The sequence below is a fragment of the Bacteroides graminisolvens genome (genome assembly GCF_963666085.1).
GTDB classification, from domain to species: domain Bacteria; phylum Bacteroidota; class Bacteroidia; order Bacteroidales; family Bacteroidaceae; genus Bacteroides; species Bacteroides graminisolvens.
Map to the genome: position 1 here is coordinate 2,306,860 of NZ_OY762556.1, position 57,671 is coordinate 2,364,530.

General features: G+C 39.9%; 40 protein-coding genes, 2 tRNA genes, 3 rRNA genes and 1 other RNA gene (2 of these 46 only partly in view). 42 read left to right on the plus strand and 4 right to left on the minus strand.

The window, feature by feature from the left end; translation table 11 throughout:
- Positions 1-387, minus strand: partial view of a PstS family phosphate ABC transporter substrate-binding protein gene (locus tag ACKPCE_RS09515; protein WP_319504995.1) — the 5' end (the start) only. 429 nt of this gene lie to the left of the window's left edge; only the first 387 of its 816 coding nucleotides appear in the window; its start codon is at positions 385-387; its stop codon lies beyond the left edge, outside the window.
- Positions 388-578: 191 nt separating this feature from the next.
- On the opposite strand from ACKPCE_RS09515, the gene pstC reads away from it, so the two are divergent.
- From pstC to ACKPCE_RS09540, 5 genes are all read left to right on the plus strand, one after another.
- Entirely contained in the window at positions 579-1,763 is a 1,185-nt protein-coding gene (gene pstC / locus ACKPCE_RS09520) for a phosphate ABC transporter permease subunit PstC (protein WP_319504996.1), read from the plus strand.
- A 36-nt stretch (positions 1,764-1,799) separates the two neighbouring features.
- Entirely contained in the window at positions 1,800-2,690 is an 891-nt protein-coding gene (gene pstA, locus ACKPCE_RS09525) for a phosphate ABC transporter permease PstA (RefSeq protein WP_319505947.1), read from the plus strand.
- 23 nt (positions 2,691-2,713) lie between these two features.
- Positions 2,714-3,472 (plus strand): phosphate ABC transporter ATP-binding protein PstB, encoded by a 759-nt coding sequence (gene pstB / locus ACKPCE_RS09530; protein WP_024996551.1) that lies wholly within the window; start codon positions 2,714-2,716, stop codon positions 3,470-3,472.
- A 61-nt stretch (positions 3,473-3,533) separates the two neighbouring features.
- A complete protein-coding gene (gene phoU / locus ACKPCE_RS09535; protein ID WP_276962643.1) occupies positions 3,534-4,223 on the plus strand; it encodes a phosphate signaling complex protein PhoU in 690 nt (229 codons plus the stop codon).
- Positions 4,224-4,506: 283 nt separating this feature from the next.
- On the plus strand, positions 4,507-5,109 hold the full coding sequence (locus ACKPCE_RS09540; protein WP_319504997.1) for a riboflavin synthase: 603 nt from the start codon (positions 4,507-4,509) through the stop codon (positions 5,107-5,109).
- Here the strand turns inward: ACKPCE_RS09540 and ACKPCE_RS09545 are convergent, their stop codons facing one another.
- Positions 5,110-6,429 carry a YihY/virulence factor BrkB family protein gene (locus tag ACKPCE_RS09545; RefSeq protein ID WP_319504998.1) on the minus strand — a complete coding sequence of 440 codons (1,320 nt, stop codon included), beginning with the start codon at positions 6,427-6,429 and terminating at the stop codon, positions 5,110-5,112.
- 35 nt (positions 6,430-6,464) lie between these two features.
- Positions 6,465-6,823: RNase P RNA component class A (gene rnpB / locus ACKPCE_RS09550), an RNA gene on the minus strand.
- Positions 6,824-7,017: 194 nt separating this feature from the next.
- On the opposite strand from rnpB, the gene ACKPCE_RS09555 reads away from it, so the two are divergent.
- Genes ACKPCE_RS09555 through ACKPCE_RS09565 form a run of 3 tightly spaced genes read left to right on the plus strand, consistent with a single transcriptional unit; the run spans position 7,018 to position 10,739 of the window.
- Positions 7,018-8,223, plus strand: a complete 1,206-nt coding sequence (locus ACKPCE_RS09555) for a C40 family peptidase (RefSeq protein WP_319504999.1) — start codon at positions 7,018-7,020, stop codon at positions 8,221-8,223.
- Between the two features lie 32 nt (positions 8,224-8,255).
- Positions 8,256-9,407 carry a dipeptide epimerase gene (locus ACKPCE_RS09560; protein ID WP_319505000.1) on the plus strand — a complete coding sequence of 384 codons (1,152 nt, stop codon included), beginning with the start codon at positions 8,256-8,258 and terminating at the stop codon, positions 9,405-9,407.
- Between the two features lie 3 nt (positions 9,408-9,410).
- Positions 9,411-10,739: a transglutaminase-like domain-containing protein gene (locus ACKPCE_RS09565; RefSeq protein ID WP_319505001.1), complete on the plus strand. Its 1,329-nt coding sequence runs from the start codon at positions 9,411-9,413 to the stop codon at positions 10,737-10,739.
- Here ACKPCE_RS09565 and ACKPCE_RS09570 read toward each other — a convergent pair.
- Positions 10,731-11,735, minus strand: a complete 1,005-nt coding sequence (locus ACKPCE_RS09570) for a winged helix-turn-helix domain-containing protein (RefSeq protein ID WP_319505002.1) — start codon at positions 11,733-11,735, stop codon at positions 10,731-10,733. The genes ACKPCE_RS09565 and ACKPCE_RS09570 overlap by 9 nt on opposite strands.
- Before the next feature lie 110 nt (positions 11,736-11,845).
- On the opposite strand from ACKPCE_RS09570, the gene ACKPCE_RS09575 reads away from it, so the two are divergent.
- From ACKPCE_RS09575 to ACKPCE_RS09740, 34 genes are all read left to right on the plus strand, one after another.
- Positions 11,846-12,064, plus strand: a complete 219-nt coding sequence (locus ACKPCE_RS09575; RefSeq protein ID WP_319505003.1) for an NVEALA domain-containing protein — start codon at positions 11,846-11,848, stop codon at positions 12,062-12,064.
- Complete coding sequence (locus tag ACKPCE_RS09580) at positions 12,061-13,125, plus strand: BF3164 family lipoprotein (protein ID WP_319505004.1); 1,065 nt, start codon at positions 12,061-12,063, stop codon at positions 13,123-13,125. The genes ACKPCE_RS09575 and ACKPCE_RS09580 overlap by 4 nt, the downstream gene beginning before the upstream one ends.
- A gap of 2 nt (positions 13,126-13,127) precedes the next feature.
- On the plus strand, positions 13,128-14,018 hold the full coding sequence (gene lepB, locus ACKPCE_RS09585) for a signal peptidase I (RefSeq protein ID WP_319505005.1): 891 nt from the start codon (positions 13,128-13,130) through the stop codon (positions 14,016-14,018).
- A gap of 22 nt (positions 14,019-14,040) precedes the next feature.
- Positions 14,041-14,907 (plus strand): DUF1573 domain-containing protein, encoded by an 867-nt coding sequence (locus ACKPCE_RS09590; RefSeq protein ID WP_319505006.1) that lies wholly within the window; start codon positions 14,041-14,043, stop codon positions 14,905-14,907.
- A gap of 329 nt (positions 14,908-15,236) precedes the next feature.
- Positions 15,237-15,494 (plus strand): NVEALA domain-containing protein, encoded by a 258-nt coding sequence (locus tag ACKPCE_RS09595; RefSeq protein ID WP_319505007.1) that lies wholly within the window; start codon positions 15,237-15,239, stop codon positions 15,492-15,494.
- 58 nt (positions 15,495-15,552) lie between these two features.
- Entirely contained in the window at positions 15,553-16,710 is a 1,158-nt protein-coding gene (locus ACKPCE_RS09600; RefSeq protein ID WP_319505008.1) for a DUF4221 family protein, read from the plus strand.
- A gap of 37 nt (positions 16,711-16,747) precedes the next feature.
- The gene (locus ACKPCE_RS09605; RefSeq protein WP_319505009.1) at positions 16,748-18,730 is read left to right on the plus strand and encodes a discoidin domain-containing protein; all 1,983 of its coding nucleotides are present in this window, start codon (positions 16,748-16,750) and stop codon (positions 18,728-18,730) included.
- Between the two features lie 19 nt (positions 18,731-18,749).
- Positions 18,750-20,393 carry an O-antigen ligase family protein gene (locus ACKPCE_RS09610; protein ID WP_319505010.1) on the plus strand — a complete coding sequence of 548 codons (1,644 nt, stop codon included), beginning with the start codon at positions 18,750-18,752 and terminating at the stop codon, positions 20,391-20,393.
- A gap of 504 nt (positions 20,394-20,897) precedes the next feature.
- Positions 20,898-21,908 carry a 6-bladed beta-propeller gene (locus ACKPCE_RS09615; RefSeq protein WP_319505011.1) on the plus strand — a complete coding sequence of 337 codons (1,011 nt, stop codon included), beginning with the start codon at positions 20,898-20,900 and terminating at the stop codon, positions 21,906-21,908.
- A 175-nt stretch (positions 21,909-22,083) separates the two neighbouring features.
- On the plus strand, positions 22,084-23,226 hold the full coding sequence (locus ACKPCE_RS09620; RefSeq protein WP_319505012.1) for a DUF4221 family protein: 1,143 nt from the start codon (positions 22,084-22,086) through the stop codon (positions 23,224-23,226).
- 25 nt (positions 23,227-23,251) lie between these two features.
- Positions 23,252-24,430, plus strand: a complete 1,179-nt coding sequence (locus ACKPCE_RS09625; protein ID WP_319505013.1) for a DUF4221 family protein — start codon at positions 23,252-23,254, stop codon at positions 24,428-24,430.
- 57 nt (positions 24,431-24,487) lie between these two features.
- Positions 24,488-25,543 carry a BF3164 family lipoprotein gene (locus ACKPCE_RS09630; RefSeq protein WP_319505014.1) on the plus strand — a complete coding sequence of 352 codons (1,056 nt, stop codon included), beginning with the start codon at positions 24,488-24,490 and terminating at the stop codon, positions 25,541-25,543.
- 329 nt (positions 25,544-25,872) lie between these two features.
- The gene (locus ACKPCE_RS09635) at positions 25,873-26,961 is read left to right on the plus strand and encodes an efflux RND transporter periplasmic adaptor subunit (RefSeq protein WP_319505015.1); all 1,089 of its coding nucleotides are present in this window, start codon (positions 25,873-25,875) and stop codon (positions 26,959-26,961) included.
- Entirely contained in the window at positions 26,958-30,035 is a 3,078-nt protein-coding gene (locus ACKPCE_RS09640) for an efflux RND transporter permease subunit (RefSeq protein WP_319505016.1), read from the plus strand. The genes ACKPCE_RS09635 and ACKPCE_RS09640 overlap by 4 nt, the downstream gene beginning before the upstream one ends.
- 24 nt (positions 30,036-30,059) lie before the next feature.
- Positions 30,060-31,559: a TolC family protein gene (locus tag ACKPCE_RS09645; RefSeq protein ID WP_319505948.1), complete on the plus strand. Its 1,500-nt coding sequence runs from the start codon at positions 30,060-30,062 to the stop codon at positions 31,557-31,559.
- A gap of 74 nt (positions 31,560-31,633) precedes the next feature.
- The gene (locus ACKPCE_RS09650; protein ID WP_319505017.1) at positions 31,634-34,837 is read left to right on the plus strand and encodes an efflux RND transporter permease subunit; all 3,204 of its coding nucleotides are present in this window, start codon (positions 31,634-31,636) and stop codon (positions 34,835-34,837) included.
- Positions 34,838-35,058: 221 nt separating this feature from the next.
- Positions 35,059-36,564, plus strand: a complete 1,506-nt coding sequence (locus ACKPCE_RS09655; RefSeq protein WP_319505018.1) for a Do family serine endopeptidase — start codon at positions 35,059-35,061, stop codon at positions 36,562-36,564.
- A 184-nt stretch (positions 36,565-36,748) separates the two neighbouring features.
- A complete protein-coding gene (locus ACKPCE_RS09660; protein WP_024996513.1) occupies positions 36,749-37,609 on the plus strand; it encodes a sigma-70 family RNA polymerase sigma factor in 861 nt (286 codons plus the stop codon).
- Positions 37,610-37,767: 158 nt separating this feature from the next.
- Positions 37,768-38,172 carry a hypothetical protein gene (locus tag ACKPCE_RS09665; RefSeq protein ID WP_276994767.1) on the plus strand — a complete coding sequence of 135 codons (405 nt, stop codon included), beginning with the start codon at positions 37,768-37,770 and terminating at the stop codon, positions 38,170-38,172.
- A 14-nt stretch (positions 38,173-38,186) separates the two neighbouring features.
- Positions 38,187-39,407: a clostripain-related cysteine peptidase gene (locus ACKPCE_RS09670; protein WP_319505019.1), complete on the plus strand. Its 1,221-nt coding sequence runs from the start codon at positions 38,187-38,189 to the stop codon at positions 39,405-39,407.
- A gap of 1,643 nt (positions 39,408-41,050) precedes the next feature.
- Positions 41,051-42,575: ribosomal RNA gene (locus ACKPCE_RS09675) — 16S ribosomal RNA — on the plus strand.
- Between the two features lie 159 nt (positions 42,576-42,734).
- A tRNA-Ile gene (locus ACKPCE_RS09680) sits at positions 42,735-42,808 on the plus strand.
- Positions 42,809-42,823: 15 nt separating this feature from the next.
- Positions 42,824-42,897, plus strand: a tRNA-Ala gene (locus ACKPCE_RS09685).
- A gap of 141 nt (positions 42,898-43,038) precedes the next feature.
- Positions 43,039-45,922: ribosomal RNA gene (locus tag ACKPCE_RS09690) — 23S ribosomal RNA — on the plus strand.
- A gap of 72 nt (positions 45,923-45,994) precedes the next feature.
- Positions 45,995-46,105, plus strand: a 5S ribosomal RNA gene (rrf, locus tag ACKPCE_RS09695).
- The 16S, 23S and 5S rRNA genes sit together here with 2 tRNA genes alongside, the layout of an rRNA operon.
- A gap of 217 nt (positions 46,106-46,322) precedes the next feature.
- Positions 46,323-46,919 (plus strand): hypothetical protein, encoded by a 597-nt coding sequence (locus tag ACKPCE_RS09700; RefSeq protein ID WP_319505020.1) that lies wholly within the window; start codon positions 46,323-46,325, stop codon positions 46,917-46,919.
- Between the two features lie 18 nt (positions 46,920-46,937).
- Positions 46,938-47,780 carry a DUF2764 family protein gene (locus tag ACKPCE_RS09705; RefSeq protein WP_024997256.1) on the plus strand — a complete coding sequence of 281 codons (843 nt, stop codon included), beginning with the start codon at positions 46,938-46,940 and terminating at the stop codon, positions 47,778-47,780.
- A gap of 17 nt (positions 47,781-47,797) precedes the next feature.
- Entirely contained in the window at positions 47,798-49,552 is a 1,755-nt protein-coding gene (locus tag ACKPCE_RS09710; protein WP_276965374.1) for a V-type ATP synthase subunit A, read from the plus strand.
- 28 nt (positions 49,553-49,580) lie between these two features.
- Positions 49,581-50,897 carry a V-type ATP synthase subunit B gene (locus ACKPCE_RS09715; protein ID WP_024997257.1) on the plus strand — a complete coding sequence of 439 codons (1,317 nt, stop codon included), beginning with the start codon at positions 49,581-49,583 and terminating at the stop codon, positions 50,895-50,897.
- Positions 50,898-50,919: 22 nt separating this feature from the next.
- Entirely contained in the window at positions 50,920-51,525 is a 606-nt protein-coding gene (locus ACKPCE_RS09720; RefSeq protein WP_024997258.1) for a V-type ATP synthase subunit D, read from the plus strand.
- Positions 51,522-53,339: a V-type ATP synthase subunit I gene (locus ACKPCE_RS09725; protein WP_319505021.1), complete on the plus strand. Its 1,818-nt coding sequence runs from the start codon at positions 51,522-51,524 to the stop codon at positions 53,337-53,339. Before ACKPCE_RS09720 ends, ACKPCE_RS09725 begins: the two co-directional genes overlap by 4 nt.
- A gap of 40 nt (positions 53,340-53,379) precedes the next feature.
- A complete protein-coding gene (locus tag ACKPCE_RS09730) occupies positions 53,380-53,844 on the plus strand; it encodes an ATP synthase subunit C-like protein (protein WP_024997260.1) in 465 nt (154 codons plus the stop codon).
- A 193-nt stretch (positions 53,845-54,037) separates the two neighbouring features.
- A complete protein-coding gene (locus ACKPCE_RS09735) occupies positions 54,038-55,690 on the plus strand; it encodes a glycogen/starch synthase (RefSeq protein WP_319505022.1) in 1,653 nt (550 codons plus the stop codon).
- Between the two features lie 39 nt (positions 55,691-55,729).
- Positions 55,730-57,671 carry the 5' portion of a glycosyltransferase family 1 protein gene (locus tag ACKPCE_RS09740; RefSeq protein WP_319505023.1) on the plus strand. Its footprint extends 623 nt past the window's final position, so only the first 1,942 of its 2,565 coding nucleotides appear in the window; it begins with the start codon at positions 55,730-55,732; the stop codon falls past the right edge of the window.

Sequence of the window (57,671 nt, forward strand, 5' to 3'; positions counted from 1 at the left end):
TATTTTGCCCCGGAAGATAAGCTCCAATTGTTGTCTGGTTAGCTTTCTGACCGGGTTTGATGGGTGAACAACTACGGCAAGGGCATCGTAGGCAATAATGACTTCTTCAGCATCTTGCTTGGCCTTTTTCAGTTTCATCTTCTCACTGAACTTAATAGCTCGTGAAGCCATGGCAATATCGGTTGTGTTATCAAGTAAGGCAGAAATTCCCACGCCGCTACCTCCACCGGTAACGGTGACACGTGCTTGCGGATTCTTGTTCATGAAGTTTTCTGCTGCTTGTTGCGAGAGTGGCAGTACAGTGTCACTGCCTTTGATTTTTTGTGCATTGACATTGATTACATTACATGCCCCAATAAGGAGAAATACCCAATAGCTTGCTTTCATTTTCTATTTCTTTTTTATTATTTCTTTTTTGATGGATGCAAATTACATAAATCGATATTACATTTCGTTTACATTTTCTTTAAATAAATCCATTGTAACCAAAATGTAACACTTATGCAATATTTCCTTCAAACTCTATTCACACGTTTTTAATATAAAGCCCCTTACTTTGCGTCATCAAATAATAAGGTATGAGAAAGTTTTTTGAAAAGATTGTGGCAGGCCTGCTTACGTGCAGCGGATTTGTAACAAGTATTACGATTTTGTTGATCGTTGTTTTCTTATTTATAGAAGCATTTGGCCTATTTAAAAGCAAGGTTATTGAAGATGGCTACGTATTGGCACTCAATAAGGCAAACCCTGTTAACAGGCTTAGCCCGTCTGAAATTAAGAACATCTTCGATGAAGAAATTACTAATTGGAAAGAAGTTGGAGGTATTGATGCCCCAATCAAAGTATTCAGACTCGAAAATATTACCGAATATTATTCAGAGGAAGAATTAGGAGAGGCGTATGAACTGGCCGGAGATAAGATTGCAGAATTAGTTCAGCACAACCCCGGAATGATAGCGTTCATTCCTTCCCAGTTTGTAAAAGAAGGTAGTAACCTTCATCTGATTAAAGACAACAATATCTCTTTTAAAGATGTAATTGCCGGTGCTGAGTGGTTCCCTACTGCTACACCTGCTCCGCAGTTTGGTTTCCTGCCTTTGATAACCGGTACCTTGTGGGTGAGCCTTTTTGCCATTCTGATAGCCCTTCCCTTTGGTCTTTCGGTTTCTATTTATCTTTCCGAAGTGGCAAATACTAAAACGCGTAACATACTGAAGCCGGTTATTGAGCTGCTGAGTGGCATACCCTCGGTGGTCTATGGCTTCTTCGGATTAATTGTCATCGTTCCGTTCATTCAAAAAACATTTGATTTGCCCGTAGGAGAAACCGGTCTTGCCGGGAGTATTGTTCTGGCCATAATGGCATTGCCTACCATTATTACGGTTACAGAAGATGCTATGCGAAACTGCCCCCGTTCTATGCGTGAAGCTAGTTTGGCGCTTGGCGCTTCGCAGTGGCAAACGATTTATAAAGTTGTGATTCCTTATTCGATATCGGGCATCACATCGGGTGTGGTACTTGGCATCGGTCGTGCCATTGGCGAGACCATGGCCGTGCTGATGGTAACCGGTAATGCTGCGGTGATACCAACTACTATTCTTGAACCTTTACGCACCATACCGGCAACCATTGCTGCCGAGTTGGGTGAAGCCCCGGCAGGTGGAGCACACTATCAGGCGTTGTTCCTTCTTGGGGTTGTTTTGTTCATCATCACATTGATAATCAATTTGAGTGTGGAGGCTATTTCTGCCAAAAGAAAATAGACGAATCATTCGTAGAAAAATAATAATATGACTGAAATGAATAAATCGGCTCAAATCACTTCATCAGCAAGCAACCGGAAACGTACTTCACAATACGTTGCATTTGGCTTGTTTCGCTTGCTGAGTTTGTGCGTAGTGCTTATTCTCTTTGCCATTCTGGGATTTATTATCTATAAAGGCGTGGGAGTTATTAATTGGGAATTTATTAGTAGCGCACCCCGCGAGGGGATGACTGCCGGGGGTATATGGCCTGCCATAGTAGGAACTTTCTATTTGATGGTGGGTAGTGCTCTTTTTGCCTTTCCGATAGGGGTGATGAGTGGCATCTACATGAATGAATATGCACCCAAAGGAAAGTTGGTTCGTTTTATACGGGTTATGACAAATAACCTGAGCGGTATTCCTTCTATTGTTTTCGGTTTGTTTGGTATGGCGCTCTTTGTCAATTACTTAGGTTTTGGAGATAGTATTTTGGCCGGCTCGTTAACGTTGGGTTTGCTTTGTGTTCCCATTGTGATTAGAACGACCGAAGAAGCACTCAAAGCCATTCCCGATACCTTGCGTGAAGGCAGCCGTGCTTTAGGAGCCACTAAGTTGCAAACAATATGGCATGTAATCTTACCGATGGCTATGCCCAATGTTATAACCGGACTTATTTTGGCTTTGGGACGTGTGTCGGGCGAAACAGCTCCTATTCTTTTTACTTGTGCAGCGTATTTTCTTCCTCAACTGCCCGAGAGTGTTTTGGACCAATGTATGGCGTTGCCATACCACCTATACGTTATCTCGACGAGCGGAACCGATATGGAAGCCCAGTTGCCCATTGCCTATGGTACAGCGTTGGTGCTTATCCTTATTGTGCTGGCTGTGAATCTGCTGGCCAATGCCCTTCGCAAGTATTTCGAGAAAAAAGTAAAAATGCATTGATATCTAAAAAAGAAAAATAGAAAATGACAAATAGTAAAATAACCACGCGTGATGTGAATTTCTGGTACGGAAGCTTTCATGCATTGAAAAACATAAGTCTCTCAATTGATGAAAAATCGGTTGTAGCTTTTATCGGTCCTTCAGGATGTGGAAAATCAACTTTTCTTCGTTTACTCAACCGAATGAATGACTTGATTCCTGATACCCGCCTGTCAGGTGAGGTGTTAATTGATAATCAGAACATATACGAGAAAGGGATCGAAGTGGATGAGCTCCGTAAAAAAGTAGGTATGGTCTTTCAACGTCCCAATCCTTTTCCTAAAAGTATATTTGAAAATGTAGCTTACGGACTTAGAGTAAATGGAGTTAAAGATGAATCTTTTATCAGACAGCGCGTTGAAGAAACGCTGAAAGGGGCTGCTTTGTGGGATGAAGTGAAAGATAAACTCAAACAGTCTGCTTACGCTTTATCGGGCGGACAGCAACAGCGTTTATGTATAGCGCGTGCGATGGCTATTTCACCTTCCGTTCTGCTGATGGACGAACCGGCCTCTGCGCTCGACCCCATATCGACTGCCAAAGTCGAGGAACTTATTCATGAACTGAAGAAAGAATATACTATTGTGATTGTTACCCACAACATGCAGCAGGCAGCTCGTGTAAGTGATAAAACCGCTTTCTTCTATCTGGGAGAAATGGTTGAGTTTGGTGAAACAAAGAAGATATTCACCAATCCGCTAAAAGAACAAACTCAGAACTATATAACAGGAAGATTTGGATAATAATGTTATATTTGTACCCGTAACTAACAGCAATTAAAATAACTCATAATACATTTCGAATATGGTTAAGTTTATAGAATCGGAACTCGTGCTGCTCAGAAAAGAGATTGATGAGATGTGGACGCTTGTATACAGTCAGCTCGACAGGGCAGGAGAGGCTGTACTTACCCTGGATAAAGAATTGGCCCGCCAGGTGGTGGTTCGTGAAAAGCGCGTCAATGCATTTGAATTGAAGATAGACAGTGACGTGGAAGATATTATTGCACTTTACAATCCGGTAGCCATTGATCTTCGTTTTGTGCTGGCCATGCTCAAGATAAATACGAACCTGGAACGCTTGGGTGACTTTGCAGAGAGCATTGCCCGTTTTGTGATCAACTGCCAGGAACCTGCTTTGGATGCCGATTTGCTTAAGAAGTTGCGATTGGAAGAAATGCATGCCGAAGCTCTTTCTATGCTTGAATTAACCAAACGTGCTTTGGCTGAAGAAAGTTTAGATTTGGCTACATCGGTTTTTGCGAAAGACAATTTGCTGGATGAAATTAATGGCAATGTTTCAAAAGTCTTGGCGGAATACTTAAAAGACCATACCGATAACCTGTTGCCTTACCTCAATCTGCTCACTGTATTTCGTAAGCTGGAACGCTCCGGAGACCACATTACAAACATTGCTGAAGAGATCGTTTTCTATATTGATGCAAAAGTATTGAAGCACAGTGGCAAGGTAGATGAACACTACCCGGAGAAGTGAAAATGATAATAAAGGCAAAGAAATCTCAAAAATATGTTATAAGACATGTTTAAATGTTTGGTAGGTATTAAAAATATGTCTTATATTTGTGCCGTTATCCTGAAAACAATCTTTTTACCTTAAAAAAAACTAATACCTATTGAAAACTGAAAAGTGGGGCTTTGTGAAAAGCCCCACTTTTTTATTATCCATATTATTCTTGTATCTTTGTTGCGTTATTCATAACGGAGGTTTGTCTATGTTGCGGATATGCCTCATTTATTAACCTGTAAAAATAGAAAATATGTTCTCAGGAATAGTAGAAGAATACGCAAAGGTCGTATCGCTGGTTAAAGACCAGGAAAACCTTCACCTCACCATGAGCTGTTCATTTGTAAGCGAACTGAAGATAGACCAAAGTATTTCTCACAACGGAGTGTGTCTTACAGTTGTGAGCAAAACAGATGATACATATACGGTTACCGCCATGAAGGAAACCATTGAACGCTCTAACATCGGATTACTGAAAGTGGGCGATAAAGTGAATGTAGAACGCAGTATGATGATGAACGGTCGCTTGGACGGACACATTGTGCAGGGACATGTTGACCAAACGGCAACTTGTATTGATATTGCCGATGCCGATGGCAGCTGGTATTTCACCTTTCAGTATGCGTTTGATCGTGAAATGGCTAAACGTGGCTACATAACGGTAGACAAGGGATCGGTGACAGTAAATGGCATTAGCTTAACAGTTTGTAACCCAACGGAAGATACCTTCCAGGTGGCTATCATCCCTTATACTTATGAGTATACAAACTTCCACGAAATAAAAGTGGGCAGTGTTGTTAACCTTGAGTTTGACATCATCGGCAAGTACATCAGCCGTATGGTTGCCTTGGGATAATTACAAATCCTTCAATAATACCTGGCCCGCGTTTTTATAATATGCTTCGCGGGCCTCTATTAAGACTTTCCATTGCCCCACGAATTGATTTTCTTTGTCTACTTTAAAATCTTCGGAACCGTAAGAATCGAGCTTGTCGAGTAGTATTGCCACGCTCATCTGGTTGGTATCCATAGAAGGTAGATAAGCGATGTCTTCATTTAAGTGATCGGTCACCACTTCGTGCACCATGTTGATTTCCTGAAGCTGATAAAGAATCTGGTTGGTCAACCGGATGGGAATGTGATGCTCGGCCGATAATTCCTCGGCAGAGTAAGGCGGTTCGTTATTGACAAATCGTTTGGCTATAAGCGAGCAGATCAAGATGGCAATGAAATCACGATACCGACGGCTTATGTTTCGGGTGTCTTTGTCAAAGCTAAAGTTCTGAATGTTTTGTCCGGCATACGTCAGCTCCGCACCAAAGAGACAGATAGTCCACGAAGTTTGCATCCATAAAAGAAACATGGGTATGGCGGCAAAACTTCCGTATATGGCGTTGTATTTGGTAACCCACACCTGACTATCAATATATAAGTATTGAAAAGCCTGATAGGCCGTTCCGGCAAGCACCCCCGAGATGAACGCGTTTTTGAACTTTACTTTGGTATTGGGCATGAAAATGTAGAGTCCGGTAAACATGAACCAAGTCAGCGCAAAAGGTATGAGTCGTACCAAGAATTTCAGGATGGGCGCTAGTACCGCGAAGTTATACATCTCCTTCATGGTGGTAGTCATGAAAATAGATAAACCGCCCGATACCACGATGAGGATAGGCAGAAGCAGAAACATCGAAAAGTAATCGGTTACTTTGCGATACATACTTCTGGGCTTCTTTACCTGCCAAATGCGGTTGAATGTGCGCTCAATATTGCTGGTCAGGTTAATCACGGTCCAAAGCAATAAGACTAATCCCACTCCGATAAATACACCGCTTTTGGTTTGCGACAGATACGAGTCTACAAATTGCATCAACAGTTCGGTTGTATCTTTAACTCCACCGAACCCGTGTCTGACCTGATGTTCCATGAGGTTGGCAAAACCGAAACCACGGGCAATGGCAAACAAAATGGCCAGTATAGGCACAATGGCCAGCAAGGTGCTGTAAGTCAGCGCCGATGCTTTATTCATGATTTGATCTTTGGAAAATCTGTTCACACAAAGATAAATGGTCTTGATGATAGTATATAAGGAGAACTTGGTTTTGGTAACCTCACTTTCGGTAATACGCCAGATGTCGTATGTCAGGAACTTCCAGATGGTATTCAATTTCTTGTTCATGGTAATATCTTTTGGGCATCAAGGTGCGATTTAAAAAAAGCAGTCGGCCTGTAAGCCGGGTTCTGTACCTCAATGACCAGAGGTGTTTGTCATTTATCTGAGTGGCGCGTCACCACGTCACTTTAGCGGTCTACCCTCCGACATGGAGCGAGCAGCTCTCATAACGTCGGTATACATGACCTTACAACTCCTAAGATGCACAGCCCGTCGTGTCGCCACGCGGCTGGTGAGCTCTTACCTCACCTTCTCACCCTTACCTCTTCCCGACGGAAAAGGCGGTTCTTTTCTTCTGCATTACTCTACCCTCGCGGACAGCTTTCTGTTAGGAAGTAGGATGCTCTGTGTTGCCCGGACTTTCCTCTTGCGAAATGCAAGCGACAAACCGGCCGACTGCTTTAGATTGCAAAAGTAAACAAATTTTCCGATAACTTGGTATATGGTTATTCGTAATTAACATTTAAATGATTGGGTTACCCTTTATTGCTTTAAACCTTTTTGTTAGCAATGTGCTCTTTTTATAAGGAATTTGTATGGTCGTTTGAAATATTTCCTATCTTTGCTTCAACGAAACCCCCAAATTATTTATAGATGAAAAAGTATTTATCCTTCTTCTTGCTTTCGTTTGCTGTATCAGCCTGTATGGCACAGACAGAAAAAAACGAGAAAAAACTACCGGCCGAAGTTGATGAGCTGACTCAGCATGTACGCAAACAGTTTATTCCCGATAAACGAGTGGCTATCTTCGATGTTGATTACCGTTTCCCTTCCCGGAAAGAAATCATAGTAAAAGGAGCAACCACCTCCTTGGATGCTAAATTGGCACTTCTCGGTGGATTAAAAGAAAGTCATTATCAGATAACGGACAGTATGATGTTATTGCCCGACAGTGCGGCACTCGAAGGTAAAACCTACGGAATTGTAAACCTCTCCGTTTGTAACCTGCGCGTGGAACCCGATTTTTCTTCAGAAATGACTAGTCAGGCCCTGCTGGGTATGCCCGTAAAAGTATTGCAGCGTGATGGCTGGTATAGGGTGCAGACTCCCGATGACTATATTGCTTGGGTGCATAGGGTAGGAGTCTATCCGGTAACCAAGCAAGCGTACGATGAATGGAACCGAGCCGATAAAATTGTGGTTACTTCGCACTATGCCTTTACGTACGTGAACCCCGATGCTACTTCTCAAACGGTTTCCGACGTTGTGGCGGGTAACCGACTGAAATGGCTGGGTACAGCGGGTGATTATTATCGGGTTGCATACCCCGACGGACGCGAAGCGTTTGTGTCCAAAGCGGCCTCCATGCCCGAAAAAGAATGGAAGGCGGCAGTGAAACAAGATGCACAGAGCATTATCCGAACTGCCTATACGTTGATGGGGGTTCCTTATCTTTGGGCCGGAACTTCATCTAAAGGGATAGACTGCAGCGGCTTTGTGCGTACTGTATTGTTTATGCACAATATAATTATTCCCCGGGATGCATCGCAACAAGCTTATGTAGGACAACACATTGATATTGTTCCCGGATTTGGCAATGTGCAGCCGGGTGATTTGATTTTCTTCGGAAGAAAAGCCACAGCAGATAAAAAAGAACGCGTGGTACACGTGGGCATTTACATCGGTAACCAGAAATTTATTCATTCGCAGGGAGATGTACATGTAAGTAGCTTCAATCCTGTCGATAAGGAGTATGATGAGTACAATCTCAACCGTTTGCTTTATGCAGTACGCATACTCAACGGCATAGGAACACCGGGTATCAATACCACTGATACGAATCCATATTATACCAAATAGTTGATTGTTCACTTTATAAAACGACACTACTGATGACTCAAAATAGACGTGATTTTATTAAGACGGCTGCTTTAGCAGCTATCGGTACGGGAATAGCTGCCAATAAGTTGTTTGCCGAGACACCGGTTTCTCTCTTTTCGATTAATAGATCAGGAAAGAACGCTAAGCTCAAACTGCGTTTTCAACCCTATAACCTGCAACTGAAGCATGTGTTTACCGTGGCTACTTATTCGCGCACCACTACCCCCGATGTGCAGGTAGAGGTTGAGTACGATGGCATAACGGGTTACGGAGAAGCATCCATGCCCCCCTATCTGGGTGAGTCGGTTGAATCGGTTACCCGTTTCCTGCAACAAGTAAATCTGGAGCAGTTTAGTGATCCTTTTCAGCTGGAAGAAATCTTAGCTTATGTAGATGGTATTATGCCCGGCAACACGGCTGCCAAAGCGTCGGTCGATATTGCTTTGCACGACTTGGTAGGTAAATTGCTGGGAGCACCGTGGCACAAAATATGGGGACTCGACAAGTCGAAAGCTCCTTCAACGACTTATACCATTGGCATTGATACTCCCGATGTGGTGCGACAGAAAACACTGGAGGTAGCCGGACAATTTAATATATTGAAGGTAAAGTTGGGGCGTGACAATGACAAGGAGATGATTGAAACCATTCGCTCTGTTACTCAGTTGCCCATTGCAGTGGATGCTAACCAAGGGTGGACCGACAAGCATCATGCGCTCGATATGATTTTCTGGCTCAAGGAACAAGACATTGTTATGGTTGAACAACCTATGCCGAAAACAAAACTAGATGACATCGCCTGGGTTACGCAACAGAGTCCGCTACCTATTTTTGCCGATGAATCGTTGCAACGCTTATCGGATGTGGTTAAGCTGAAAGATGCATTTACGGGAATCAACATTAAGTTAATGAAATGCACCGGCATGCGCGAGGCTTGGAAGATGGTTACTCTGGGACGGGCACTAGGCATGAAAGTGATGGTAGGTTGTATGACCGAAACCTCTTGTGCCGTATCGGCTGCTGCTCAATTCTCGCCTGCAGTAGATTTTGCTGATCTGGATGGGAACCTGCTTATTGCCAATGATCGTTTCAAAGGCATGGAGGTAGTAAAAGGTAAAATCACACTCAACGATCTGCCCGGACTGGGCCTTGTTAAATTGTAAACCATGAAGAGACTGATTTACCTGGCTAGCTTTCTGTTTGTTGCAGGTTGTGCACCCAAACCCGCACCGGTTACCGACGCTTGGGAGCAGGAACGGATGGAACGCATCAAACTTGATTTCTGCATGAGCGAGTCGCAAGTTAAAGAGTATATTCGTAAGTATATTCCGGATGTGACCAATGAACAAATGCGTGCCTGGGAAGAGAGCAAAGCCCTTGAATGCATGGAGATTGATGGCGAGAAACGTTATTTTCGCAATGCCGGCCCCAATTTGTTTCGAATAGATTCTGCCGCTTATTGCATCAAGATAGCCAAAGAGGGTACGCAACTCAGTGGCAGTGAAAAGGTGAACAAAGAACATCTTCCGGAGGTGATGAGTGCGGTCAGGGCAACAGGTACAGATACTGTTTTGCCTAAGCGCATGCGGGTAATCTATACGCTTACAGTGGAACCCAATGCGGTACCTTCCGGTAAAATGGTTCGTTGTTGGCTACCTTTTCCCCGAACCGATCAACGCCGGCAGCAGCATGTGAAGTTACTTGCTACCAGCGAAGACAAGTATGTGCAATCACCTGCAACGTGTGCACACAGTACGCTTTATATGGAGAAACAGGCCGTGCGTAATGAGCCGACAGTTTTTTCGGAAACAGTAGAATATACCTCGTATGCCGAGTGGCATGCTCTGAAGCCGCAAGACATACTTCCTTATGACACAACTTCGGTTCTTTATAAAAAATATACCTCGGAACGTGAAACTCACATTCGTTTTTCGCCTCGCATCAGGCAGCTGGCAGCCCGGCTAACCGAAGGTGAAACCAATCCGCTTTTGAAGGCTCGCCGTATATTTGCTTGGGTGAACAGGTATTTTCCATGGGCATCGGCACGCGAATATTCCACCATTGAAAACATTCCCGAATACGTTCTCGATAATCATCACGGCGATTGCGGACAGGTTAGTCTGCTCTTCATTACCCTTTGCCGGTGTAGTGGCATTCCGGCCCATTTTCAGAGCGGTTTCATGATGCATCCCGGTGCTTGGAATCTGCATGACTGGGCCGAGATTTATTTGGAGGGCATTGGTTGGGTACCTGTTGACCAATCTTTTGGCATTCCTGTCTTTGCCCGTAGTTTGGAAGAAGAATACTTCTTTCTGGGTGGCATTGATTCTTGGCGTATGATTGTGAATAGCGATTATTCGGCTCCGTTGATACCCGAAAAGAAATATCCTCGCAGCGAAACAGTCGACTTCCAACGTGGTGAAGTTGAATGGGAGGGAGGCAATTTGTACTTTAATAAGTGGAAGTATAAAATGGATATTGAATATTTAAATTAATTCATAGTAATCACTACCCTTTTGGGTGTAAATAATCCTCTCTGATTCTATGCCTTTCAGGCTGGTTCTTAATCGGTCTATGGCGGTAGTCATTTTAGTTCTTGAATCAGAGTAATTCTTTGCCCAAAATGTATCCATTATCTTGTCTTTGCTCACTTTATGGTCTTCACTTTGCAGAAACAATAATAACAATTGGTTTTGTTGAGCAGGAAGTACTAATTCCTTCTCTTCATTGGTAAGTTTCATCGTATCGGGGTTAAAGATGATACTATCTATCTTGTAATTGCCATTTTTTAACTTGACGATTTCTTTGCGACGTTCTTTCGCTCTTTTTATTAACCAACCAATCAGCGTTATGCCGCAAAGCACTTGCAGAAGTAAGAGAATATACAATGCTATTTTCGGCATTAATTTCCAGATCGTGCCGAATGAGTAATCAAGGTAAACCAGGTAACTGATATTTTCAAAATCACCTAATTTATCAATGGATGTACGATAATCAATGGACATGCTTGTTGTGTCACCCGCCCATTCGTTTTGCTCTTTATAAAATGTCGATATAATACCGATTGCTGATTTTGTCGCTATTATTTTCTTTCTTATTGCTAAACTGTCAAAGATGATTTTTACTTCTTGGGGATGTAGCTTATTTGTTACTTGTAAGTAGCATTGGTTTCCTCTGAATAAATCAGTTTCCCAATCTACGATTTTTGATTGATAAGTAAAAGTGGTATCTTGGCTTTTATATGTTCTTTTTTCATATTTGCCTATATTTTTCTTTCTTGGATCGTTTTCGTATTCGGAAAAATAGATATATTCCTTTTCTAGTTTTCTACTTATGTCTTTCCTCATTGCTTCTTCAAGGAGTGGACGAATTTCATGGTGTATGTACAATTTTGCATCTCTATAATTGATTATAAATATAATCAATTCAGCAATTGTAATAGAGGCAAGTAGTCCAATTAGTGCTTTAGTAATGTGTTTCTTGTATTTCATAATGTGCTTATAATCAGGGCGCTATGAGATGTGACGCAAATGTGACGATGTTTTTTTGTTGTTAATCATCTTAAATTCTATGTTTGCAAAGTTATAAAAAATAAAATGAGATGAATGCTAAATTGAAATTATTTTGCTTGATTTTTGTTGTATGTACACTTACATATCTGTGCAAAAAAAGCAAATCTGTTGAGAGTGAATTGTTTATGTCTAATGTTGAAGCGTTAGCGAGCGGTGAAAAAAGTGGGGATATTATTAGATGTAATGGAATAGGTTCTCTAGATTGTCCTCAAACCAAGAGCAAAGTTTATAGAATTTGGTACCAATGAGAATTATTATTCTAACTCTTCTGTTTTTCAATGCTTGTTCCTCTCATGTAAGTGAATGGAAAGAGATTGTTTATGAGGGTTTTCCTCAAGAAAAACGCCTTAAATCGACTATCATTGAGTTGGATACTGCGATTTTCAGGTATCCTTTTCGTGTTCGCATTCATGGAGATAAAGCTGTGATCTTAGACTTGCATAATGCTGATAATTTTTATCATTTGTTTACTTACCCCGAGTTTACTTATCTTAGTTCCTTCGGAAAGAAGGGAGAAGCACCTTTGGAAATGCTTTCTGCAGACAATATACGCTTTTTGGGACAACATGATGTTTGGATACTCGATGCTAATAAAAGTAAACTAATTAGGTTAGGTTTCCCTTTGTCAGCGTCCGGCGACTCACTTCTTATTCGTGAAGTCGTGTCGCTGGACAATGGCATTCTTCGTGCACTCGATTTCTCACTATACAATGATTCAACGTTTATCATTCCCGATTATTCGGGTGCTCATCGTTTCTGTTGGGTTGATCGTAAAGGGCACTTGATTTGCAAATCGGGTACTATTCCTACTGCTGATAAGGAAGCGTTACAACATGCCGGACCGGCATTGGCACAAGCATGGCGTAGTTTTATTGATTATAATCCTCATAATGGAGTATTGGCTGCTGTTACTCAGTTAGGTGAAGTGTTGGAAGTTTACAACTTGAAAGATAGCACACACGTAGTTTGTAAGGGGCCACATGGCGACCCGGAATTTAGTCAATCAGAGGGATATGCTATTCCTACAGGTATCATGGGTTTTAGTGATGTGCAGGTTACCGATCATTATATTTATGCCGTGTTTCATGGGCGGACGTTTAAAGAATTGTCACAACAAAAGGGTAGAATCATTGATGGTGGTCAATATATTTATGTCTTCAGTTTACAGGGTGAACCCGTATGTAAATATATATTAGACCGTTATATTTATGGTATCTGTGTGGATGAATCGCAAGGAACCATCATTGCAACGGATGTGAATAGTGATCAACCGATCGTTGAGTTTCAGGTTAATTTGATAAAGAGTTGAAAATGTTAGTAAAACTTAGAAGCCACATCTGTAAAGCCGGTAATAAAGTACTCACTATTTTATTTTGGATGTGCATGGCAGCTACTCTGTGGATTGTGCTTCAGGTCTTTTGCTTCACATCCTTTAGTATTCCAACAGATTCAATGCAACCAGCTCTATTGCCGGGGGACAATATAATAGTCAATAAATTAGCTTTTGGAGGCCGATTGTTTAATTTGACTGCTGCAGCAGAAAATAAGCCTGTTCATATTCGTAGAATGCCTGGTTTTGAAAAGATTAAGCGTAATGATGTATTGGTTTTTAATTTTCCTTACCCTGGTAGATGGGACAGCATTGCATTCGATTTGATGAAATATTACGTAAAGCGTTGTGTTGCTTTGCCCGGAGATACTTTTTCAATAATGAATGCGCATTACTATGTGAAGGGATGCTCTGATGCGTTGGGTGATATGGAATCTCAAGACAATCTATTGGCTTTGTTGAATGAAGGTACGCATAAGGAGATTTGTCTAAAGGGATATCCTCATGATTCACTGGTAGATTGGGATATAAGGAATTTTGGTCCACTCTATGTTCCGGCAAAAGGTGGTATTGTAATTATGAATCATATGAATGCCATCCTTTATAAACAGTTAATCGAATATGAACAGAACATGAAAATGACTATTTCTGGAGATACTGTTTTTCTAAATAATCACCCGATTAAATGGTATCAATTTCGTCAGAACTATTATTTCATGGCTGGTGATAAAACTCGTGACTCGCAAGATTCCCGTTATTGGGGACTGTTGCCCGAAGAATTCATTGTAGGAAAGGCTACTTTTATTTGGAAATCAGTAAAGTCGGGAACAAACAAATGGGAATGGAAAAGACTTTTTAAATCAATTGAATAAGATATAAATAAAATTAGTCACTATGAAAATATGTTATTATTCATTACTTATCTTTCTACTTTGTGCTTGCAAAGAGACTGAGAAAGAGAAAATAGCCCGCTTGGTGAATGAGTGGGAGAGCCGAGAACTTATTTTTCCGGAGAACCCAATCTTTACAATATTAGGTAGAGATATTATTGCGTTTGATACGGATGATTGCGACTATAGAATCTTTACTTATATTGATTCTATCGGTTGCACTAGCTGCAAGCTGCAACTACTTAAATGGAAAGAATTAATGACTGAGTTTGATTCCTTAACTCATAACAATACAGCTTTCTTATTCTATTTTCATCCGAAAAATAAAAAGGAAATTGCTTATATCTTGAAGCGTGATAAGTTTGAATATCCGGTATGTATAGATGATGCGGATAGCATCAATAAATTGAATCAATTTCCGGGTGAAATGATGTTTCAAACTTTTCTTTTGAATAAAGAAAATCAAGTCATTGCTATTGGAAATCCTCTCCACAACCCTAAGGTTAAAGAATTATATCTGAAGTTAGTTTTGGATAAAGCGTATACAAATAATGCTATTCTTTCTCAAACGAAGATATCAATAGACAAAGAGATGATTGATTTGGGAATCTTTGACTGGCAAAAGAAACAACAAGCTACTTTCACTTTGCGTAATGAAGGTAATCAACTGTTGATTATTAATGGAGTGACAACTTCTTGTGGTTGTGTTTCGACAGATTACAATCATGAACCGGTTCAACCAGGGAAAAATTTAACGTTTAAGGTATTATATAAAGCCGATCATGCAGAGCATTTCGACAAAACTGTCACTGTATATTGTAATGTGCCATCTTCACCGATTAAACTTAGAATAAAAGGTAATGCTCGGTAAACGAAACTCTAAAATCATTGGAGCTATTGTGGTATTAATAGGGTTGTAGTCATTGTTTTTGAAATGTGACGCAAATGTGACGATGAATAGTTGCCTCTGGAATCCTTAAATCTTATGTTTGAAAGGAAAAGGAAAAAATGTATAATGAAAGGAGTGAATGATGATTGTTCTCTGAAAGATGTGTTCACATTCATTCCGAACATCTAAAAAGAAAGGAGGCGTTTGGCAGGAATAGAAACAAGGATCGAATAAGGCAAATATTGCTTTTTCTGTTGAAAGGATATAATTACGGAATGTTTATTTAATTATTAATTAAAATTTAATTACTTATGAAAAAGAAAATATTGAAAGTTGCTCTTGTTGCAACATTTGCATTTCTTGCAGGATATGGTGTTTATATATCTCAAAAAAGTATTGACCTGTCAGCTTTAGCATTGGATAATGTAGAGGCATTAGCCGGTGAAACAGGCAAGAATTATTATAAAAAATATTATTGTCATGGAAGTTACGATACGAATTATTATCGTTGTGAAATCAGGGCTACAGGAGAATCTTGTAGTGGTCCAAATAAACCTTATCCATGCTGATGATTTGAGATTGGGAGCTATTAAATAAATAGCTCCTACTTTTAAACAATAATAATAAATGAATACAATGAAAAAAAAATACATTTTTATATTGCTTACTGCTTTGATGTTTGGGTGCGGCAATAATTTAAAAACAACCACCAAATATAATACGACTATGTCCTTGAAATTGGAGGTAGACTCCATTTGTATTCCTTTGGATTCCTTGTCTCTACCAGTTTATCCATCAGCGTCATTTGTTTATTCAAATAATGAACATACGTATCTATATGCTTTTAATACGAAGACATGGAGCATTGATGTTTTTAATCTAAATAATAGATTGATAGAAAAGCACATTGTTTTAAACAGAGAGGGTGCGAATGGCGTTCCATACATCAAGGCCTTACAAGTATTATCACCTGACAGTTTGGTTTGTTTTGATGATTCTGGTTTTTTTATTTTGAATGCTAATGGAAATATTATATGTAAGGAGGTGATTCGGTACACTGCTTCAGATTGCGTTGGCAACTTAGAACTAGGAGAATTTACTCAGCCTTTCTATGATATAAAAAAGGGAATTATATATGGTAATTTTATCACTTCCAAAGAACCATATCCTTATCCTGACGGACAGGAATTGTTTGCGGCATATCATGTTAAAACCCAAAAGTGGAAATTACTTCCAGTTTATTTGCCGTCTTTTATGGAAAAATATTGGCGAAATTTAGGTCAAAATAATCATCTCAATATGTGGATTAGTGATGGCTTTATTTGCTACAACTTCACCTGTCTTTCAGATATTTTTGTCTATGATATATCAAAACAAAGTAATACCGTTGCAGGTGGAAAAAGTCGCATGGTGAAGAGTGATGTTTCTTTATATAAGGGTGATGATAATAATGAAAAGGCTAAATGGCAACATTGGGTGGATAATCCTATCTTTTATTCTCCTATCTATGATAAATATCGGAAACTATATTATCGGATTCAGTTAGGAGAATTTCGTGAACATTTTTATGGAGAACCAACGCCTTATGATAAAAAGATAGTGCTCTCTGTTTTTAATGAAAAGCTAGAGATGATTTCAGAGTTTAAATTGGATAATTACAAATATAATTTCATCTTTTTTGGAGTTACAGAAGCTGGGCTTGTCGTGGGTGGTAATAATCCGAAAGATCCAAGTCTGGATTATGAGTATTTGAAATTATTCCGTTTAAAAGTCTCTGTTTTATGACCTATTATTCATGAATTCTAGATTTTTTTTTAGATATATGGATAGATGTCGAGTTGTATTTATAGGGTTTGCATTAGCATCTCTATTGTTTCTTATTACTGCCTGTTCTAATTCTGTAAGATTGGAGCAGGCATTAGAGCTAGCAGGGAAGAATAGAAATGAGCTGCAAAAAGTGTTAAATCGCTACAAGCAATCGCCTGTTGATTCTTTGAAATATAGGGCTGCGTGTTTTTTGATTGAGAATATGCCATATTATCATTATTATGAAGGTAAACATTTAGATAATTATTTGACCTACTTTAAAACACTGGCTTATGATCGTAGTCAAAAATCATCTTTGATTATGGATACCTATATAAATAGATATGGTTATTTCTCTTTATCTAATTTGGATGTCAAATATGATGTTCAACAAATAGATTCGGCTTATTTATGTAATAATATAGAATGGGCTTTCAAAGTTTGGAAAGAGCAGCCTTGGGGTAAAAATATTCTTTTTTCTGATTTTTGTGAATATATACTTCCATATAGAGTTGGTGATGAGCAATTAGTGGTATGGAGAGACTCCTTATATAAGGAATTTAATCCGCTTCTCGATAGCTTGAGAAGCACAAAATGCGCTGATGATCCAATTGTAGCAGCAAATGTTTTGCTAAAAGCTCTTTCAAAGAATAAAATTTATTATACTACCGATTATCCTTCTTTGATGCCTCATTTAGGACCTTTTGATTGTCAATATCTCGTAGGATCCTGCCGTGAGATAACCGATTATGTATTATATGCTTGTAGAGCGGTTGGTATACCTTGTGGTGAAGATTTTATGCCTTTAAGTGGAGATGGTAATGCAGGGCATTCTTGGGCTTTTATTTTGGATAAACATGGGGACAGTTTCATGGAAGAATTTCCTTGCGATATAAAGCCTGTGACTAAAAATGGAGGGATAAATATAGCCAAGCCATCAAAAGTTTATCGTTGCACATTTAGCGTGAATCAACAGATGGCTCAAGAACTTTCTCCTTTAGGCTCTTCATCATCTTTATATCCTTTTTTTCATAATCCTAAATATATTGATGTGACAACTCTTTATCGCGATCGAGTCTTTCCTGAAATCTCTATCCCTTTAAATGTAATGAATTTGGTTAAGTACAATAAAGAAGAAATCGTGTATCTATGTCAAGCTCAATATCAAGATTGGGTACCTATTGCCTTCGGGAAAATAGAAGATACTTGTGTGAAATTTAATAATATAGGAGTGGGAGCGATATGCCGCATTGCATTGTGGAGAGAAAATCATTTAGAGTTTATTTCTACGCCTTTTACTGTTTCAGAAGAAGGGAAACCTTCCTTCTATATTCTAGATAAGAAGTCTCATGATATTGTATTATATTCAAAGTTCAATTTGAGGTTTGAAGAATATTTTTTTAATAAATTACTTGCCGGTGTTTTTGAAGCCAGTAATGATTTAAATTTTAAGAAGAAAGACACGCTCTATTCTATATCTTCCATACCGTCCCGGTTATATACTAGCTGTTATGTTGTTAGTCCTAAAAAATACAGGTATGTACGTTACCGTGCAGCAGATAAGGTCTCATGTCATATTGCTGAAATTGCATTTTTTACCAATGTTAATGATACTATAAGGTTGAAAGGGTGTGCTATTGGAAGTCACCCAGCTTCTTCAAATCTTGATTATAAGAAAGTTTTTGATTCCGATCCTTCTACTTCTTTTGAGTCAAATGGTTTTCTAGGAGGATGGGTCGGATTAGATTTGGGAACACCTCAAGAAATACGGAAAATAGTTTATACACCTGCTAATAGAGATAACTTTATTAGAAAGGAAGCCACATATGAGCTTTATTATTTTGATAAGCATTGGGTTTCATTAGGACGAAAGACTGCAGATGCCGACTCATTAGTATATCAAGACGTACCCATAAATGCCTTGCTCTATCTTGATTGTCTGAAAGGAATAGAAAAGCGTATTTTTACTTATGAAAATGGAAAACAAGTTTGGTGGTGATATAAAATAGAAATGATCAATGCTGCAATTTAGAAAATATCTCTCTCACGTTCTTACATTATTGGGAATCATTCCGGTGCTTGGAGTGGTTTGCTTATCTACTCCGGAACTTCCTGTTGGGGAATTTGCGGGACAATGGCTGTGGTTAGGTAAAGCATGTGTCTTCTTTGCTGTATGTATTCTGTTTGCTTTTACTGTTTGCTTTAAACAACCAACCTTAGAGTTGTTGCCGTTTAGTAGAATGGTAGTGTGGACGCTTATTATGCTGGGAGGAATTCAGGCTGTTTGGGGATTACGACAGATATATGGGCTGTCTTACTCCAATCATTCGTTATTTGCTGTAACTGGTTCTTTTTTTAATCCCGGACCGTATTCCGGATATTTGGCTATGGTCTTTCCTATCTGTTTGAATGAATGGCTAGCTTTGAATGCTAAAAAAAATAAGACATGGACAGAAGAAGCAGGCTGTTACATTGCTTTAGCTGCCATGCTTCTTATTATTTGCGTGCTTCCGTCAGGAATGAGCCGTTCGGCGTGGCTAGCTGCTACTATATCCGGTTTATGGATTTATGGCATGCATCGGAACTGGAGGTCGATGCTGAATAACTTCTGGATAAAGGATAAAAGAAGAGCTCTGTTGATTGCATCTATTAGCTTTGTGGTTCTGTTCCTGCTTCTTAGCGCTGCATTTTATTTAAAGAAAGATTCTGCCAGTGGAAGGCTATTTATGTGGAAAATAAGCCTTTCAGCTATCGCCGATAAGCCTCTATTGGGTCATGGAAGAGGTAGTTTTCCTGCAATGTATGGGGCTTTTCAGGAAGCTTATTTTTCAGGAGGTGATTTTTCTCTGCAAGAAGAATTGGTCGCGGGAAGCCCTGAATATGCATTTAATGAGTATTTGCAGATAGTTGTAGAGTGGGGAATCCCTATGCTGCTATGCATATTATTAGCTTTGGCCTTTTGTCTTTGGTTTGGAGTGAAGAATGGACAACTAAGTGCTTGTGGAGGTGTCATCTCTTTTATGGTATTTTCTTTTTCATCGTATCCGTTGCAATATCCGGCTTTCGTTATCTCTTTGCTCTTTCTGTTTATAGCTTGCCTAATTGCTAATAACAGAAAATGGATTTTGCTTGTATTTGCTCTAGTTATAGGGGGCTTAGGCTCGAGTTTGTGGTGCAATGATAAATCAGAAGCATGTCGAGAGTGGGTAAATGCTCGGATATTCTATTTATCAGGAAATCTAAAAGAGGCACAAAAGGATTACGAAAGATTATATCCTCTGCTACGAAATAGAGCTACCTTTTTATTTGAGTATGGGCACTGTTTACATAAGCAAAAAAAATATGAAGCATCGAACGTGATACTAAAGGAAGCTGCTACTTGCAGTTGCGATCCAATGATATTGAATATTATCGGGAAGAACTACCAGCAAATGGGAGAGTATGTTGAAGCTGAGAAATTCCTGATTCGTTCTACTCATTTATTGCCGGGAAGAATTTATCCTTATTATCTGTTAGCCAAGCTATATGCTGAACCTGCATTTTATCATTCGGATAAGTTGCGACAGTCGGTTGAGATAGTACTCACGAAGGAGCCTAAAGTACAATCTACTGCTGTGAAACAGATGAGAGAAGAAGCACGGAAGTTGTTAGGTAATCATTGAGAGATATTTAACTTTAATATATTGAAGAAAAATGAAACTACCACGAAGATCATTTATCATTGATTTTGGCGGTTCATTTAATAGATATATTGGAATGTACTATAATCTATTTTTCCTAAATGATGCTTTTTTAATTATCTGAAAATCAGATTATTATTAAATATGACGTAAATGTGACGATGTTTTTTTGCTCTTTATAGATTTTAATTACTATGTTTGAAATATTAAATATATATCTTGATATTATTTTTAATTTAAGCGGAAACGATAAGTAGTTTCTTTATATAAAGGTGATGATAACAATGAAAAGCTAGAGATGATTTCATAGTGGAGATTGAATAATTACAAATATAATTTCATCTTCTTTGGATTTAGAGAGGCTGGGCTTGTCGTGGAAGGTAATAATTCCGAAGTATCCAATTCTGGATTATGAGTATTTTAAATTATTCCATTTTAAAAATCTCTGTCTTATGATCTACATTAGTAATTTGTATATTTTTTATTATGAAGCATATATTCTTTTTTGTATTCATCAGTCTTCTTTGGGGATGTTCTCATCGCTCGGGCGTTGATAAACATTTAAACCATTCCGGCAAGGTAATGGATGTAAAAGGGCTAGTGAAAGAGATTGTAATAGACTCACCTTTTGTTGGAAGATTGGCGAGCCCTTATGTTATGGATAAATATTTCATACTAACTGACCCACAATCAGAAAAGAATCAAATTCTTTTTTTTGATAAAGAAAACTTTTCATATATCACGGGGATGGGGCTTCCTGGAGAAGGACCTAATGAGATAACTAGTTTAGGAAAACTTATACCTGATGAAAAGCAGCGTTGTCTATATGTAGCAGATTATGGGAAAATGCAAATGTCGGGTTATGATTTGGATAGTATTTTATTGAATCCGAATTGTTTGCCTAAGTATAAGTTTGATCTAAATAAAACGACTACGCCGGTTATGTTCTCTTATGTTAATGACACTCTTTGCTATGCATGTTGTATTACAGCAAAACCGGGTGAGATTTTTCAAGAACATTTGGTTACGTGGAATATGCAAACAGGAGATATGCATCCATTGATTAGCGGACATCCGGATATTGAGAGAAAAAGATTTCATTATGCTGCATCTATAGATAATAATTTGATTGCAATGAGTTATGACCATCATGACTTGTTGGCTACTTATGATCTTCAAGGAAATTTGAAACATTATATTTATGGACCGAATTGGGACAATGCGACGAGCAATGCCATGATATATTATTATGGAAGTATTATAATCTGTAATAATCGGATTATAGTAGGTTATTTTGGTAAAAGAAATCCTGATGTTGGTGAAGTGCATGTAACTAATCTCATTGTCTATGATTTAGATGGTAATTATATAAAGACATTTAAGATGGGCTATAATATTGTTTTATTTTGTTATGATTCTGAATATAATCGTATTATTATGGCTTTAGATGATGATATTCAGTTTGCTTATTTGAAGTTGGATGGTCTTTTAGAGTAATATAAAAAATACTTATGAAAAGTTTATACTTTGTTTTTCTTGCATTAATCTTGCTTTCATGTAAGGAGCAAAAAGATTCTTCTCATAAAAAATATGTGTTTAATAAAAGCATTAATTATAGAATGAAATAAGATGGATACGTCTATGTCAAACATTATCTCAAAAAAATAATCCTATGAGAATTTTATTGCTATCATTAATCATTTGTTTTCTTTTTTCATGTAAAAAAGAAAAGTCATCAAGCTCATACAATTGCAACTTGGAGACGACAAAAATAATAAAAAGTTTTACTCTGGATTCGGATGTAAAATATAATGCTTTTTATTTATATACATTTAGCGATGATAAAGGGAAAGAATATCTTTCTTTTCTTAATTATCGTACCAATCAGATTCTCTTTTATGATTTGAAAACCAGTGAGTTCCTTTTTAAACTAAATCTATATGCGGAAGGACCTAATGGGATAATTCAACCTACAGGTTTTTATATTAAGGACTTTGATAATATATATATATCTTCTTATGCTTATTCGGGATTGATAAAGGTTGATACAACATGTCGTATTACTCAAAAAATACCTTATGGAACAACGGATGAAGGATATAAAGTTCTTCCGTCATATACTCCTTCTTCACATCCATATCTTCCACCTGTTTTTATTGATAAAAAAGTCTATATAACCCAAAATGCAGTTGAACGTTTTAATCCTATAGATAAGACTCCCGTCAGTGTGGTAATAGATACAATTCAAAAGAGCTGCAAAGGCCTTCCATTGACATACAATGTTTTGACAAAAGAAGAGAAAGATGCAAATGATACTCGATTTAGCCGCATATTTAATGGGAAAGAATTTATCTATTCTTTTTATACAGCTGAAGATATTGTTGTTGCGTCAATTGATCACTCAGAAATAAAAAAGATTAAAGTAAAGAGCCAATATATCGATTCATCAACAGAAAAACAAGTTGACTCAGAGCAAGGACCTAAACTTAATCTTGAATTAGCGCGCTACGGTGATTTAATATATGATCCATATAGAGAGGTTTACTATCGGTTTGCATATCCAAAAACCATTTTAGAAGATGATATCCGTTGGTGGGGAAAGGCCGTTTATGGAAGGAAAAAGTTTTCTGTTATTATATTGAATAAAGATTTTCAGATAATAGGGGAGACATTGTTTCCAGAAGCAATATATAATTCATATGTCTTTTTTGTAAACAGCGATGGATTATATATAAGCCGTGATTATCAAATGCTCTACGGGCAATCTGAGGATTATATGACTTTTGAATTATTTAAACTTATAGAAAAAAACTAGCAAGAACTTTAAGGGCAACCTATTTATGAATACATTGAAGAACTCTTTTCTTTTGTTTATAACTCTCTTTTTCTTTTCGTGTAACTCCTTAGTTCATAAGAATAAAGAATCTTATGAACTAATAGCAACTGATGAATATTTGAAATTTCCTTTAAATTCAAAGACTTCTTTATTAATAAAAGCAATATATCCTTTTGTGGATAAAGATGGAACGGAATATCTCACATTTCAAAATAATATGGAACCAGAGATACTGGTTTACAATATGAAGAAGCAAACTTATGTGAGAACGATTTCTTTTGATAGAGAGGGGGCAAACGGAATTGGATGGTTTGGAGGATATTATATAAAATCTTGGGATGAAATTTATTTGCCCGAAATGATGAGGCCGGAAATTAATATTGTTAATAGTGACGGGCGTTTGTTGAGGACTATCTCATACGCAGAAACTGTGCAAGGAAAGCAAACAATACCCTTTATTTCATTAACTTCAGTATATACGCCTATGGTATTTATTGGGCATCAGTTGTACATTCCTCAAACTATCAATCTTATGCATGGAAGCAAAGCTCTTGAAGAAAGCCCGGTAACTGTTGTACTTGATACACTCACTTCTAAATTGAAGGAATTACCATTTCGCTTTCCTCAAATAATGAGTTTAGAAGATGTTAAAAATAAATCTTTGGGATCTGAATATTCATATAGCCGTTGTTTTGATGGGAACAATTTCATTTATTCTTTCTTCTTTGATGAGAATATATATGTTACTCCTCCAAGTCATAAAAGGATTGATAAAATTGTTGTAAAGAGCCGCTATATTAACGAGCTTAAATTCGTTGATAGAACTCCTGATGACTTAAATCTTGTAGCAAAAGCTCTTTCAGAACTTCCTTTTTATTCGAACTTGATTTATGATAAATATCGGAATGTTTATTATCGTTTTGTGTTTCCGAAGGTTGATTTACCTACAAATGAGACGGATTACGCAGAAATATGGCAAATGGGGCGGACTAAGTTTTCAATTATTATTCTTAATGATCAGTTTGAGGTAATAGGGGAGACACTGTTTCCCGAGAATGTTTATGTTTCTACGCAATATTTTATTCGTGAAGAAGGGTTGTATATTGGCACTAGCTTCCCCAAGAATCCGAATTTTGATGAAAACACTCTCTCTTTTCAGCGTATTGAACTGGTAAAGTTGTGAAAAGATATAATTATGGAATATTTATTTAATTATAATAACTTATAAATGCGTGATAATATGAATGTTAATATTAGTGGGTTAATTGGGGCTCTTTGTTGCGTAATGATGTTATCTTGTACCCCAAAGGATGGATATCAACGAGCTTCTTTGATTAGTTATGATGATTTTAGTTCTACGCAGAAGCTAATTGGCACTAATCTACAATTTGATGATACGATTCTAAAACCTATGCGTATACAAGTTTGTGATTCGTTATTATTTACGGTTAACACAAGAGAAGAGAAGCTTATTCATGTGTTTAATTTAAAGTCCCAAAAAAAGATTGGGGAACGTATTTCTTCTGGACAAGGGCCTGGCGAAATGCTACAACCTTATTTTGTGAAGATTGATACTGCTTGGGTTCACTTGTTTGATATGTCTTCATTTACTTTATATGTGTATGCTACTAAAGATTTTATTACTAATCCGCTTCCTGTAGTTATTCGAAAAGTGAAGTTGAGTGAACCTACATTTGGAGAAATAAGATTGCTTGGCAATGATATGGTTAGCTCTGCTTACAATCCTAATAATCAATTTATTTCGTTTAATTCAAATGGAGAAAAATCTATGGAATTTGGTACTTATCCAATTTCTAATAACGCTTTTTCTGATGCAGAAAAAGTAGAAGCATATAAATCTTCTTTCACAACAAACCAGAAAGATAGAATTGCGGTTTGCTATAATTGGACAGATCTAATCGATATACTTGATGGTAAGGGGCATTTGAAAAAGAGAATTCATGGACCAAAGCAATTTATTTCTACTTTTAAGGAATTTAGAGATGGAGATGTTGTTTCTGCTAGCCCTGTAAAAGGGCATAATCGTGATGCATATTTCTGTCCTATAAGTGTTGGTGAAGACCTTTTTGTTTTATTTAGTGGAAAAGCGGAAGATGAAGCCGATTATAGTATGTTGGCTAATCAAATGTTTGTTTTTGATTGGGATGGAAATCCTAAACAAATATTATTGTTAGACCAAGGAATATTTGCTTTCACTGTAGACAAAGAAAATAAAAAAATATATGGTATAAGTGATAAGCCAGATTTCCATCTTGTCGCTTTTTCATATAACTGATTTGTGTTTCCCTGTAAATCGGATGTATTAAATATGAGAAAAAAAGGAAGCTGACAAAGATAATCAATATATATATATGCTATTGCTAAAGACAAGGACGATCTTACCTGTGTTGTCGTATTTTATATTGGAGATATTATTAAGGATTTAATATAACTTTATTATCAATACAGTTGTGCTTAATAGCTGATTTTGTACGATTTCTCAAATGTGACGTAAATGTGACGATGTTTTTTTTGCTCTTTAAAGACTAAATTGCTATGTTTGAATGATTAAAATTTCTGATATGTTTTTTCGATGAAAAATACTGAAATGAAAAACTACTAAATATGAAACGAAAAGAAACCTGTTTGTGCTTTTGTTTACTAATGATTTTATTCATTGCTTGTTCCGGTGAAAAGAAAAAAGAAGACTCCGAAAAAGGAGTGGAAACGGTGTTGCCTGATATTAAAAACGAAGTTACCGTCATCCCATTGCGTAAGCAGGTTTTTAATCACGAGTTAGTAAGTAATGGGAAGGTGGCTGCTCTGGGTTTTGCTGATCTTCGCTTCCAAACGGCTGAAGTGATTGTACATATCTGGGTGAAGAATGGCGATAAAGTGCGCAAAGGACAGAAGCTGGCTGAACTGGATAAATTTCGATTGGGCAATAAACTGTTACAGGCAAAGAATGCACTCGAAAAAGCACGCTTGGAATTACAAGACGTACTCATTGGACAGGGGTATGCAGCGAAGGATTTCGAGAAGGTACCGGACGCAACTATGAAGTTGGCAAAGGTAAAAAGTGGATATGATCAGAGCAAGGCTGATTATGATTTGGCATTGTACGAAGAACAACATGCTACGTTAGTTGCTCCCTTTGATGGAACAGTGGCTAATCTTTTTTCTAAACCAATGAATGTAGCAAGTACTGCCAATGTGTTTTGTACACTGATGGATACCCGGAGTATGGAGGTGGATTTCTCCGTACTGGAAAGTGAACTGCCGCTGTTAAAGAAAGGAGATAAAGTGCAGATAACTCCTTTTGCAGATGTATCTGCCCTGCATGAAGGAAGCATTGCGGAGATTAATCCATTGGTGGATGACAAAGGAATGGTAAAGGTTAGGGCGCGAGTAAATGGCAATGCCAAACTTTTCAATGGAATGAATGTGAGGGTGAGTGTGCACCGTTCACTAGGCGAGCAATTGGTGATCCCGAAGAGTGCTGTTGTACTTCGTTCGGGTAAACAGGTGGTCTTTACGCTAAAAGACGGGAAAGCTATGTGGAACTATATACATACGGCTTTGGAGAACGCCGACAGTTATAGTATTGCAGACGGATTGAATGAGGGAGATACGGTGATCGTAACCGGAAACATAAATTTGGCTCACGAAGCACCTGTTTCTGTTGTTAAAAACCTACAGACCGGAAGCAAATGATAAAATTCTTAATACAACGCCCTATTGCAGTATTGATGGCGTTTACAGCCTGCTTTATACTCGGTTTGGTAACATACTTCACCTTGCCGGTTTCTTTGTTGCCCGACATATCTATACCCGAAATTACAGTGCAGGTGGCAGTACCCAATACGTCTGCCCGTGAATTGGAGAATACTGTAGTGAAGCCTATTCGTCAACAGTTGATTCAAATAGCGCGACTGAAAGATATGACTAGCGAAACACGTGATGGCGCAGGCATTATAAGGCTTAGTTTTGAGCATGGTACCAATACTGATTTAGCTTTTATTGAGGTGAATGAGAAGATTGACGCGGCAATGAATTATCTTCCCAAAGATACGGATCGCCCGAAAGTGGTAAAGGCTAGTGCTACGGATATACCGGTGCTGTATCTCAACTTAACCTTGAAGAGTGATAGTGCTTATACCCAAACGGATGAAAAGGCATTTCTCAACCTGTGTGAATTCGCTGAATCGGTAATCAAACGCCGGATAGAACAGTTACCGGAAGTGTCGATGGTGGATGTTAGTGGATTGCTGCAAAGGCAGTTGCAGATAGTGCCGGATATGAGTAAAATGGCAATGCTGGGATTGTCTATTGAAAATATTGAAGCGGCACTGGAGCGAAATAATATTGAACCGGGAAGCATGACGGTGCGTGATGGTTATTATGAATATAACATCAAGTTTTCAACTCTTCTTCGCACTGCGCAGGATGTAGAGAATATCTATATCCGAAAGGAAGGCCGCATTATACAGCTTAAGGAGTTCTGCAACGTAAGCATTGTACCGGAAAAAGAGAAGGGAATCTCTGTCTCTAATGGGAAACGGGCTGTGACATTGGCTATCATCAAGCAGGCTGATGAAAACATGGATCAGATGAAAGCTTCGTTGACGAGAACTACGGATTATTTTGCCCGCATATACCCCGATATTGAATTTAGCGTGAGTCGCAACCAAACGGAATTGCTGGATTATACAATCTCTAACTTGCAGCAAAACTTATCTCTTGGGTTTCTGTTTATCTGCATTGTGGCTGTATTGTTTCTAGGCGATGTGAAATCTCCTTTTATTATTGGGCTGAGTATGGTGGTGTCTATCGTAATCAGCTTTTTGTTTTTCTATCTATGCAACATGTCTTTGAATATAATCTCTTTGTCGGGCTTGATACTGGCATTGGGTATGATGATAGACAGCTCTATTATTGTAACGGAGAATATATCGCAATATCGTGAGCGGGGCTATTCGTTGAGAAGGGCTTGCATAACCGGTACTTCTGAAGTTATTACACCTATGTTGAGTTCCTCCTTAACTACTATTGCGGTGTTTGTGCCGTTAATTTTTATGAGTGGCATTGCAGGGGCAATCTTTTTTGATCAGGCATTTTCAGTTACAGTAGGATTGATCGTTTCTTATTTTACGGGAATTATGTTGTTGCCGGTACTGTATATGTTGGTGTATGGTTTGGGGATACGAAGGTTTAATTGGAAGATAAATAATCCGTTAAAGGAGCATACTCTTGATGCTTTTTATGATAGGTGGTGTGATTGGGTCTTTGCGCATAAAACTATTACGGCAGTGTTTTGCATCGTTTCAATTCCTCTTTGTGTCGCTTTGTTTTTCTTTATAGATAAGGAGAGAATGCCTAAGATTGATGAGAACGAATTGGTGGTCCGTGTGGAGTGGAACGAAAATATTCATATTGACGAAAACAGAAAGAGGGTAGATGGACTGTTTCGTGAAATGAAAGATAAGACGGTGGAGCAAACAGCATCCATTGGGCAACAAGATTTTATCCTCAACAGAGAACAAGAACTATCGGCATCTGAGGCTGAATTATACTTTAAAACGGCTGATCCCAAAGAAATTGAGCCTTTACAAAAAGAGGTGTATAAGGCATTAAAGCAGCAATATCCGTTAGCGGTGATCTCTTTTTCGCCTCCTGAAACGGTGTTTGAGAAGCTTTTTACAACGAATGAGGCGGATGTTGTGGCTGAACTTTATGCTCGGAATAAAGAGAAGGCTCCGGCTGCCGGTGAAGTGCGCAAATTGGAAGAACGTTTTGCCGATAAAACCGGTGTGGCTCCTACAGGAATTGCTTTTGAAAACCAGTTGAATATTCGCATCAGCCATGAGAAGTTGCTTTTGTATGGAGTATCTAATGATGAACTGTATCGGGAACTGAAGACTATTTTTAAAGAAAATAGTGTTGCTATGCTGCATTCTTATCAGCAGTATCTGCCTATTAATATTGTAGGAAGTGAGAAAACAGTAAATAGGGTGCTGCAAGAAACACTTATACGCACAACGCCTGATAAGGATGGGGCTGTGAATTATATCCCGCTCCGCGAACTGATTACGGTTACTCCGGCTGAAGACTTTAAAAGCATTACTGCAGGTAAAAACGGAGAATACATCCCTTTTCGGTTTTATGATGTGAAGGCTCCCGAAACGTTAATGACGAAAGCAAAGCAAGTGGTAGGAGAGTCGGATGATTGGGACATGGCTTTTTCGGGTAGCTTTTTCTCGAATAAAAAAATGTTGGATGAATTGGTGATCATTCTGTTTGTTTCCATTTTACTGATGTATTTCATTCTGGCGGCTCAGTTCGAGAGTTTCGTGCAACCGTTGATCGTGTTACTTGAAATTCCCATTGATGTTGCCTTTGCGTTATTGCTGCTTTGGGTGTGTGGGCATACGCTAAATTTAATGTCGGCCATTGGCTTGATTGTGACTTGCGGTATTATCATTAATGACTCTATTCTGAAATTGGATGCGATTAATGAACTACGGAAAGCGGGTACTCCCTTACTTGAAGCGATTCACGAAGCAGGGAGACGTAGATTGCGCCCTATCATCATGACTTCGCTGACTACCATTTTTGCCATGGTGCCACTGCTCTTTTCTTATGATATGGGGTCGGAATTGCAAAAACCTCTATCTATAGCTATGATAGGAACGATGGCGATTGGTACATTGGTGAGCTTGTTTGTCATTCCGCTGGTCTATTGGTCTATTTACAGAGATAGAAGTGCCATATCAAGAATCAAAAAATAAACTACTATGAATTTTCATATTATGATGAGAAGGAATTTCTTACGTTTCGCTATTTGCTTGAATTTTGGGTGTGTATTTGTACCTTTTCTTTTTGCTCAGACGAAAATAGTCTTAGACTTGCAACGAACAATTGAATTGGCAAATGATAGTTCATTGGAAGCTTTTCGTGTCCGGAATCTTTATCTGTCAGGTTATTGGGAGTATCGTACTTATAAGGCAAACCGCCTTCCTAGCATCACTCTGAATGCTACGCCGGCCGAATATAATAGGGCTATTACGCAACGGTATGACTCGGAAAATGATGTGGATGTGTATCGTAGCCAACAATCATATTTTGCGTATGGTAACTTATCTGTTAAGCAGAATCTTGATTGGACGGGAGGTACTTTCTATGTGAATTCTAATCTTAGTTATATCCGTAGTTTTGGAGCCACGGATGCTACGCAATTTACCAGTGTGCCTTTAAGAATAGGTTACTCGCAGAGTTTGTTGGGGTATAATGCTTTTAAGTGGGAAAAACGCATCGAGCCTTTGAAATATGAGAAAGTAAAGAAACAACTTATTTATAATATGGAAGCCGTCTCCGAGCAAGCTACTACTTATTTCTTTGCTTTGGCAATGGCGGATGCAAAGTACAAATTAGCGCAGGATATTGTTGCCTCTAGTGATACTCTTTATCGGATGGGTATGCAACGCCATAAGATTGCGGCTATCTCTCAAGCGGATCTGTTAACGTTGAAACTTGATTTGGTGAATGCTCGTAATACTTTGCAGAATATAGCCATTTCTCGTAAACGGGCTATGTTTGCGTTGGCTTCGTATTTGGGTATGGATAAGAACACGGAGATCCAGTTAGATCTTCCCGGACGTCCGCACGAGATTTCTATTATGGTAGACAAGGCGCTTAATTTGGCAAAGGAGAACAATCCTAGTTTTTTGGAGTGGAAGCAGAATGTATTGGAGGCACAACAGGCGTTGGATAAAGCAAAAAAAGAATCTCGTTTGAACGCTAGTTTTAATGCTAGTGTCGGTTATAATCAGGTAGCTGATAATTTAAGTGATGCATATCGTAGACCTATGCAACAAGAACTGGTATCGGTTAGCTTTAGTATTCCATTATTGGACTGGGGGGTCAGTAAGGGTAAACGTAACATGGCACATAATAACTTGGAGGTTGTGAAAACGTCTTCACGTCAGAGTGAACTTACTCTTGAAGAGGAGGTGATTATGACGGTTAATGACTTTAATATCCAGCAAAGTCTCATTGCAAGTGCGGAGGAAGCTCTTGACTTGTCTATTTTAGCTTATAACGAAACTCGTCAACGCTTTGTGATTGGAAAGACGGACATCAATAGTCTCACGCTATCACTGAATAGGCAGCAGGAAGCTCAGCAGAATTATATATCCGCTTTGCAAAACTATTGGTTGAACTATTATAAGATAAGGAAGTTAACGTTGCATGACTTTGCCTCCGGCTTTTCTCTCTCCGAAAAGTTTGATTATAATTTAAACTCTCGGTGGTGATTCATCTATTTGGGTATTTTGATCGGGAATTGGCTCTCAATGAATGATGTTAATGTTTTATTAAAGAAGTATTGATGACTAATAATAAAAGAACTGTTTCGTCTTTTACGATAATTGTAGCATTTATTTGTGTTGCATTGCTGGGATTGGCACTGATACCTCTACTGCCTGTTAAGTTGAATCCTTCACGAACGTTACCGGGTTTCACGGTGCAATTCGGTATGGCAGGTACATCCTCTCGTGTCGTAGAAATGGAAGCTACTGCCAAGCTTGAGGCGATGCTGGCACGTATTAAGGGCATAAAATACATCAATTCTACTTCGGGTAATGGATGGGGGCGGATCACAGTTGAACTGGATAAGCATGTTGATGTAGATGCAGCACGCTTTGAAGCATCTACTATTATTAGGCAAACGTGGGCGCAATTGCCTCAAGGGGTTAGTTATCCGTACATTCGAATGAAGCAACCTGATGAAGATGCTTCGCGTCCATTTATGTCGTTTACTCTAAATGCTCCGTCGACTCCGATATTGATTCAGCAATATGCGGAAGACCACATAAAAACACGCTTGGCACAGATACCGGGTGTTTATCAAATTGAATTGAATGGAGCTACTCCTATGGAATGGAGGCTGGAATATAACAGTGATCAACTTTCTCGTTTGGGAATAACGATTGCAAATATTCGGCAAGCTATTTACCGTTATTATCAAAAGTCTTTTTTAGGAACGTATGATACTGAAGCGCTCCCAGGCAATAAACAATGGATACGGTTGGCTTTAGTGCCCGAACATGATGGATCATCCTTTGACGCGTCTCAAATCCAGGTTTCTTATTCAGAGGGTAAGCTGATACGGCTCGATGAATTGGTAACGGTAGAACGAGTAGAGGAGGCTCCACAAAGCTATTTTCGCATCAACGGATTAAATTCTATTTATCTGTCTATTACAGCAGAAGAAACAGCTAATCAATTGCAATTAAGTAATTCAATCATGCAGAAGATGCACGAGATAGAGCGTGTTTTGCCTGCTGGATATGAGATTCATACAAGTTACGATGCTACCGAATTTATTCGTGCAGAGTTGGATAAGATTTATTTTCGTACGGGACTTACAGTTTTAATTTTATTGGCGTTCGTTCTGATGATTACTTTGAATTTGCGCTATCTGTTTCTTATTATCACCAGTTTAAGTGTCAACATTGCCATCGCTATTATTTTTTATTATTTCTTTGGGCTAGAGATGCAACTCTACTCGTTAGCTGGTATCACTGTTTCACTCAATTTGGTAATTGATAACACTATTGTGATGGCTGATCACATCTTGCATCGCCGTAATCTGAAAGCTTTTATCTCTGTATTAGCAGCCACACTTACTACCATGGGTGCTTTGATCATTATCTTCTTTTTGGATGAAAAAATACGGCTGAATCTTCAAGATTTTGCAGCGGTTGTGATCGTTAATCTGTCAGTCTCGCTTTTTGTCGCTTTATTCTTTGTTCCGGCTATGATTGATAAGATTCATCTTGAGAAGAACCATTCTCGCACCTTCTTAGCTCGACGACTTCCTTTTTTTCGACGAAACTCTTTATTGGTGAAACGGATTATTGTGCATTTCACTCGGATCTATAGTGTACTGATACGATTCTTATGTCGCTGGAAGATGACTGTTTGCTTAATTCTTATTCTACTTTTCGGACTACCGCTGTTCTTACTTCCCGAAAAAATAGAGGGAGAGGGGAAAATGGCGGAAGTATACAATAAAACGATTGGGAGTATCTTTTATAAGGAGACTGTGAAACCTGTTACCGATAAATACTTGGGAGGTAGTTTAAGATTGTTTGCTCAAAAAGTATACGAAGGTAGTTACTTTACCCGAAACGAAGAAGTTGTATTGTATGCCAATGCGAACTTGCCCAATGGCAGCACGCTTGAACAGATGAACACGCTGATGAAAAGAATGGAAACTTATCTGAGTGAGTTTAAAGACATTAAACAGTTTCAGACATCCATATACAGTGCACAAAGAGCTACTATTAGTATTTATTTTGATAAGGAACATCAAAATAGTGGTTTCCCGTATACACTGAAAGCAAATATTATCAGTAAGGCCCTTGAATTGGGAGGTGGAAGTTGGGGAGTATACGGACTGCAAGATCAGGGCTTTAGCAATGATGTACGTGAAGGGGCAGGCTCATTTAGAGTAAAGATGTATGGCTATAATTACGATGAATTGTATCATTGGGCTGAGAACTTGAAAGAAAGGCTTTTGGAGCATCGAAGAATAAAGGAGGTGCTTATTAACTCGGAATTCTCTTGGTGGAAAGATGATTATCAGGAATTCTTTTTTGACTTGAACAAAGCGAAAATGGCGCAACAAGATCTTCAGGCCAGTACATTGTTTGATGCAATCAGCCCTATATTTGGCAAGAACATAGAGTGTGGCTCTGTGGTAACCGATAATGGAATAGAGCAAATAAAGCTATCTTCTCGTCAGTCTGATGAATATGACATTTGGGCTATGCAAAATTATCCTTATGGAGATGAAGCTCAATGGTATAAGCTATCGGAGCTGGCGGACATTGGTAAAGGACAGATGCCTCAGGAGATAGCCAAAGAAAACCAACAATATAGATTGTGCCTTCAATACGAATACATTGGCTCCTCTGAACAGGGAAATAAGATTTTGAAGAAAGATTTGGAAGAATTTAATAAAGAACTTCCGATGGGATACAGTGCCGAGTCGGATAGTAATGCTTGGTCATGGGGAAAGAAGGAAAATAAACAGTACTTTCTATTGTTGGTGGTTATTGCCATTATTTTTTTCATAACCAGTATCTTGTTTAACTCTCTGAAACAGCCGTTAATCATTCTCTTTATTATACCCATTTCATATATCGGTGTATTTCTCACTTTCTATTGGTTCAAATTAAACTTTGATCAGGGAGGTTTTGCTTCATTTATTCTTTTGTGTGGCATTACGGTAAATGCAAGTATTTATGTGCTCAATGAATACAATGGTATTCGTCGGCGGCATCCGTCTATGAAAGCCTTACATGCATATACCAAAGCATGGAATGCTAAGGCGACTCCCATTTTTCTCACGGTTCTCTCTACTATACTTGGTTTTGTGCCGTTTATGGTGGGTGCAGAAAAAGAAGCTTTTTGGTTTCCTCTTGCTGCAGGCACTATTGGAGGATTAGTGATGTCTGTGGTGGGTGTATTCCTGTTTTTGCCAGTTTTTACTCTTGCTAAAAGAGAGGTAAGGGCCTCGAAATAGCGAACTCTTACTCTTTATCCGGATGCAAGTTACATACTTATGTCACAATGAATGCAAATTTGTCAGGCTTTGTCGTTAACCGCTGTTAATCGGTTCATACTCAATGTTAAAAGAGAACAAAAAATGGTGACAAAGAGAATAAGAGAACGAATTTTGTCGTTATTTTAACGTCGGTAATGTTAAAAATGAATTTAATATTAACAATCTAAATAACGAATAATATGAAACAGACAACCAGAAAAATCCTCGGAGTCGGAGCGATAGTTCTTTTGAGTTCGGGAGTGGCAGGAATCACTACTTACACCATGTTGAGGCCGGAAATCAGGCCCTTGACTTACGATGAAATGTTTCAGCAAAACCCAAACTCTCGTTTGGCAGCCTACAATGCCATAGGAGGACAACCCGTTGATCTCACGGCAGCAGCCGAGAATTCTATTCATGCGGTTGTGCATATCAAATCGACCCAATTGTCGAAAGTTACAACAGTGCAACAGGCCCCCGATTTATTCGATTTCTTTTTCGGTGACGGAGCAACCGGTCGCCAACGTCAAATGCAAACACAGCCCAGAGTTGGCTATGGATCGGGTGTGATTATCTCCAAAGACGGTTACATTGTAACTAATAATCATGTCATTGAAGGTGCCGATGAAATTAGTGTGAAGCTGAATGATAATCGCGAATTCAAAGGGAGAATTATAGGTGCTGACCCCGCTACTGACTTGGCTTTGATTAAGATAGAAGGAGACGAATTCCCAACACTTGCAGTGGGTAACTCTGATGAACTGAAAATTGGAGAATGGGTATTGGCAGTGGGAAATCCTTTCAACCTTACTTCTACGGTTACTGCCGGTATTGTGAGTGCCAAGGCTCGTATGTTGGGTGTTTACAGCGGTGGTGTTGAGTCGTTTATTCAAACGGATGCAGCTATTAATCAAGGTAATAGTGGTGGTGCTTTAGTAAATACCAAAGGTGAATTGGTGGGAATCAATGCGGTTCTCTCTTCTCCAACAGGTGCTTATGCGGGCTATGGATTTGCCATTCCGTCGAGCATTATGACTAAAGTCGTATCTGATTTGAAACAATATGGAACCGTTCAGCGCGCGTTGCTTGGTATAAAGGGTGGTTCATTAAGTGATGAGCAATTAAGCGATGCAGCAACTAAAAAAGCAAAAGAACTAGGCGTTGTTGACGGTGTATTAGTCGCTGAAGTTATTGAAGGTGGTTCTGCTGCCGGTGCAGGAATCAAAGTGGATGATGTTATTATAGGAATCGACGGACATAAGGTTCGGAATATGGCTGAACTACAAGGCGAATTGGCAAAACATCGTCCGGGCGACAAGGTTAGCGTGAAGGTTATTCGCGAAAAGAAAGAAAAAACAATTGTGGTTACATTGAAAAATGAACAAGGAACTACGAAAGTGATGAAGAATGCCGGACTCGATATTCTGGGCGCTGCCTTTAATGAAGTGTCGCCGGAGTTGAAAAAACAACTCAACTTAGGTTATGGAATTCAGGTTACAGGAGTTTCGGCTGGCAAAATGGCAGATGCGGGAATCAGAAAAGGCTTTATTATACTGAAAGCCAATGGACAGACCATGAATTCGGTTAGTGATTTGGAAGAAGCGTTTAAATCAGCCACCAAATCCCCCGAACAAGTATTGTTCTTAACAGGAATGTTCCCCTCAGGAAAAAGAGCCAATTATGCGGTCGACTTAAGTCAAGAGTAGCATGATATTAAGGTAAGAAGATTGAATTTTAGCTAACATTAATGAAAAAAGAGCGTTGACAGTCAACATGTCGACGCTCTTTTTGTTCTTTAGATGATAGGAATGAGCAAAAAGTTACTTCATATTTTTCAGTATAAGAATAATTTGTTGTACCTTTGCGCACCAAAATGTGTTTTTTAGAAGGATGAGACAATTAAAGATTACAAAAAGTATCACTAACAGAGAGAGTGCTTCTCTTGACAAATATCTGCAGGAAATTGGTCGTGAAGACTTGATTACTGTGGAAGAAGAGGTAGAGCTCGCTCAACGCATTCGAAAAGGTGATCGCGTGGCATTAGAGAAACTGACAAGAGCCAATTTGCGTTTCGTTGTTTCTGTAGCAAAACAGTACCAAAACCAAGGTTTGAGTTTGCCCGACTTGATTAATGAGGGTAATTTAGGACTGATTAAAGCTGCTGAGAAATTTGATGAAACACGTGGTTTTAAGTTTATCAGCTATGCTGTGTGGTGGATTCGTCAATCAATTCTACAGGCTTTGGCCGAGCAATCGCGTATTGTACGCCTTCCCTTGAATCAGGTAGGTTCGCTGAATAAAATCAGCAAAGCTTTCTCTAAATTCGAGCAGGAAAATGAACGCAGGCCGTCACCTGAAGAACTGGCAGACGAGTTGGATATCCCTGTTGATAAGATCTCTGATACATTGAAAGTATCTGGCCGTCATATATCGGTAGATGCTCCCTTTGTTGAAGGAGAAGACAACAGCCTCCTGGATGTGTTGATCAACGATGATTCGCCCATGGCTGACCGCTCTCTGGTAAATGAGTCTCTTGCGAGGGAAATTGATAGAGCACTTTCTACGTTAACCGATAGAGAAAAGGATATTATACAAATGTTCTTTGGTATCGGACAACAGGAAATGACACTGGAAGAAATCGGCGATAAATTCGGGTTAACCCGTGAACGTGTTCGTCAGATTAAAGAAAAAGCTATTAGAAGATTAAGACAAGGTAATCGTAGCACGTTGCTCAAATCTTATTTAGGATAATAAGAATATCAGTTTCTGACATTTAAAGGTTTACTAAACCGGTTTGGCCGTCAAGGCTGAACCGGTTTTTTCTTTTGTATCTGTTATTTCTAGTGCATTTTGTATCTTGGTTTGAAGTGAATGTTTATCTTTGTAACGGACTTTTAAAATAATATAGTATGAAATTTGCGAAAATAGCGCTGTCGCTTATATTGGCGTTTGTTGTTTGTTCGGCTTTCTCATTTAAAAAAGCAAAGAAAGAGGTGTATGCGTTTGGAGTTTCGGCTTCATTTACTGATACTGTAGTGTATTATACTGAAATTCAATTGCTTGATAGTGTTCAACTCGACAAAAACGGCTTCTTGCCTCAAAGGGATTTGTATAGTTATCAGTTGAAGAATTATTTGGAGCTGGAAAAAAATCTCTCTAACCGTACCTGCATGATTTACTTCTCAGAAAACAAAGTAAAGTTAAACAAAGAGATGGCTAAAATCGTTAGTCAATATAAAAAGAACAAATCAGTTGCGCTTCGGGAAGTTAAAACGACAGAATTCAGTTTTAAAAAGCCTGTTGTGTCTGAATAAAATAGCTCTCTTTTATGACTGGTAAACTGAAAAAGCTGATTTTGGCAGTGCTAACTGTAATTACAGTAACTACTGTGCTAGTGGCTTGTAATCACAATGATGAACCCGATCCTGTTCAGGAAGAAGATTTAAGAACTGTATTGGTTTATATTGCTGCTGACAACTCCCTTACATCCTTTGCCGCTGATGATGTTGCTGAAATGGTATCTGGCTTTGCTGCTGTAGACGCCGATAAAAATAATTTGCTGGTATATGTTGATACGCAAAGTGCAAAACCTCTTTTGTATCAGATAAGTAAAGATAGCAAAGGGGCAGTCGTTAAGAATATTTTGCATGAATACGAAGAGCAAAATTCTGTTTACCCTACTGTGATGGCCGAGGTTTATAACCGTGTATTTTCCGCTTTCCCTGCTAAAAGCTACGGATTGGTTCTTTGGTCACACGGCGATGGATGGTTACCATCTCCTGCCAATATTAGTGCGAGCAAGGCCTCTACCCGTTGGTTCGGACAGGATGGAACTTCTTATATGGATATCTCAAGTCTGAATACCGCTTTAAATAGTGCTCCTCATTTTGACTTTATCCTTTTTGATGCTTGTTTTATGCAGTCAGTAGAGGTAGCTTATGAGCTAAAAGATCGTGCCGATTATTTTATTGGTGCACCCAATGAAATACCGGGTCCGGGAGCTTATTACACGGAATTGGTTCCGGCTATGTTTAGTCAGGCGAATAATTTGGCGTCGACTGTGGCTCACGGCTATTATGATTATTATGCTGCAAAATATACCGGGCAGACTGGCAGCAATGAGAATTGGACAATGGGGGTTACTGTGTCTGTCTTAAAAAGTAGTGAAGTGCAGGCTTTAGCAGCAGCTACAGCTGCTATTTTACCTAAATACATAACCAACGGTAGTGCAATCAATGTTTCTTCAATCTATTCGTATGACCCTCGTTCTACTTACTTTTATTATGATTTGAAAGATTTGATTAAGTCTTTGGTTGCTTCTGATGATCAAACCTTGTTTTCTGCTTGGAGTGACGCATTTGAATTGGCAGTTCCACTACATCTTACTACAGATAAAACTTATTCTTCGTTTGTTTATGGCATGATTTCTATGGCTGGATCGAGTGGCTTATCTGCATATATCCCTAGGAGTAGCTATGTATCTCTTAATACTTTCTATCATAGCTATGCCTGGTATTCGGCAGCAGGTTGGAGCAATACGGGTTGGTAATTCTGACCATATATTAACCACATGAATGAAAAACCAATTGGTAGAGTTAAATACGCGTTAAGTAAATTCCGCCAACTGGTAGAACTAATTTTACAAATTCACCCCTTAATATCCTGAATCATACAAATCTTGTCAAGAGCAAGTTTATATATTATTAACGAGCAAACCGGGAAGCAACAAGGAGCGGCAAGACTTTGGTAAAACATAACCAACTTTTTCAAAAACATAACCGACTTTTTCAAAAAGATAACGAGCAATTTTAAATCATAAACCGTCTTTTGGTTCCTGAGCAACCGTCTTACGACCGTAACACGGTTGCTCAGGAACCTTTTGCTACCGTGCAAACCGGCGCGAGACACCGTGCTAATGCAATCACAAACCGTCAAGACATAAAAAAAGGCAAGAGTACGAACTCCTGCCTTTGCGCCTATAATAATTTGAATATACTATAAGCTTATAAGTACAAAGATAATACATTATCCTGTCAATTCCAAATTATTGTGGTTCTTTTATCAGGTTATTATTAGGGCACAAACCGTGGTGTTTCGAATGTAACGAAAACCGCTAATCCGCAAAATAAATACATAAAATAACCAACTAAATCCCCTATATAAAAACAATAAACAGCTGTATGCTTATAAGGAAAAATAGCCAAAAAATTTGGTGATACTTGGTGATACTTGGTGAGGCTTTTTTTTAGCCAAGTGTCACACTTAAAAAACTGATAATCAACCCGTTGCAAGGTTGGTGATACTTGGTGATACTTTATTTCATACTTTTTATGAGGCAAAACAACACTTGTGCAAGTATCCGTTGGCAGAATTCATGAAGTTAAAAGGGGGATGCCATGAATGGAAAGTCCATTGCCGGAGTTACATTTGCGCTAAGTTAATTCCGCCAACGGCTTCCCCTTATATAATATAAGGTATACCATTTCTTTGTATTTCTCCGGTTCCCCCTTTCTTTGTATTTATTTTCATGGTGTTACCTCCTGATGTCTAGCGCTTTAAGCCTTTTCGCTCCTTTCTTTTCTAAAAAAAGAGTATGATCTTCTTGTTTTGTATGGCAAAAGCTTCTACTTTTGCACCCGCTTTGCAAGAGAGACAAAGTGTTTTCTTGAAATGTTGATAAAGCGCCTGTAGGGTTTGACTCATGCGGTTTTACTTTTAAAAAAAAACTTCTCTGAAAGTTTGGAAGTGAAGCTAAAAAGTCTTTATCTTTGCAGTCCGGTTCGCAAAAAAGGATCTTTTTTTGTTTAGGCCTTCGCTCTTGCTAAAAGAGTTTTAGAAGGTAGCTTAACGAAAAAAAACTTTTAAAAAAAACTTCCGAAAACATTTGGTTGTTACTTTTAAACTCCTTACCTTTGCACCCGCTTTAGAAAACAAAGCAAAAATAAAAGAAGCGTTCTTTGATAGAATTACATAAACAATACAAGTAGTACAATAGCAAAATGCTTTTCTTCTTGTTTGGTTTCTTCGGAAACAGATCATTTAAGAGAAGTAATTTTGGGTAAAATTTAGAACCGTCAATATCCTGCTTTCAGCAGGGTGTGAACTTAAATAAATTTACGAAATCCTGAACAGAGCTAAAAACTGCTTATGAGAGATACTTTCGGGTATTTTTTATAAGTACACAATACTTTTACAATGAAGAGTTTGATCCTGGCTCAGGATGAACGCTAGCTACAGGCTTAACACATGCAAGTCGAGGGGCAGCATTGGGGTAGCAATACTTCAGATGGCGACCGGCGCACGGGTGAGTAACACGTATCCAACCTGCCGCTTACTCGGGGATAGCCTTTCGAAAGAAAGATTAATACCCGATGGTATAAAGAGTTCGCATGTTCTCTTTATTAAAGAATTTCGGTAAGCGATGGGGATGCGTTCCATTAGATAGTTGGCGGGGTAACGGCCCACCAAGTCTACGATGGATAGGGGTTCTGAGAGGAAGGTCCCCCACATTGGAACTGAGACACGGTCCAAACTCCTACGGGAGGCAGCAGTGAGGAATATTGGTCAATGGACGAGAGTCTGAACCAGCCAAGTAGCGTGAAGGATGACTGCCCTATGGGTTGTAAACTTCTTTTATAAGGGAATAAAGTGAGGGACGTGTCCCTTTTTGTATGTACCTTATGAATAAGGATCGGCTAACTCCGTGCCAGCAGCCGCGGTAATACGGAGGATCCAAGCGTTATCCGGATTTATTGGGTTTAAAGGGAGCGTAGGTTGACATATAAGTCAGCTGTGAAAGTTTACGGCTCAACCGTGAAATTGCAGTTGATACTGTATGTCTTGAGTGTACAAGAGGTGGGCGGAATTCGTGGTGTAGCGGTGAAATGCTTAGATATCACGAAGAACTCCAATTGCGAAGGCAGCTCACTGGGGTACAACTGACACTGAGGCTCGAAAGTGTGGGTATCAAACAGGATTAGATACCCTGGTAGTCCACACAGTAAACGATGAATACTCGCTGTTTGCGATATACAGTAAGCGGCCAAGCGAAAGCATTAAGTATTCCACCTGGGGAGTACGCCGGCAACGGTGAAACTCAAAGGAATTGACGGGGGCCCGCACAAGCGGAGGAACATGTGGTTTAATTCGATGATACGCGAGGAACCTTACCCGGGCTTGAATTGCAGAGGAATATAGTTGAAAGATTATCGCCGCAAGGTCTCTGTGAAGGTGCTGCATGGTTGTCGTCAGCTCGTGCCGTGAGGTGTCGGCTTAAGTGCCATAACGAGCGCAACCCTTATCATTAGTTACTAACAGGTCATGCTGAGGACTCTAGTGAGACTGCCGTCGTAAGATGTGAGGAAGGTGGGGATGACGTCAAATCAGCACGGCCCTTACGTCCGGGGCTACACACGTGTTACAATGGGGGGTACAGAGGGCAGCTACCGGGCGACCGGATGCCAATCCCAAAAACCTCTCTCAGTTCGGATCGAAGTCTGCAACCCGACTTCGTGAAGCTGGATTCGCTAGTAATCGCGCATCAGCCACGGCGCGGTGAATACGTTCCCGGGCCTTGTACACACCGCCCGTCAAGCCATGGGAGCCGGGGGTACCTGAAGTACGTAACCGCAAGGAGCGTCCTAGGGTAAAACTGGTGACTGGGGCTAAGTCGTAACAAGGTAGCCGTACCGGAAGGTGCGGCTGGAACACCTCCTTTCTGGAGTGATTTCGTAAAAGGTTTTATGATTATTACTTTAAGTCTGATTAAGGTTAGATTTATCTGTTGTACTACTGGTACTTGTTTATTTAATATATAGTTGTTAGATAACACAAGAGAAAAAAAAGAAGCCGAGCCGAAAGGCAAGGGTTTGAACACAGTCCTATAGCTCAGTTGGTTAGAGCGCTACACTGATAATGTAGAGGTCGGCAGTTCAACTCTGCCTGGGACTACGAATCTCTTGATTCGGGGGATTAGCTCAGCTGGCTAGAGCATCTGCCTTGCACGCAGAGGGTCAACGGTTCGAATCCGTTATTCTCCACTTCAGGTTCTTTAGAACCGACAACGATCTTTGACATAATGTACAAAAGCAAAAAGTAAATTTTTTAGTAAGAGCTAAAAGTATATATCAACCATACGTTTTGATTCGATATTTATATTGGATTAAGAAGTGTTTGATAAGAAGAAAGTAAGCAAGGGCACATGGTGGATGCCTTGGCTCTCAGAGGCGATGAAGGACGTGATAAGCTGCGATAAGCTTCGGGTAGGTGCAAATGACCTTTGATCCGAAGATTTCCGAATGGGACAACCCAGTATCTTGAAGAGATATTATACTGCTATGCAGTAGGCTAACGCAGGGAACTGAAACATCTTAGTACCTGCAGGAAAAGAAAATAATAATGATTCCGCTAGTAGTGGCGAGCGAACGCGGAATAGCCCAAACCATATATGTTACGGCATATATGGGGTTGTAGGACCACGATGTGGGATCTCAACAGTAGAGAAGAAGTAACTGGAAAGTTATGCCATAGCGGGTGATAGCCCCTTATTCGAATACTGTTTGACCCTAGTGGTATCCTGAGTAGCGCGGAACACGTGAAATTCTGTGTGAATCTGCCGGGACCATCCGGTAAGGCTAAATACTCCTGAGAGACCGATAGTGAACCAGTACTGTGAAGGAAAGGTGAAAAGCACTTCGAATAGAAGAGTGAAATAGTTCCTGAAACCATGTGCCTACAAGCGGTCGGAGCAGCCTTGTGCTGTGACGGCGTGCCTTTTGCATAATGAACCTACGAGTTACTTTTTCCGGCAAGGTTAAGGGTCTTGAGACCTGCAGCCGAAGCGAAAGCGAGTCTTAACAGGGCGATTTAGTCGGAAGGAGTAGACGCGAAACCAAGTGATCTACCCTTGGCCAGGTTGAAGGTTAGGTAACACTAACTGGAGGACCGAACCGATAAGCGTTGAAAAGCTTCCGGATGAGTTGAGGGTAGGGGTGAAAGGCTAATCAAACTTGGAGATAGCTCGTACTCCCCGAAATGCATTTAGGTGCAGCCTTGTTTATTACTAATGTGAGGTAGAGCGACTGATAAGATGCGAGGGCTTCACCGCCTATCAAGTCTTGATAAACTCCGAATGCGCATTAGTTTGAGAACAGGAGTGAGGGCGCGGGTGCTAAGGTCCGCGTCCGAGAGGAGAAGAATCCAGACCATCAGCTAAGGTCCCCAAATAACCGCTGAGTTGAACTAACGAAGTCAGATTGCTAAGACAGCTAGGATGTTGGCTTGGAAGCAGCCATTCATTTAAAGAGTGCGTAACAGCTCACTAGTCGAGGAATTTGGCGTGGATAATAATCGGGCATAAGCGGTTTACCGAAGCTATGGAACCATATAATGGTTGGTAGGGGAGCATTCCACTCTGCGTTGAAGGCGAAGCGTGAGCTTCTCTGGAGCGTGTGGAAACGCAAATGTAGGTATAAGTAACGATAAAGGGGGTGAGAAACCCCCTCGCCGAAAGACTAAGGTTTCCTGATCAACGCTAATCGGATCAGGGTTAGTCGGGTCCTAAGGCTCCGCCGAAAGGCAATGCCGATGGCTGAAATGGTTAATATTCCATTACTACCTTTAAGAGTGATGTGGGGACGGAGTAGTGATAGTGCCGCGAACTGACGGAATAGTTCGTTAAAGGGTGTAGAAGTTGAGGAATGCAGGCAAATCCACATTCCGATTCGAACCTGATAGTATGGAGCGTCTTCGGACAATCCAATAGTGCATGTAAGCAGACTTCCAAGAAAATCCGCTAAACTTAATCTTATAGGTACCCGTACCGTAAACGGACACACGTAGTCGGGTTGAATATACTAAGGCGCTTGAGTGAATCACGGTTAAGGAACTAGGCAAATTGACCCTGTAACTTCGGGATAAAGGGTCCCTCCTCGCAAGAGAGGGCGCAGAGAATAGGTCCAGGCAACTGTTTAACAAAAACACAGGGCTGTGCAAAATCGAAAGATTCCGTATACAGCCTGACACCTGCCCGGTGCTGGAAGGTTAAGAGGAGATGTTATCGCAAGAGACGCATTGAATTGAAGCCCCAGTAAACGGCGGCCGTAACTATAACGGTCCTAAGGTAGCGAAATTCCTTGTCGGGTAAGTTCCGACCTGCACGAATGGTGTAATGATCTGGACACTGTCTCAACCGTGAGCTCAGTGAAATTGTAGTATCGGTGAAGATGCCGATTACCCGCGATGGGACGAAAAGACCCCGTGAACCTTTACTATAGCTTAACATTGAATTTGGGCCATTGATGTGTAGGATAGGTCGGAGACTATGAAGCGGGTACGCTAGTATTCGTGGAGTCGCTGTTGAAATACGACCCTTTGATTGTTTGAATTCTAACCCGTTTGTAATGGGGACACTGTTTGGTGGGTAGTTTGACTGGGGTGGTCGCCTCCAAAAGTGTAACGGAGGCTTCTAAAGGTACCCTCAGGACGATTGGTAACCGTCCGTAGAGTGTAATGGCATAAGGGTGCTTGACTGGGAGACCGACAAGTCGATCAGGTAGGAAACTAGAGCATAGTGATCCGGTGTTTCTGTATGGAAAGGACATCGCTCAAAGGATAAAAGGTACTCCGGGGATAACAGGCTGATCCCTCCCAAGAGCTCATATCGACGGAGGGGTTTGGCACCTCGATGTCGGCTCGTCACATCCTGGGGCTGGAGAAGGTCCCAAGGGTTGGGCTGTTCGCCCATTAAAGTGGCACGCGAGCTGGGTTCAGAACGTCGTGAGACAGTTCGGTCTCTATCTATCGTGGGCGTATGAAATTTGCGTGGCTCTGACACTAGTACGAGAGGACCGTGTTGGACTGACCTCTGGTTTACCGGTTGTGCCGCCAGGTGCATCGCCGGGTATCTAAGTCGGGATTGGATAAGTGCTGAAAGCATCTAAGTACGAAGCCAGCCACAAGATTAGATTTCTTAGGGTCGTCAAAGACGATGACGTTGATAGGTTGCAGGTGTATAGATAGAAATATCACAGCCGAGCAATACTAATTGCCCGTTCACTTTCTTCTTGTCAGTATGGTTTTTATATACGTTTAGCTGATTGATTGATTTATTTTTTGTGTACATTATGTCTACCTTATTAAGGTGACTATAGCACAAGGGTTCCACCTCTTCCCATTCCGAACAGAGAAGTTAAGCCTTGTCACGCCGATGGTACTGCGTAACAGTGGGAGAGTAGGTAGTCGCCGTTTTTTAGAGAAGTCCTGCAGCTATACAAAGCTGTGGGACTTCTTGCGTTTAAAGCCTACCGGAGATATCCATTTGAAACACAGGAATGAAAAATATATTAAACTAGTTCCTTTTTCCTCTAATCTTAAAACAAAAATGCTGTTAATTTCGTATATTTGGCCCATTCCTTCTGGTTAAGACACACGATTGATATATAAACTTCAAAATAATCCTATAAGTATGGAAAATAAAATTCAAGAACTCACAGATAAGATTTATCGTGAAGGCGTTGAAAAAGGAAATGAAGAAGCTCAGAAACTGATAGCAAAAGCGGAAGTTGATGCGAAAACAATTATTGAAAAAGCACGCAAAGAGGCCGATGCAATTAATGCATCTGCTCGTAAAGCTGCAGAAGAGTTGGTTGAGAATACCAAATCAGAGTTGAAATTGTTTGCCAGTCAGTCTGTTAATGCGCTCAAGTCTGAGATTGCATCTGTGGTTACTGATAAAATTGTTTCAGCTCCGGTTAATGAGTTCGTAAATAACAAAGAGTATCTTTATTCGTTTATCGTTGCTTTAGCTTCTAAATGGAGTGCTAACGAGCCCATTACAATCAGTACTCAAGAAGCAGAAGCTCTGAAAGCTTATTTTGCAGCACATGCCAAATCTCTTTTAGATAAAGGCGTTCAAGTAGAACAAGTAAATGGCATTAAAACACTCTTCACCGTATCTCCGAAAGATGGATCTTATAAAATAAACTTTGGGGAAGAAGAATTTATGAATTACTTTAAGGCATTTTTGCGTCCACAATTGGTTGAGATGCTTTTCAGCGTTTAGCCTTTAAACAATCCATATATGAGTAAATATTATTGTTTGGTGGCTGGTTTACCTGACATTCATTTGGAAGATACCAAATTGAGTTATACGGTAGCCGACTTCAGAACTGAAATATATCCGGATTTATCATCTGCTGATAAAAAGCTTATTGATCTGTTTTATCTGAAATTTGATAATCGAAATTTGATAAAGCTGTTGAATGATAAAGATGCTGTCACTGACAATAGGGGAAATTATACCGGGCAAGAATTGCTTGATTTGATAACTCAGGTCAGAGATGGTGTCAATGAGGAATCTTTAGCATATCCTACATACCTTATCGATTTTATTTCCTATTACTATAGTGAGAATAATGATGATAATGCTGCTGTTCAAGAAGATTATCTCTCATCATTGTATTTTGAATATGCAATGAGGTCGAAGAATGAATTTATAGTGTCATGGTTTGAATTTAATCTTAATCTCAATAATATTTTAGCAGCTCTTGTTTCTCGTAAATACAAACAGGATGTGGCTCGCTCCATCGTGGGGAACACGGATGTAAGTATTGCACTCAAAACTTCCGGAGCCCGTGATTTTGGGTTGACCGGTGAGGTAGATTATTTTGAACCGTTGCTTAAAATGACAGAGGTAGACGATTTAGTTGAGAGGGAAAAGAAAATAGATATACTTAAATGGAAATGGTTGGAAAATGCAACTTTCTTTAATTATTTTACTATAGAGCGTATTTTTGCTTTTCTGCTCCAATTAGAAATGGTTGAGAGATGGATTTTAATGGATAAGGAACGGGGCAGTAAACTCTTTAGGCAAATGATAGATTCGCTAAAGAATGATGTTCAGATTCCCGTTGAATTTAGATAAATAAACAAATAAATTATATGGCAACAAAAGGAACTGTTTGTGGAGTAATATCCAACATGGTAACCCTCACAGTTGACGGTCCTGTAGCTCAAAATGAGATTTGTTATATCTCAACTGGTGGTGACAGGCTGATGGCTGAGGTAATTAAAGTAGTAGGTGTCAATGCTTATGTTCAGGTATTTGAAAGCACACGTGGTTTGAAGGTTGGTTCAGAGGCTGAGTTTACCGGACACATGCTTGAAGTTACCTTAGGACCGGGTATGCTTTCTAAAAACTACGATGGTTTACAGAATGACCTCGATAAAATGGATGGTGTTTTCTTGAAGCGTGGACAGTACACTTTTCCTCTGGACAAGGACAAAAAATGGCATTTTTCTCCTTTAGTGAAAATAGGAGATAAGGTTGAAGCAGCAACATGGCTCGGACAAGTTGATGAAAACTTCCAGCCTTTAAAAATTATGGTGCCCTTTACACTAAAAGGTATTTACACTGTTAAATCAATTGCATCTGAAGGTGAATATGGTATCTATGATGTTATCGTTGTGCTTGTAGGCGAAGACGGTAATGAAGTTGAAGTGAACATGATTCAAAGGTGGCCTGTAAAAAGAGCCATGATTAATTATAAAGAAAAACCGCGCCCATTTAAATTATTGGAAACCGGTGTACGTGTTATAGATACAGTAAACCCGATTGTTGAAGGTGGAACCGGATTTATTCCCGGACCGTTCGGTACAGGAAAAACCGTTCTTCAGCATGCCATATCCAAACAAGCAGAGGCTGACATTGTAATTATTGCAGCTTGTGGTGAACGTGCTAATGAAGTAGTGGAAATCTTTACGGAATTTCCCGAATTGATAGACCCGCATACCGGACGCAAATTGATGGAACGTACAATCATCATTGCAAATACGTCGAATATGCCGGTTGCTGCGCGTGAAGCTTCTGTTTATACAGCTATGACCATTGCCGAGTACTACCGTGCTATGGGCCTGAAGGTTCTGTTGATGGCCGATTCAACCTCACGTTGGGCACAGGCTTTGCGTGAAATGTCCAATCGTATGGAAGAGTTGCCTGGTCCGGATGCATTCCCCATGGATTTATCTTCTATTATCTCCAACTTTTACGGCAGAGCCGGTTACGTAGTTCTGAATAACGGCAACACGGGCTCCATCACTTTTATCGGAACGGTGTCTCCTGCCGGCGGAAACTTGAAAGAACCGGTTACTGAGAATACAAAGAAAGTTGCGCGTTGTTTTTACGCACTTGAACAAGACCGGGCAGATAGAAAGCGTTATCCTGCCGTGAATCCGATTGATTCGTATTCTAAATATATTGAGTACCCCGAATTTGAAGATTATATAGGCAAGCGCATCAATAATGAATGGCTGAAGAAAGTCAACGAAATAAAAACCCGTTTGCAAAGAGGTAAGGAGATTGCAGAACAAATAAACATCTTGGGTGACGACGGTGTTCCTGTGGAATATCATGTTACTTTTTGGAAATCGGAGCTGATTGACTTTGTCATTCTTCAACAAGATGCTTTTGATGAGATTGATGCGGTAACTCCTATGGAGAGACAAGAAGCTATTGTTAACATGGTTATTGATATTTGCCACACTGAATTTGAATTTGATAATTTCAACGAAGTAATGGATTACTTTAAGAAGATGATCAATGTTTGCAAACAGATGAATTATTCCAAGTTCAAGTCACCGGAATATGATGATTTCGTAAAGCAATTAAACGAATTGATTCAAGAAAGGAAAGCTTAATTCGATAACCGTAAAGTAAATAAGTATAATGGCAACAAAAGCATTTCAGAAAATATATACGAAAATCACTCAGATTACCAAAGCTACTTGTTCGTTGAAAGCTGCAGGAGTTGGGTATGACGAGCTGGCTACTGTTAACGGTAAGTTGGCTCAGGTGGTTAAAATTACAGGAGATGAAGTGACGCTACAAGTGTTTGAAGGTACAGAAGGTATACCGACAAATGCTGAAGTGGTATTCTTAGGCAAAGCTCCTACGATAAAAGTAAGTGAACAGCTTTCCGGCCGGTTCTTTAATGCATTCGGAGACCCGATTGACGGGGGACCGGAAATTGAAGGCGAGGAGGTTGAAATTGGCGGTCCGTCCGTTAACCCGGTTCGACGTAAGCAACCGTCTGAACTGATCGCAACCGGAATAGCAGGTATTGACTTGAATAATACGTTGGTTTCCGGTCAGAAAATTCCCTTCTTCGCTGACCCCGACCAACCCTTCAACCAAGTAATGGCCAATGTAGCGCTGCGGGCAGAAACAGATAAAATTATTTTGGGAGGTATGGGTATGACCAATGATGATTACCTGTATTTCAAAAATGTGTTCTCAAATGCCGGAGCTCTTGACCGTATTGTGAGTTTTGTGAATACAACGGAGAATCCTCCGGTTGAGCGTTTGCTGATTCCCGATATGGCCCTTACCGCTGCCGAATATTTTGCAGTGAATAACAATGAAAAAGTCTTGGTACTTCTTACGGATATGACCTCTTATGCCGATGCGCTTTCTATTGTGTCAAACCGTATGGATCAGATTCCTTCCAAAGACTCTATGCCGGGCTCACTATACTCCGATTTGGCTAAGATTTACGAGAAAGCCGTGCAATTCCCAGCAGGAGGTTCCATTACTATTATAGCCGTAACAACTCTTTCGGGTGGAGACATTACTCATGCTGTGCCCGATAATACCGGATACATTACGGAAGGACAGCTATTCCTGCGTCGCGACAGTGATATTGGTAAGGTGATTGTGGATCCGTTCCGTTCACTTTCTCGTTTGAAGCAGTTAGTTACCGGAAAGAAGACCCGTAAAGATCATCCGCAAGTAATGAATGCGGCCGTACGTTTGTATGCCGATGCGGCGAATGCTAAAACCAAGTTGGAGAACGGTTTTGATTTGACTAACTACGATGAGCGTACGTTGGCTTATGCAAAAGATTATTCGAATCAATTGCTGGCTATTGATGTGAACTTGAATACGACTGAAATGCTAGATGTAGCTTGGGGATTGTTTAGTAAGTACTTCCGCCCCGAAGAAGTGAACATCAAACAAGAGTTAGTAGATCAGTACTGGAAATAAATATCATCCATAAGCTTATAAGATGGCTATAAAGTTTCAATATAACAAAACGTCTCTTCAACAGCTCGAAAAGCAACTGAAAATACGCGTGCGTACTCTTCCTATTATAAAGAATAAAGAGAGTGCTTTGCGTATGGAGGTCAAACGTTGCAAATCTGAAGCTGTGTTGCTAGAGGAAAGGCTCGAAAAACAAATTCTTGCCTATGAAGCCATGTTCGCTCTTTGGAATGAGTTTGATGCTTCGTTAATCAGGGTAAACGATGTTCATCTGGGTATTAAAAAGATTGCCGGTGTACGGGTTCCATTGCTCGAAAACGTCGATTTTGATATTCGCCCCTATAGTTTGTTTAACGCTCCCAAGTGGTATGCCGATGGTATACATTTGCTGAAAGGATTGGCGCAAACGGCTATTGAACGAGAGTTTATTCTGGCTAAATTAAACTTGCTGGAACATGCGCGTAAGAAAACGACTCAAAAGGTTAATCTTTTTGAGAAGGTACAAATACCTGGTTATCAGGATGCGTTGCGTAAAATAAAACGCTTTATGGAGGATGAAGAGAACTTATCGAAGTCTTCACAAAAGATATTGAAATCGCAACAAGAGAAAAGAAAGGAGGCTGAGTTATGATTACTAAAATGAAAAAACTCACTTTTCTTGTTTACCATAAGGAATATGATGCTTTTTTAAATAATCTCCGTGATTTAGGAGTTGTTCATATTGCTGAGAAACAGCAAGGAATGGCAGACAATTCAGCGTTACAAGAAAAGATTCGCTTATCTGCCAGGTTGTCTGCTACGATAAAATTGCTTCAGAATATTAAAACTGAAGAGAAAGTAACGGATGATTCGGAAACCGTTTCAGCCTCAAGGGGAATGCTAATTCTTGATGAGGTTGATGAGCTGCTCAATCATAAAAGTAGTTTGCAACAACAGATTCTGGCATACGAAAAGGAACTTGCCGTATTAGAACCATGGGGCGATTTCTCTCCCGAGAGTATCGCTAAGCTGCGTGATTCCGGTTATGATATTGGATTTTATATATCAACGGAAGCTAATTTCAATGAAGATTGGATAGAGGCTTACAATGCCATGGTCATTAATAGAGTCGCTTCGAAGGTTTACTTTATCACTTTTACCCAAACGAATCAAGAAATTGATTTGGATGTGGAGCGGATTAAGTTGCCCGATCGGTCATACGGCCAAACGCAAGAACTGATTCAATGTAATAAAGAAGAATTATTGCGTCAAGAGGGGACCCTGCAAAACATTGCGCGGAAGGATATTCCTTCATTATTGGCTGCCAGAAAAGAGTTAAACGGTGAAATAGAATTTGATCAAGTCGTTCTTAACACCGAATCAGCTGCCGGCGAAAAGCTTATGCTGTTGCAAGGGTGGTTACCGGCATCGGAAGAAGACCCAATTGTTGCTTACCTGAATTCGCAGTCAGTGTATTATGATATCAAGAAGCCGGCACCGGAAGACAATGTACCTATTCAATTGAATAATAAGGGACTGTTTGCTTGGTTCGAGCCAATTTGCAAGCTGTATATGCTGCCTAAATACAATGAACTGGATCTGACTCCGTTTTTTGCTCCATTTTTCATGCTCTTCTTCGGGCTTTGTCTGGGAGATTCGGGGTATGGACTGTTCTTGCTTTTGGGTGTGACTCTGTACCGTTTGCTGGCAAAAAACATAGGTCAAACCATGAAACCCATTTTGTCTTTGGTGCAGTTACTGGCTGCTTCCACTTTCTTTTGTGGCATGCTGACCGGAACCTTTTTCGGAGCTAATTTTTATGATTTGGACTGGCCATTTATTCAACGAATGAAACACGCCATTGCCATGGACAACAATGATATGTTTCAACTGTCGCTGTTATTGGGCGTTATACAGATTCTATTTGGTATGATTCTTAAGGCAGTTAATCAGGCTATACAATTTGGATTCAAATATGCCGTAGGAACGATTGGCTGGATTATCTTGTTAGTATCAGTTGGTTTGGCTGCCGTATTACCGGCTGTATTCCCGATGGGTGGAGCTGCACATCTTGTTATTCTTGCTATAGCAGGAGCCATGATCTTGTTCTATAACAGTCCGGATAAGAATATCTTTATCAACTTTGGTTTAGGATTATGGGACTCTTATAATATGGTAACAGGCTTACTGGGCGATATATTATCTTATGTGCGCTTGTTTGCTTTGGGACTTTCGGGCGGAATTCTGGCCAGCGTGTTTAATAGTCTGGCAGTAGGCATGAGTCCGGATAATGTAATTGCAGGTCCCATTGTTATGGTACTTATTTTTGTTATAGGTCACTCTATCAATATCTTTATGAATGTATTGGGCGCTATGGTGCACCCTATGCGTTTAACCTTTGTAGAATTCTTCAAGAATTCGGGTTACGAAGGAGGAGGAAAGGAATACAAGCCTTTCAGCAAATAATTTATCAATGAATATATAAACAATAAAATAGAATAAAATTATGGAAATGAATTTATTTATTGCCTATATCGGCATCGCAGTTATGGTTGGTTTGTCTGGTATCGGCAGCGCTTATGGTGTAACAATTGCCGGTAATGCAGCAATTGGTGCTTTGAAGAAAAACGATACCGCTTTTGGTAACTTCTTGGTGCTTACAGCCCTTCCGGGAACACAAGGATTATATGGTTTTGCCGGATACTTTATGTTTCAAACCATCTTTGGCGTGTTGACACCTGCCATTACAGGTATTCAGGCTGCTGCTGTTTTAGGTGCCGGTATTGCATTAGGATTGGTTGCACTTTTCTCGGCCATTCGTCAGGGACAAGTATGTGCAAATGGTATTGCAGCGATAGGTCAAGGTCATAATGTGTTTGGAAATACGCTGATTCTGGCTGTATTCCCTGAATTATATGCTATCGTGGCGCTTGCTGCTACCTTCCTGATGGGTAGTGCATTGGTTGCGTAATGAGCAATAAAACATAGAAAAAATCGAAAACATCCGTAGGTTTTAAACTTGCGGATGTTTTTTTATGCCCAATTGAGTCATTTCCGCAAACGTTTGTTACCTCTTATTTACTTAGATTTAATGTGTTACGCGTTATATTTCGATAATTAATATGTATTTTTGCAATATTAGTGATATAGCGTATTAGTTTTATATGATAAAAGAATTATTGTTACCCGATTATATATTTGAGTCAAGCTGGGAAGTATGTAATAAAGTGGGAGGTATCTACACGGTATTGTCTACTCGTGCCAATACCCTTCAGGCTCATTTTCACGACAAACTTATTTTTGTGGGGCCCGATGTGTGGCAAGGAAAAGAGAACCCTTTGTTTCTGGAATCGAAGACTCTTTTCAGTGACTGGCGCGAAAAAGCCTTGAAAGAAGGATTAAGCATACGCATTGGGCGCTGGAATATTCCAGGCAACCCCATCGTTATGTTGGTTGATTTTCAGCCATTTTTCTCACATAAAAATGAAATCTACACAGAGATGTGGAACGCTTTTCAGGTTGATTCCTTGCATGCGTACGGTGATTACGATGAAGCGTCCATGTTTTCTTATGCGGCGGGCCGGTTGGTAGAAAGTTTCTATCGTTATTACCTGTCTGACAATGATAAAGTTGTTTATCAGGCGCATGAGTGGATGACCGCCTTAGGCGCTTTGTACATACAACAAGCCGTTCCCGAAATTGCTACTATATTTACGACTCATGCAACTTCTATCGGGCGCTCCATTGCCGGAAACGAGAAGCCTCTTTACGACTATTTGTTTGCTTACAACGGCGACCAGATGGCTCAGGAACTTAATATGGAATCCAAGCACTCCATAGAAAAACAAGCAGCTCATCATGTTGACTGTTTTACAACCGTAAGTGAAATCACGAACCGGGAATGTAGGCAGTTGCTCGAAAAGGAGGCAGACGTGGTGCTGATGAATGGATTTGAGGACGATTTTGTTCCCAAAGGAGCGGCTTTTACCGGTAAACGTAAAAGAGCTCGGACAGCTATGCTACGTGTAGCCAATTGTATGTTGGGCACTAATCTGGCCGATGACACGCTGATAATAGGAACCAGCGGACGTTATGAATTCAAAAATAAGGGAATTGATGTTTTTATTGAATCATTGTACCAATTGAATAAGGACGAAAGGCTCAATAAAACAGTACTTGCCTTTATCAATGTGCCTGCATGGGCCGGAGAAGCACGCGAAGATTTAGTAGAACGTTTACAGAGTCGAAAAAAATACAATACTCCCTTGCCCAACTCGTTTGGTACTAATTTGTTATTCGAACCCGAATTCGATAAAATAACACGTTTATTGAGGAAGCTTGGCATGACTAATAACCCGGATGACAAGGTAAAAGTCATTTTTGTACCGTGTTACCTGAACGGAAAAGACGGTGTATTCAACAAAGAGTATTACGATTTGTTATTAGGACAGGACCTCAGTGTGTATCCTTCATACTATGAACCTTGGGGGTATACGCCTCTTGAGAGTATTGCCTTCGGGGTGCCCACTATTACTACGGATTTAGCCGGTTTTGGTTTATGGGTTAACGGTTTGGATACATGCAATTGCATAAATGATGGAGTAGAGGTACTTCATCGTACAGACAGTAACTACATGGAAGTAGCCGATAGCATAAAAAATACGATAACAGTATTTGCTTCTAAGACCGCCGAAGAAACCGCTGAAATAAGCGGTAAGGCAACTGCGATTGCCGAGAAAGCGTTGTGGAAGCACTTTATAACGTATTATTACGAGGCTTATCATATTGCTTTATGCAATGCGGCAAAGCGCAAATAAGATAAAGATTTATTCATCAATAAGTAAATTAATAGCATTATGAAGATTAAAGTTAGCAATGTGAATACTCCTAATTGGAGGGAAGTAACTGTGAGATCTTCTGTTCCGGCAGAGCTTGAGAAATTATCCGAGATGGCTCGTAATGTCTGGACATTGTGGAATTATGAAGCAACAGATTTGTTCAGAAGTCTCGATCCGGCTTTATGGAAAGAGGTAGGACAAAACCCCGTTTTGCTTCTGGAACGTATGAATTTTGATAAACTGGAAGCTTTGGCTAATGACAAGCTCGTTCTGAAAAGAATGAATGATGTATATGCCAAGTTCAGAGATTATATGGATGTTGAACCCGATTCAAAGCGTCCTTCAGTTGCTTATTTCAGTATGGAATATGGTTTAAATCATGTTCTTAAAATATACTCGGGAGGTCTGGGCGTTTTGGCCGGTGATTATTTGAAGGAAGCGTCTGACAGTAATGTGGACCTTTGCGCCATCGGTTTCTTATACAGATATGGTTATTTTACTCAATCATTGGCTATCGACGGACAGCAGATTGCTAATTACGAAGCACAGAACTTTGGTACGCTTCCGTTGGAAAGGGTGAATGATGCGCACGGACAACCTCTTGTGGTAGATGTTCCCTATATCGATTACGTAGTACATGCTTATGTGTGGAAAGTAAATGTGGGACGCATATCCTTGTATCTGCTCGATACGGACAATGAAATGAATAGCGAGTTCGACCGCTCTATCACTCATCAGCTGTATGGTGGCGACTGGGAGAACCGTTTGAAACAAGAAATCTTGTTGGGCATCGGAGGTATACTAACCTTGAAAGCGCTCGGCATTAAGAAAGATATATATCATTGTAATGAGGGACATGCCGCTTTGATTAACGTGCAGCGTCTTTCTGATTATGTTGCCGAAGGATTGAGCTTTGATCAAGCGATAGAATTAGTCAGAGCCTCTTCTCTTTATACGGTTCACACTCCGGTTCCGGCTGGGCACGACTACTTCGATGAAGGCTTGTTTGGTAAATACATGAGTGGCTATCCTCAAAAACTGGGAATATCTTGGGATGATTTGATGGATTTAGGTCGCAATAACCCGGGAGATAAGGGTGAACGCTTCTGTATGTCGGTCTTTGCATGTAATACTTCGCAAGAAGTAAATGGCGTAAGCTGGTTACACGGTAAAGTATCACAAGAAATGTTCTCGTCTATCTGGAAAGGATACTTCCCCGAAGAGAGCCATGTGGGTTACGTAACCAACGGAGTACACTTCCCAACCTGGAGTGCGCGCGAATGGAAACAACTCTATGCCAAGTATTTTGATAGCAACTTCCTTTATGACCAGTCGAACCCTAAGATATGGGAAGCAATCAACAACGTGCCCGACGAGGAAATATGGAATACCCGTCAAACCATGAAGCACAAGCTGGTTGATTACATACGCAAACAGTTTAGCGAAACGTGGTTGAAAAATCAGGGAGATCCCTCTCGCATTGTTTCACTGATGGAGAAAATCAATCCGAATGCCTTGTTAATTGGTTTCGGACGCCGTTTTGCCACCTACAAACGTGCACACTTACTTTTTACGGATCTGGATCGTTTGTCTAAGATTGTCAATAACCCCGATCAACCTGTGCAATTCCTGTTCACAGGAAAAGCCCATCCGCACGATGGTGCCGGACAGGGACTAATCAAAAGAATTATAGAAATATCAAGGAGACCCGAATTCTTAGGAAAGATTATATTCCTTGAAAACTATGATATGCAGTTGGCCCGTCGTTTGGTCACCGGCGTTGATATCTGGTTAAACACTCCTACAAGACCTTTGGAAGCATCGGGTACATCCGGCGAAAAAGCGTTGATGAACGGCGTGCTTAATTTCTCTGTGCTCGACGGTTGGTGGCTGGAAGGTTACCGCGAGAAAGCCGGTTGGGCGTTGACCGAGAAACGCACTTACCAGAATCAGGAATACC

Coding starts and splice junctions, on each gene's coding strand:
- ACKPCE_RS09645 (WP_319505948.1), top strand. CDS start 30,060: ATGAGAAGGAATTTCTTACGTTTCGCTATTTGCTTGAATTTTGGGTGT.
- ACKPCE_RS09620 (WP_319505012.1), top strand. CDS start 22,084: ATGAGAATTTTATTGCTATCATTAATCATTTGTTTTCTTTTTTCATGT.
- ACKPCE_RS09565 (WP_319505001.1), top strand. CDS start 9,411: ATGAAGAGACTGATTTACCTGGCTAGCTTTCTGTTTGTTGCAGGTTGT.
- ACKPCE_RS09650 (WP_319505017.1), top strand. CDS start 31,634: ATGACTAATAATAAAAGAACTGTTTCGTCTTTTACGATAATTGTAGCA.
- ACKPCE_RS09605 (WP_319505009.1), top strand. CDS start 16,748: ATGGATAGATGTCGAGTTGTATTTATAGGGTTTGCATTAGCATCTCTA.
- ACKPCE_RS09610 (WP_319505010.1), top strand. CDS start 18,750: ATGCTGCAATTTAGAAAATATCTCTCTCACGTTCTTACATTATTGGGA.
- ACKPCE_RS09655 (WP_319505018.1), top strand. CDS start 35,059: ATGAAACAGACAACCAGAAAAATCCTCGGAGTCGGAGCGATAGTTCTT.
- ACKPCE_RS09590 (WP_319505006.1), top strand. CDS start 14,041: ATGAAAATATGTTATTATTCATTACTTATCTTTCTACTTTGTGCTTGC.
- ACKPCE_RS09730 (WP_024997260.1), top strand. CDS start 53,380: ATGGAAATGAATTTATTTATTGCCTATATCGGCATCGCAGTTATGGTT.
- ACKPCE_RS09560 (WP_319505000.1), top strand. CDS start 8,256: ATGACTCAAAATAGACGTGATTTTATTAAGACGGCTGCTTTAGCAGCT.
- ACKPCE_RS09665 (WP_276994767.1), top strand. CDS start 37,768: ATGAAATTTGCGAAAATAGCGCTGTCGCTTATATTGGCGTTTGTTGTT.
- pstA (WP_319505947.1), top strand. CDS start 1,800: ATGAATAAATCGGCTCAAATCACTTCATCAGCAAGCAACCGGAAACGT.
- ACKPCE_RS09710 (WP_276965374.1), top strand. CDS start 47,798: ATGGCAACAAAAGGAACTGTTTGTGGAGTAATATCCAACATGGTAACC.
- ACKPCE_RS09555 (WP_319504999.1), top strand. CDS start 7,018: ATGAAAAAGTATTTATCCTTCTTCTTGCTTTCGTTTGCTGTATCAGCC.
- lepB (WP_319505005.1), top strand. CDS start 13,128: ATGTTAGTAAAACTTAGAAGCCACATCTGTAAAGCCGGTAATAAAGTA.
- ACKPCE_RS09575 (WP_319505003.1), top strand. CDS start 11,846: ATGAATGCTAAATTGAAATTATTTTGCTTGATTTTTGTTGTATGTACA.
- ACKPCE_RS09640 (WP_319505016.1), top strand. CDS start 26,958: ATGATAAAATTCTTAATACAACGCCCTATTGCAGTATTGATGGCGTTT.
- ACKPCE_RS09660 (WP_024996513.1), top strand. CDS start 36,749: ATGAGACAATTAAAGATTACAAAAAGTATCACTAACAGAGAGAGTGCT.
- ACKPCE_RS09625 (WP_319505013.1), top strand. CDS start 23,252: ATGAATACATTGAAGAACTCTTTTCTTTTGTTTATAACTCTCTTTTTC.
- pstB (WP_024996551.1), top strand. CDS start 2,714: ATGACAAATAGTAAAATAACCACGCGTGATGTGAATTTCTGGTACGGA.
- ACKPCE_RS09725 (WP_319505021.1), top strand. CDS start 51,522: ATGATTACTAAAATGAAAAAACTCACTTTTCTTGTTTACCATAAGGAA.
- ACKPCE_RS09570 (WP_319505002.1), bottom strand. CDS start 11,735: ATGAAATACAAGAAACACATTACTAAAGCACTAATTGGACTACTTGCC.
- ACKPCE_RS09670 (WP_319505019.1), top strand. CDS start 38,187: ATGACTGGTAAACTGAAAAAGCTGATTTTGGCAGTGCTAACTGTAATT.
- ACKPCE_RS09600 (WP_319505008.1), top strand. CDS start 15,553: ATGAATACAATGAAAAAAAAATACATTTTTATATTGCTTACTGCTTTG.
- ACKPCE_RS09700 (WP_319505020.1), top strand. CDS start 46,323: ATGGAAAATAAAATTCAAGAACTCACAGATAAGATTTATCGTGAAGGC.
- ACKPCE_RS09630 (WP_319505014.1), top strand. CDS start 24,488: ATGAATGTTAATATTAGTGGGTTAATTGGGGCTCTTTGTTGCGTAATG.
- phoU (WP_276962643.1), top strand. CDS start 3,534: ATGGTTAAGTTTATAGAATCGGAACTCGTGCTGCTCAGAAAAGAGATT.
- ACKPCE_RS09635 (WP_319505015.1), top strand. CDS start 25,873: ATGAAACGAAAAGAAACCTGTTTGTGCTTTTGTTTACTAATGATTTTA.
- ACKPCE_RS09615 (WP_319505011.1), top strand. CDS start 20,898: ATGAAGCATATATTCTTTTTTGTATTCATCAGTCTTCTTTGGGGATGT.
- ACKPCE_RS09580 (WP_319505004.1), top strand. CDS start 12,061: ATGAGAATTATTATTCTAACTCTTCTGTTTTTCAATGCTTGTTCCTCT.
- ACKPCE_RS09720 (WP_024997258.1), top strand. CDS start 50,920: ATGGCTATAAAGTTTCAATATAACAAAACGTCTCTTCAACAGCTCGAA.
- ACKPCE_RS09540 (WP_319504997.1), top strand. CDS start 4,507: ATGTTCTCAGGAATAGTAGAAGAATACGCAAAGGTCGTATCGCTGGTT.
- ACKPCE_RS09705 (WP_024997256.1), top strand. CDS start 46,938: ATGAGTAAATATTATTGTTTGGTGGCTGGTTTACCTGACATTCATTTG.
- pstC (WP_319504996.1), top strand. CDS start 579: ATGAGAAAGTTTTTTGAAAAGATTGTGGCAGGCCTGCTTACGTGCAGC.
- ACKPCE_RS09715 (WP_024997257.1), top strand. CDS start 49,581: ATGGCAACAAAAGCATTTCAGAAAATATATACGAAAATCACTCAGATT.
- ACKPCE_RS09595 (WP_319505007.1), top strand. CDS start 15,237: ATGAAAAAGAAAATATTGAAAGTTGCTCTTGTTGCAACATTTGCATTT.
- ACKPCE_RS09735 (WP_319505022.1), top strand. CDS start 54,038: ATGATAAAAGAATTATTGTTACCCGATTATATATTTGAGTCAAGCTGG.
- ACKPCE_RS09545 (WP_319504998.1), bottom strand. CDS start 6,429: ATGAACAAGAAATTGAATACCATCTGGAAGTTCCTGACATACGACATC.